The sequence below is a fragment of the Mycolicibacterium stellerae genome, from assembly GCF_003719305.1.
Classification (GTDB): Bacteria; Actinomycetota; Actinomycetes; order Mycobacteriales; family Mycobacteriaceae; genus Mycobacterium; species Mycobacterium stellerae.
Map to the genome: position 1 here is coordinate 1 of NZ_RARC01000018.1, position 57,671 is coordinate 57,671.

At 65.3% G+C, this 57,671-nt stretch carries 49 protein-coding genes, 1 tRNA gene, 1 rRNA gene, 1 pseudogene and 1 riboswitch (1 of these 53 running past the window's edge); of the genes and pseudogenes, 33 read left to right on the forward strand and 19 right to left on the reverse strand.

Features of this window, described 5'->3' with window-relative positions:
* Positions 1 to 5: 5 nt before the first annotated feature.
* A 5S ribosomal RNA gene (gene rrf, locus D6M19_RS20685) occupies positions 6 to 119 on the forward strand.
* A gap of 222 nt (positions 120 to 341) precedes the next feature.
* Here the strand turns inward: rrf and D6M19_RS20690 are convergent.
* The gene (locus D6M19_RS20690; protein WP_123027239.1) at positions 342 to 890 is read right to left on the reverse strand and encodes an AAA family ATPase; all 549 of its coding nucleotides are present in this window, start codon (positions 888 to 890) and stop codon (positions 342 to 344) included.
* Between the two features lie 93 nt (positions 891 to 983).
* Here D6M19_RS20690 and D6M19_RS20695 point away from each other — a divergent pair, with 93 nt between their 5' ends.
* From D6M19_RS20695 to xerD, 11 genes are all read left to right on the forward strand, one after another.
* A complete protein-coding gene (locus D6M19_RS20695; protein ID WP_123027141.1) occupies positions 984 to 1,832 on the forward strand; it encodes a tetratricopeptide repeat protein in 849 nt (282 codons plus the stop codon).
* 1 nt (position 1,833) lies between these two features.
* Complete coding sequence (locus tag D6M19_RS20700) at positions 1,834 to 2,856, forward strand: HAD-IIA family hydrolase (protein ID WP_206428583.1); 1,023 nt, start codon at positions 1,834 to 1,836, stop codon at positions 2,854 to 2,856.
* Positions 2,857 to 2,863: 7 nt separating this feature from the next.
* Positions 2,864 to 3,061, forward strand: coding sequence for a hypothetical protein (locus D6M19_RS20705; RefSeq protein WP_123027143.1), 198 nt, complete (start codon positions 2,864 to 2,866; stop codon positions 3,059 to 3,061).
* A 6-nt stretch (positions 3,062 to 3,067) separates the two neighbouring features.
* A complete protein-coding gene (locus D6M19_RS20710) occupies positions 3,068 to 3,880 on the forward strand; it encodes a TlyA family RNA methyltransferase (RefSeq protein WP_123027144.1) in 813 nt (270 codons plus the stop codon).
* Entirely contained in the window at positions 3,877 to 4,800 is a 924-nt protein-coding gene (locus D6M19_RS20715) for an NAD kinase (protein WP_123027145.1), read from the forward strand. Before D6M19_RS20710 ends, D6M19_RS20715 begins: the two co-directional genes overlap by 4 nt.
* Complete coding sequence (gene recN, locus D6M19_RS20720; protein WP_123027146.1) at positions 4,800 to 6,566, forward strand: DNA repair protein RecN; 1,767 nt, start codon at positions 4,800 to 4,802, stop codon at positions 6,564 to 6,566. The genes D6M19_RS20715 and recN overlap by 1 nt, the downstream gene beginning before the upstream one ends.
* Before the next feature lie 91 nt (positions 6,567 to 6,657).
* Positions 6,658 to 7,842, forward strand: a complete 1,185-nt coding sequence (gene steA / locus D6M19_RS20725) for a putative cytokinetic ring protein SteA (protein ID WP_123027147.1) — start codon at positions 6,658 to 6,660, stop codon at positions 7,840 to 7,842.
* A gap of 12 nt (positions 7,843 to 7,854) precedes the next feature.
* Positions 7,855 to 8,796 (forward strand): copper transporter, encoded by a 942-nt coding sequence (locus tag D6M19_RS20730; protein WP_123027148.1) that lies wholly within the window; start codon positions 7,855 to 7,857, stop codon positions 8,794 to 8,796.
* Positions 8,797 to 8,949: 153 nt separating this feature from the next.
* A complete protein-coding gene (locus tag D6M19_RS20735; RefSeq protein ID WP_123027149.1) occupies positions 8,950 to 10,725 on the forward strand; it encodes a CTP synthase in 1,776 nt (591 codons plus the stop codon).
* Entirely contained in the window at positions 10,718 to 11,341 is a 624-nt protein-coding gene (locus D6M19_RS20740) for an NUDIX domain-containing protein (RefSeq protein WP_123027150.1), read from the forward strand. Before D6M19_RS20735 ends, D6M19_RS20740 begins: the two co-directional genes overlap by 8 nt.
* On the forward strand, positions 11,338 to 12,318 hold the full coding sequence (gene xerD / locus D6M19_RS20745) for a site-specific tyrosine recombinase XerD (RefSeq protein ID WP_123027151.1): 981 nt from the start codon (positions 11,338 to 11,340) through the stop codon (positions 12,316 to 12,318). The genes D6M19_RS20740 and xerD overlap by 4 nt, the downstream gene beginning before the upstream one ends.
* A gap of 3 nt (positions 12,319 to 12,321) precedes the next feature.
* On the opposite strand, the gene D6M19_RS20750 is transcribed toward xerD, so the two are convergent.
* Positions 12,322 to 13,077 carry an O-methyltransferase gene (locus D6M19_RS20750; protein ID WP_123027152.1) on the reverse strand — a complete coding sequence of 252 codons (756 nt, stop codon included), beginning with the start codon at positions 13,075 to 13,077 and terminating at the stop codon, positions 12,322 to 12,324.
* A gap of 144 nt (positions 13,078 to 13,221) precedes the next feature.
* Between D6M19_RS20750 and D6M19_RS20755 the strand changes: the two genes are divergently transcribed.
* Genes D6M19_RS20755 through D6M19_RS20785 form a run of 7 tightly spaced genes read left to right on the forward strand, consistent with a single transcriptional unit; the run spans position 13,222 to position 19,367 of the window.
* Positions 13,222 to 14,094 carry a ParA family protein gene (locus tag D6M19_RS20755; RefSeq protein WP_123027153.1) on the forward strand — a complete coding sequence of 291 codons (873 nt, stop codon included), beginning with the start codon at positions 13,222 to 13,224 and terminating at the stop codon, positions 14,092 to 14,094.
* Entirely contained in the window at positions 14,091 to 14,924 is an 834-nt protein-coding gene (locus tag D6M19_RS20760; RefSeq protein ID WP_123027154.1) for a segregation/condensation protein A, read from the forward strand. Before D6M19_RS20755 ends, D6M19_RS20760 begins: the two co-directional genes overlap by 4 nt.
* Positions 14,917 to 15,732, forward strand: coding sequence for an SMC-Scp complex subunit ScpB (gene scpB, locus D6M19_RS20765; RefSeq protein ID WP_123027155.1), 816 nt, complete (start codon positions 14,917 to 14,919; stop codon positions 15,730 to 15,732). Before D6M19_RS20760 ends, scpB begins: the two co-directional genes overlap by 8 nt.
* 1 nt (position 15,733) lies before the next feature.
* On the forward strand, positions 15,734 to 16,477 hold the full coding sequence (locus tag D6M19_RS20770; RefSeq protein WP_123027156.1) for a pseudouridine synthase: 744 nt from the start codon (positions 15,734 to 15,736) through the stop codon (positions 16,475 to 16,477).
* Positions 16,474 to 17,160, forward strand: coding sequence for a (d)CMP kinase (gene cmk / locus D6M19_RS20775; protein WP_123027157.1), 687 nt, complete (start codon positions 16,474 to 16,476; stop codon positions 17,158 to 17,160). The genes D6M19_RS20770 and cmk overlap by 4 nt, the downstream gene beginning before the upstream one ends.
* A complete protein-coding gene (gene der / locus D6M19_RS20780) occupies positions 17,157 to 18,575 on the forward strand; it encodes a ribosome biogenesis GTPase Der (protein WP_123027158.1) in 1,419 nt (472 codons plus the stop codon). Before cmk ends, der begins: the two co-directional genes overlap by 4 nt.
* A gap of 24 nt (positions 18,576 to 18,599) precedes the next feature.
* The gene (locus D6M19_RS20785) at positions 18,600 to 19,367 is read left to right on the forward strand and encodes a sulfite exporter TauE/SafE family protein (protein ID WP_407665384.1); all 768 of its coding nucleotides are present in this window, start codon (positions 18,600 to 18,602) and stop codon (positions 19,365 to 19,367) included.
* Here the strand turns inward: D6M19_RS20785 and D6M19_RS35120 are convergent, their stop codons facing one another.
* Positions 19,368 to 19,490, reverse strand: coding sequence for a hypothetical protein (locus tag D6M19_RS35120; RefSeq protein ID WP_268812325.1), 123 nt, complete (start codon positions 19,488 to 19,490; stop codon positions 19,368 to 19,370).
* A gap of 86 nt (positions 19,491 to 19,576) precedes the next feature.
* Between D6M19_RS35120 and D6M19_RS20790 the strand changes: the two genes are divergently transcribed.
* Positions 19,577 to 19,653 (forward strand) — tRNA-Pro (locus D6M19_RS20790).
* A 125-nt stretch (positions 19,654 to 19,778) separates the two neighbouring features.
* Here D6M19_RS20790 and D6M19_RS20795 read toward each other — a convergent pair.
* Positions 19,779 to 20,090, reverse strand: coding sequence for a hypothetical protein (locus D6M19_RS20795; protein WP_123027160.1), 312 nt, complete (start codon positions 20,088 to 20,090; stop codon positions 19,779 to 19,781).
* 20 nt (positions 20,091 to 20,110) lie between these two features.
* Complete coding sequence (locus D6M19_RS20800) at positions 20,111 to 20,353, reverse strand: hypothetical protein (RefSeq protein WP_164478602.1); 243 nt, start codon at positions 20,351 to 20,353, stop codon at positions 20,111 to 20,113.
* Between the two features lie 74 nt (positions 20,354 to 20,427).
* Between D6M19_RS20800 and D6M19_RS20805 the strand changes: the two genes are divergently transcribed.
* Positions 20,428 to 20,583 carry a helix-turn-helix transcriptional regulator gene (locus D6M19_RS20805; protein ID WP_234834959.1) on the forward strand — a complete coding sequence of 52 codons (156 nt, stop codon included), beginning with the start codon at positions 20,428 to 20,430 and terminating at the stop codon, positions 20,581 to 20,583.
* A gap of 322 nt (positions 20,584 to 20,905) precedes the next feature.
* On the opposite strand, the gene D6M19_RS20810 is transcribed toward D6M19_RS20805, so the two are convergent.
* Positions 20,906 to 21,244: a hemophore-related protein gene (locus D6M19_RS20810; RefSeq protein WP_123027162.1), complete on the reverse strand. Its 339-nt coding sequence runs from the start codon at positions 21,242 to 21,244 to the stop codon at positions 20,906 to 20,908.
* 539 nt (positions 21,245 to 21,783) lie between these two features.
* On the opposite strand from D6M19_RS20810, the gene D6M19_RS20815 reads away from it, so the two are divergent.
* The gene (locus tag D6M19_RS20815; protein ID WP_123027163.1) at positions 21,784 to 22,491 is read left to right on the forward strand and encodes a DUF2382 domain-containing protein; all 708 of its coding nucleotides are present in this window, start codon (positions 21,784 to 21,786) and stop codon (positions 22,489 to 22,491) included.
* Positions 22,492 to 22,626: 135 nt separating this feature from the next.
* Here D6M19_RS20815 and D6M19_RS35295 read toward each other — a convergent pair whose 3' ends face one another.
* The 5 genes from D6M19_RS35295 to D6M19_RS20840 all read right to left on the reverse strand — a co-directional run bounded on the left by D6M19_RS35295 (position 22,627) and on the right by D6M19_RS20840 (position 27,200).
* On the reverse strand, positions 22,627 to 22,950 hold the full coding sequence (locus tag D6M19_RS35295; RefSeq protein ID WP_123027164.1) for a hypothetical protein: 324 nt from the start codon (positions 22,948 to 22,950) through the stop codon (positions 22,627 to 22,629).
* Positions 22,951 to 23,112: 162 nt separating this feature from the next.
* Positions 23,113 to 24,186, reverse strand: coding sequence for an alpha/beta fold hydrolase (locus D6M19_RS20825; protein WP_234834960.1), 1,074 nt, complete (start codon positions 24,184 to 24,186; stop codon positions 23,113 to 23,115).
* 305 nt (positions 24,187 to 24,491) lie between these two features.
* Positions 24,492 to 25,190, reverse strand: a complete 699-nt coding sequence (locus D6M19_RS20830) for a hypothetical protein (RefSeq protein ID WP_123027165.1) — start codon at positions 25,188 to 25,190, stop codon at positions 24,492 to 24,494.
* Between the two features lie 94 nt (positions 25,191 to 25,284).
* On the reverse strand, positions 25,285 to 26,448 hold the full coding sequence (locus tag D6M19_RS20835) for a sensor histidine kinase (RefSeq protein WP_234834961.1): 1,164 nt from the start codon (positions 26,446 to 26,448) through the stop codon (positions 25,285 to 25,287).
* Complete coding sequence (locus tag D6M19_RS20840; protein ID WP_123027167.1) at positions 26,445 to 27,200, reverse strand: response regulator; 756 nt, start codon at positions 27,198 to 27,200, stop codon at positions 26,445 to 26,447. The genes D6M19_RS20835 and D6M19_RS20840 overlap by 4 nt, the downstream gene beginning before the upstream one ends.
* 380 nt (positions 27,201 to 27,580) lie before the next feature.
* On the opposite strand from D6M19_RS20840, the gene D6M19_RS20845 reads away from it, so the two are divergent.
* Positions 27,581 to 28,246, forward strand: a complete 666-nt coding sequence (locus D6M19_RS20845) for a DUF305 domain-containing protein (RefSeq protein ID WP_123027168.1) — start codon at positions 27,581 to 27,583, stop codon at positions 28,244 to 28,246.
* A gap of 16 nt (positions 28,247 to 28,262) precedes the next feature.
* The gene (locus D6M19_RS20850; protein WP_123027169.1) at positions 28,263 to 28,703 is read left to right on the forward strand and encodes a hypothetical protein; all 441 of its coding nucleotides are present in this window, start codon (positions 28,263 to 28,265) and stop codon (positions 28,701 to 28,703) included.
* A 243-nt stretch (positions 28,704 to 28,946) separates the two neighbouring features.
* Here D6M19_RS20850 and D6M19_RS20855 read toward each other — a convergent pair whose 3' ends face one another.
* Positions 28,947 to 29,711, reverse strand: a complete 765-nt coding sequence (locus D6M19_RS20855; protein ID WP_123027170.1) for an endonuclease/exonuclease/phosphatase family protein — start codon at positions 29,709 to 29,711, stop codon at positions 28,947 to 28,949.
* Positions 29,712 to 29,859: 148 nt separating this feature from the next.
* Here D6M19_RS20855 and D6M19_RS20860 point away from each other — a divergent pair, with 148 nt between their 5' ends.
* Positions 29,860 to 31,332: a phospholipase D-like domain-containing protein gene (locus D6M19_RS20860; RefSeq protein WP_123027171.1), complete on the forward strand. Its 1,473-nt coding sequence runs from the start codon at positions 29,860 to 29,862 to the stop codon at positions 31,330 to 31,332.
* A 339-nt stretch (positions 31,333 to 31,671) separates the two neighbouring features.
* Here D6M19_RS20860 and D6M19_RS20865 read toward each other — a convergent pair whose 3' ends face one another.
* The 6 genes from D6M19_RS20865 to D6M19_RS20890 form a co-directional block, all read right to left on the reverse strand.
* Positions 31,672 to 32,532 carry a bifunctional 5,10-methylenetetrahydrofolate dehydrogenase/5,10-methenyltetrahydrofolate cyclohydrolase gene (locus D6M19_RS20865; RefSeq protein WP_123027172.1) on the reverse strand — a complete coding sequence of 287 codons (861 nt, stop codon included), beginning with the start codon at positions 32,530 to 32,532 and terminating at the stop codon, positions 31,672 to 31,674.
* 18 nt (positions 32,533 to 32,550) lie between these two features.
* Positions 32,551 to 32,628: riboswitch (ZMP/ZTP riboswitch) on the reverse strand.
* A gap of 1 nt (position 32,629) precedes the next feature.
* A complete protein-coding gene (locus D6M19_RS20870) occupies positions 32,630 to 33,346 on the reverse strand; it encodes an alpha/beta fold hydrolase (protein WP_123027173.1) in 717 nt (238 codons plus the stop codon).
* A gap of 72 nt (positions 33,347 to 33,418) precedes the next feature.
* Positions 33,419 to 33,589 (reverse strand): hypothetical protein, encoded by a 171-nt coding sequence (locus D6M19_RS34315; protein WP_164478603.1) that lies wholly within the window; start codon positions 33,587 to 33,589, stop codon positions 33,419 to 33,421.
* A 380-nt stretch (positions 33,590 to 33,969) separates the two neighbouring features.
* Positions 33,970 to 34,617 (reverse strand): maleylpyruvate isomerase family mycothiol-dependent enzyme, encoded by a 648-nt coding sequence (locus D6M19_RS20880; protein ID WP_123027175.1) that lies wholly within the window; start codon positions 34,615 to 34,617, stop codon positions 33,970 to 33,972.
* A gap of 202 nt (positions 34,618 to 34,819) precedes the next feature.
* Entirely contained in the window at positions 34,820 to 35,404 is a 585-nt protein-coding gene (locus D6M19_RS20885) for a P-loop NTPase family protein (protein ID WP_206428584.1), read from the reverse strand.
* 28 nt (positions 35,405 to 35,432) lie between these two features.
* Positions 35,433 to 36,959, reverse strand: coding sequence for a GMC family oxidoreductase (locus tag D6M19_RS20890; protein ID WP_123027176.1), 1,527 nt, complete (start codon positions 36,957 to 36,959; stop codon positions 35,433 to 35,435).
* Positions 36,960 to 37,109: 150 nt separating this feature from the next.
* On the opposite strand from D6M19_RS20890, the gene D6M19_RS20895 reads away from it, so the two are divergent.
* The 4 genes from D6M19_RS20895 (at position 37,110) to D6M19_RS20910 (ending at position 43,043) form a co-directional block, all read left to right on the forward strand.
* Positions 37,110 to 40,400: a helix-turn-helix transcriptional regulator gene (locus D6M19_RS20895; RefSeq protein ID WP_234834962.1), complete on the forward strand. Its 3,291-nt coding sequence runs from the start codon at positions 37,110 to 37,112 to the stop codon at positions 40,398 to 40,400.
* 357 nt (positions 40,401 to 40,757) lie between these two features.
* A complete protein-coding gene (locus D6M19_RS20900) occupies positions 40,758 to 41,411 on the forward strand; it encodes a GAF and ANTAR domain-containing protein (RefSeq protein WP_234834969.1) in 654 nt (217 codons plus the stop codon).
* Between the two features lie 628 nt (positions 41,412 to 42,039).
* On the forward strand, positions 42,040 to 42,315 hold the full coding sequence (locus tag D6M19_RS20905; RefSeq protein WP_123027179.1) for a hypothetical protein: 276 nt from the start codon (positions 42,040 to 42,042) through the stop codon (positions 42,313 to 42,315).
* A gap of 413 nt (positions 42,316 to 42,728) precedes the next feature.
* Positions 42,729 to 43,043, forward strand: a complete 315-nt coding sequence (locus D6M19_RS20910) for a hypothetical protein (RefSeq protein WP_123027180.1) — start codon at positions 42,729 to 42,731, stop codon at positions 43,041 to 43,043.
* Positions 43,044 to 43,097: 54 nt separating this feature from the next.
* Here D6M19_RS20910 and D6M19_RS20915 read toward each other — a convergent pair whose 3' ends face one another.
* Positions 43,098 to 43,754 carry a VldE C-terminal domain-containing protein gene (locus tag D6M19_RS20915; protein ID WP_123027181.1) on the reverse strand — a complete coding sequence of 219 codons (657 nt, stop codon included), beginning with the start codon at positions 43,752 to 43,754 and terminating at the stop codon, positions 43,098 to 43,100.
* Positions 43,755 to 43,916: 162 nt separating this feature from the next.
* Here D6M19_RS20915 and D6M19_RS20920 point away from each other — a divergent pair, with 162 nt between their 5' ends.
* The 4 genes and pseudogenes from D6M19_RS20920 to D6M19_RS20930 all read left to right on the forward strand — a co-directional run.
* Positions 43,917 to 44,141 (forward strand): MbtH family protein, encoded by a 225-nt coding sequence (locus D6M19_RS20920; RefSeq protein WP_123027182.1) that lies wholly within the window; start codon positions 43,917 to 43,919, stop codon positions 44,139 to 44,141.
* A 28-nt stretch (positions 44,142 to 44,169) separates the two neighbouring features.
* Positions 44,170 to 47,862, forward strand: a pseudogene (locus tag D6M19_RS34865) (amino acid adenylation domain-containing protein); the annotation flags it as partial.
* Positions 47,863 to 47,934: 72 nt separating this feature from the next.
* A complete protein-coding gene (locus D6M19_RS20925; RefSeq protein ID WP_407665385.1) occupies positions 47,935 to 56,856 on the forward strand; it encodes a non-ribosomal peptide synthetase in 8,922 nt (2,973 codons plus the stop codon).
* Between the two features lie 20 nt (positions 56,857 to 56,876).
* Positions 56,877 to 57,671: the 5' end (the start) of an ABC transporter ATP-binding protein gene (locus D6M19_RS20930; protein ID WP_123027184.1), read on the forward strand. 915 nt of this gene lie beyond the right edge of the window; the window shows 795 of its 1,710 coding nt (coding positions 1-795); the start codon lies at positions 56,877 to 56,879; its stop codon lies beyond the right edge, outside the window.

Below are 57,671 nucleotides of genomic sequence, written 5' to 3' on the forward strand. Positions count from 1 at the left end.
AAAGTTACGGCGGAAATAGCGACAGGGAAACGCCCGGACCCATCCCGAACCCGGAAGCTAAGCCTGCCAGCGCCGATGATACTACCCAACCCGGGTGGAAAAGTAGGACACCGCCGAACACATTTTAAGACCTTTGCCCCCCAATTCTGTTGGGGGGCAAAGGCATATCTAGACGAATTCCTATCAAACGGCGCGATGGTTCGACCGGCCTCGGTTGATTTGAGAGAAGTGTCGACGATGGGCTGAGAATGACCTTTGCCGTCGGGTTGGAATTGACCCCTGATCCAATGCAGGGAGGGCGATTTAAGCACCGCCCCCCAGCTCCTGGCCAAAGGCCCCAACTACCGATTAGGCAATGCGAGGCGCACTGCGGTGGTGATGAGATCGACGATCGCGTCAGGGTCCCGGTCGGACCCGATGACCCGTTCATCGCATCCGTGCAGAGCATCATGATCGCGCCACCATTGCCGAAGCTCACTCTCCCCGAAATCACTGCAGCCCTTGGTGTTGTGGCGCCGCAAAGCCTCCTCGAACGGCAGATCGAATCGGAAGAATCCTGTAGTACCGAGATGATCATCCGCTAGCGATCGCAACATCGGCCCATAGATGTCGCTACGCAGGATGCCCTCCATGACCAGATGCATGCCGCGATCAAGCGCAAACCGGGCGACAAGATCAATCAGCCCAACCGCCGGATTGCCACGGCCGTCTCCAACGCCAAGCACCTCTCGCCGCAACAAGTCCTGGCTGATTACCGCCAGCTCGTGGCGATCCTGCAGCGTGCGGGCAATAGTCGATTTTCCCGACCCACTGTTGCCACGCAGAACAACGAGCACCGTGCTCGCTGACCCGACACCAACCACCCATAAATCAAACCAAAACAGGAACAATGGTTCACGTGTGGATTGGCCGGTGGTGCACCCCCAACGCCCGATTCGCAGCGGGCCGTATCCTGGCACGAGGCTTTATAGCGAAAGGTTTCAGTGGTCGACAACAGAGGTGGCGAGCGTCGCCAGTTTCGCGGCGGCACCGGCGATTCCCGCAACAGCGATGGGAGTGCCCCCAACAGCGACCGGCGACCGCCCCCGAAGCGGTCGGCACCGCGTTCGTCGGGTCCCCAACGCGCGCGCCGAACCCAGCCCGACCCCAAGGCCGCCCCGTCGCCCGAGCGAAAGGGGCCTGCGCTGTCGGCGGATATCGAGGCCCGGCAGCTTTCCCCTGAGGTTCGTCGGGAACTCACCACGCTCGACCGCAGTACGGCTGACTTCATCGCACGTCATCTGGTGGCGGCCGGCGATCTCCTCGATGAGGATCCGCAGGCCGCGCTGGAGCACGCCCGCGCCGCCAGAGAACGGTCGGGCCGAATCGCGGCTGTCCGCGAAGCCGTCGGCATAGCCGCCTACCACTGTGGCGACTGGTCGCAGGCGATCGCCGAACTCCGGGCAGCCCGCCGGTTGGGTAGCAAGTCTCCGTTGTTGCCGCTGATCGCCGACTGCGAACGCGGTCTCGGCCGACCCGAGCGGGCCATCGAGTTGGCCCGCAGTTCCGAAGCCACCCATCTGGTCGGCGACGACGCCGACGAACTGCGTATCGTCGTGGCCGGCGCCCGATCTGATCTGGGACAGCTCGATCAGGCCTTGGCGATTCTGTCGACGCCGCAACTCGACTCCACGCGGACCGGACAGACCGCGGCCCGCCTGTTCTATGCCTACGCCGAAACGTTGCTCGCACTCGAAAAGCGGGAAGAAGCCCTGCAGTGGTTCATCAATGCCGCAGCCGCCGACATCGAGGGCGTGACCGATGCCGAAGAGCGGATCACGGAGCTCGGCTGACGTGACAACGCTTGCACAAGAACATGATTGCTTGCTTCTCGACCTCGACGGCACCGTATTTCGGGGCCACGAACCCACCCCGGGCGCCGTCGACACGCTCGCTGCCGTCACCTCGCGCACGCTATACGTGACCAACAACGCCTCACGCAGCTCCGATGAGGTCGCGCAGCATCTTCGCGCGATGGGTTTTGCCGCCGTGCCCGACGACGTCGTCACCAGCGCCCAGAGTGCCGCCAATCTGCTTGCCGATCGGTTACCCGCAGGGGCCGCCGTACTCATCGTCGGCACCAAATCGCTGGCCGCCGAGATCGAGAACGTCGGCCTCAAGCCCGTGCGGCAGTGGTCGGACGACCCCGTCGCCGTGGTGCAGGGTCATTCGCCCGAGACGGCATGGCCCGACCTGGCCGAGGCGGCCCTGGCGATCCGGGGCAACGCGCTGTGGGTGGCCGCCAACGTCGACCGGACACTGCCCTCAGAACGCGGACTGTTACCCGGAAACGGCTCGATGGTCGCGGCGTTGCAGGCGGCGACCGATCGCGAACCGACGGTGGCGGGAAAGCCGCAGCCGATACTGCTGACAGATGCGTTGTCCCGCGGCAACTTTCGACAACCGCTAGTCGTGGGTGACCGTCTCGACACCGACATTGCAGGCGCGAACGCCGCAGGCCTGCCCAGCCTGCTTGTGCTCAGCGGTGTCAGCACGGCGGCCGAGGCTGTGCGCGCGGTGGTCGGCGAGCGACCCAACTACATCGCCGCCGACCTGCGGTCGTTGTACGACCGCGCCGACAGCCTGCGGGTTGGGCCGCATCCGGCGTGGCGCGTCGAGGTCGGCGAGGCGGCGGTGACCATTCACAACACCGGCAGTGAGCCAAGGGATTCGCTGACGGTGGTGCGGGCCACCGCGAACGCGGTGTGGAACTCCGGGGTCAGTGGCCAGCCGTTCGCGATCGTCGCGGGTGACTACGTCGCCAGGAGGGCGCTGGAACGGTGGTCCCTGCTGACACCGCCCGATCGACTAGCGTGAACGCCGTATGAGTACCGAACCTGACGAGATCCGGACCAGGATCGCGGCGTTGCTGGCCGAGCTGCCCGACATGGACGGGCCTGGTTCTGCCGAGGTCGACATCGACGGCGTCGCCACCCGGCTGGAGGAAGCGCACGACCTCTTGGTTCAGGCGCTGGAATCGGTCGAGAAGGGGCCGGCGCCGACGGAAACACCGGACGGGTGAGGCTCCGTGACGCGGCGCGCTCGTGTTGACGCCGAGCTGGTGCGGCGCGGGTTGGCGCGCTCGCGTCAGCAGGCCGCCGAACTGATCGGCGCCGGTCTGGTCAGCATCAACGGGATGCCAGCGGCCAAACCCGCGACGGCGATCTCCGTCGACGCATCGCTGACGGTCGACGTCGCAGACGAACGGTCGTGGGTGTCGCGTGGAGCGCATAAGCTCATCGGCGCGCTGGACGCCTTCGGTATCTCGGTGGCCGGTACCCGCTGCCTGGACGCGGGTGCGTCGACCGGCGGGTTCACCGAGGTGCTGCTCGATCGCGGTGCCCGCGAAGTGGTCGCCGTTGACGTCGGTTACGGGCAGCTTGCGTGGCCGCTGCGCTCAGACGATCGGGTAACGGTGTTGGAACGCACAAATGTGCGTGAGCTGACGCCGGCCCGCATCGGCGGCCCGGTCGAGCGTGTGGTGGCCGACTTGTCCTTCATCTCGCTGTCGACGGTGCTGCCCGCGCTGGTTTCGTGCGCGTCGGCGGACGCCGATATCGTTCCTATGGTGAAACCGCAGTTCGAGGTCGGTAAGGATCGCGTCGGCGCAGGCGGCGTGGTGTCGGACCCGAAGCTGAGGGCAGGTGCCGTGCTCGCGGTCGCGCACCGAGCCGCTGAACTGGACTGGCACACCGTCGGTGTGACGGCCAGCCCGCTTCCCGGCCCCTCGGGCAATGTCGAATACTTCCTACATTTGCGCGCCGAGCCGGGGCAGCATCCGCTGACGGGTGACGAACTCGCGCAGGCCGTGCAACGCGCTGTCGTCGAAGGGCCGCAATGACAACCGAACGGACCATCCTGCTGGTGGTACACACCGGCCGCGATCAAGTAGCCGAAACCGCGCGCAGAGTGGAAAAGGTTCTCGGCGACAACGATATTGGCATGCGTGTGCTGTCCGCGGAGGCCGTCGACCGCGGGACGGTGCATTTCTCGACCGACGACATGCGTGGGCTCGGGGATGACGTCGAGGTCGTCGACGCCGACGAGCGAGCGGCCGAAGGGTGTGAGCTCGTTCTCGTGCTCGGAGGTGACGGTACGTTTTTGCGGGCCGCTGAACTTGCCCGCAATGTCGAGATCCCGGTGCTGGGTGTCAATCTCGGCCGAATCGGTTTCCTTGCCGAGGCCGAGGTGGATTCCATCGACACAGTGCTCGAACACGTCGTCAAGCGCGACTACCGCGTCGAGGAGAGGATGACCCTCGACGTCGTGGTGCGCGTCGAGGGTCGAATCGTCAGTCGGGGCTGGGCACTCAACGAAGCCAGTCTGGAGAAGGGGCCGCGCCTCGGCGTTCTTGGCGCCGTTGTCGAAGTCGACGGCCGCCCGGTATCGGCGTTCGGGTGCGACGGCGTGCTCGTGGCGACCCCGACGGGCTCGACGGCGTGGGCATTCTCTGCAGGCGGGCCGATCCTGTGGCCGGATCTCGAGGCGATACTCGTGGTGCCCAACAACGCTCACGCGCTGTTCGCCCGGCCGATGGTGACCAGTCCTGAAGCCGCCATCGCCATCGAGGTCGAAGCGAGCGGTCATGACGCGCTGGTGTTCTGCGACGGGCGCCGCGAGATGGTCGTGCCCGCAGGCGGGCGGCTGGAGGTGACGCGGTGCGGTACGCCGCTGAAGTGGGTGCGCCTGGACAGCGCGCCGTTCACCGACCGCCTGGTGCGCAAGTTCCGGCTGCCGGTCACGGGCTGGCGCGGACAGTAGTGCTTTCCGAAATCCGCATCGAGTCGCTTGGCGCCATCAGCACGGCGACCGCCGAGTTCGACCGCGGGCTGACCGTGCTGACCGGCGAGACCGGCACGGGTAAGACGATGGTCGTCACCGGGCTGCATTTGCTTGGCGGTGCGCGGGCCGACGCCGCCCGCATTCGGTCGGGTGCCGATCGCGCTGTCGTCGAAGGCCGGTTTTCCACCGGCGAACTCGGCGACGGGGTGGCCTCCCAGGTCGACGAGATTCTCGACGCCTCCGGCGCGGATCGCGACGAAGACGGCAGCGTTATCGCGGCGCGCTCGGTGAGCCGTGCTGGTCCGTCCCGGGCATACCTGGGCGGCCGCAGCGTTCCCGCCAAATCGCTGAGCACCTTCACCACCGAGTTGCTCACGTTGCACGGACAGAACGATCAGCTGCGCCTGATGCGCGGCGACGAACAGCGTGCCGCATTGGACCGCTTCGCCGACGCCGGTGCGCGCTTACAGCGCTATCGCGCGGTGCGTGAATCATGGCAGGCCGCGCGCCGCGATCTGGCCGAGAGGACCCAGCGGGCAAGGGAAATGGCACAGGAGGCTGATCGACTGAAGTTAGGCCTCGGCGAAATCGATGCCGTCGACCCGCAGCCGGGCGAGGACGATGCACTCGTCGACGACATCAGGCGGCTATCCGAGCTCGATGCGTTACGGGAGGCCGCCCAATCCGCTCGCATCGCGCTCTCGGGGGTGTTCGACGATGCCGCCGACGCCGACACCGCATCGGCCGCCTACGAAGTCGGACAGGCCAAGTCGGCCCTGGAAGCCACAGATGACAACGCACTGCGGGCGCTGGGGGAGCGGCTCGCGGAGGCCATGGCAGTGATCGGCGACGTATCCACCGAACTCGGCGACTACCTCGCTGAGCTTCCAAGCGATGCAAGCACTTTGGAGACCAAGCTGGCTAGGCAGAGCGAGCTGCGGGCTCTGACGCGAAAGTATGCCGCCGATATCGATGCCGTCCTTGCGTGGGCGCGCGAGTCGAGGGAAAGGCTGGCACAACTGGATGTCTCCGAGGAGGCTCTGGCCGGCCTGGAGCGCCGGGTGGCGGAGTTGGAAGCCGACGTCGTCGCCGCTGCAACCGAACTCAGCAGGGTGCGCACCAAGGCGGCGAAGGGCCTCGCCAAGGCGGTGACCGCCGAGCTGTCCGGGCTGGCGATGGCTGACGCCCAATTCACCGTCGCAGTGTCGCCGCTGACCGTCCGGGGCGATGACTCAGCGCCGATCACGTTGCCGTCGGGCGCGACGGTGCACGCAGGGGCCGACGGTGCCGACGCCATCGAGTTCGGATTCGCGGCGCATCGGGGGACCGACGTGCTGCCACTGAACAAGAGTGCTTCGGGCGGCGAGCTGTCCCGGGTCATGCTGGCGCTGGAGGTCGTTCTCGCCGCGTCGGTGGAAGGCACCACGATGGTCTTCGACGAGGTCGACGCGGGCGTCGGCGGTCGCGCCGCCGTACAGATCGGGCGGCGCCTGGCCCGGCTGGCACGTACCCACCAGGTCATCGTCGTCACCCATCTACCTCAGGTTGCCGCGTACGCCGACATCCATCTCGTAGTCGACAGCGCAGGCCGCAACAACGCCAGCGGTGTCCAGCGGCTCGACGAGGAGGGCCGGGTCGCCGAGCTCGCCCGCATGCTCGCCGGTCTGGGCGACTCCGACAGCGGCAGAGCCCATGCCCGCGAGCTGCTCAGCGCGGCGCAAGAAGACCGTGGCCAGGTCTCCTAGCCTGTTACGTATGTGACAGAAGCTACTTCTGGGGCTGGTGTTACGGCGCGCCTCCACCTCAACTTGAGGGTTCCCCGACAGAATCGCCCATATGAAGATGTCAGCGCTGCTATCCCGTACTGCCAGCCCGCGCCCGGGCATTACCGGCATCGCCAGGGTGGACCGCGACATCGACCGGCTGTTGCGACGCGTCGGGCCCGGCGACATCGTGGTGATCGACGCGCTTGACCTGGACCGCATCACCGCGGACGCGCTGGTGGAGGCAGATATCGCCGCTGTGGTCAACGCATCGCCGTCGATCTCCGGCCGCTATCCCAACCTCGGACCGGAGGTGTTGGTCAACAACGGCGTCACGCTGATCGACGAGACCGGCCCCGAGGTGTTCAAACGCGTCAAGGATGGCGCCAAGGTCCGGCTGCACGACGGCGGTGTGTACGCCGGCGACCGCAGGCTCGCGCTTGGCACCGAGCGAACCGACCACGAGATCCACGAGCTGATGCACGAAGCCAAGAGCGGCTTGGTCGCGCACCTCGAGGCGTTCGCAGGTAACACCATCGAGTTCATCCGCAGTGAAAGCCCGCTGCTGATCGACGGCATCGGCATTCCGGACATCGACGTCGATCTTCATCGCCGTCACGTGGTGATCGTGGCGGAGGAACCGAACGCGGCGTCTGAGCTGAAGGCGCTCAAACCGTTCATCAAGGAGTACCAGCCGGTGCTCATCGGTGTCGGAACGGGCGCGGACGTACTGCGAAAGGGCGGCTACCGGCCGCAGCTGATCGTCGGGGACCCGGAACGCATCAGCGCCGAGGTGCTTCGCAGCGGCGCGCAGGTGGTGCTGCCCGCCGACGCGGACGGACACGCGGCGGGACTCGAGCGCATCCAGGACCTCGGCGTCGGGGCGATGACCTTCCCGGCCGCGGGGTCGGCCGCTGACCTTGCGCTGCTGCTGGCCGACCATCATGGCGCCGCTCTGATCGTCACGGCCGGTCACACAGCGAGCATCGAGGAGTTCTTCGACCGGTCCCGCCAGCACAGCAACCCCTCGACTTTCCTCACCCGCCTCAAGGTGGGCGACAAGCTGGTCGACGCCAAAGCCGTTGCGACCCTGTACCGAAGCCGGATCTCCGGCGGAGCCATTGCACTGCTGGTGCTGGCGATGCTGGTCGCCGTCATCGTCGCGCTCTGGGTGTCGCGCGCAGACGGCGCGGTGATCGACTGGGCGGTCAACTACTGGAATCGATTCTCGCTGTGGGTTCAGGGCTTGGTCACCTAGGACGGTGTCTCGGTGATATCTCTACGCACACACGCGATTTCGCTTGCCGCAGTCTTCCTGGCCCTGGCCATCGGCGTCGCGCTGGGCTCCGGGCTGCTGTCCAACACGGTGCTGTCAGGGCTGCGCGACGATAAGACCGAACTGCAGAATCAGATCAATGGGCTCACCGATCAGAGGAACGCACTCAACGAGAAGCTGAGCGCCGCAGGTGAATTCGACACGCAGATGTCCCCACGAATCTTGCGTGACACGATGGGCGGCAAATCGGTCGTGATGTTCCGCACGCCGGACGCGTCCGATGACGACGTCGAGTCGCTGACCCGGATGGTGGAGCAGGCAGGCGGGGTCGTGACTGGCGCTGTCTCACTGACCGAAGAGTTCGTCGACGCCAATTCGGCGGAGAAGCTCCTTTCGGTGGTGAATTCGCCGATCGTGCCCGCCGGGGCGCAGTTGAGCACCAAGTCGGTGGACCAGGGTTCGCAGGCGGGTGACCTGCTGGGTATCGCACTGCTGATCAACAAGGATCCCAAGGTGCCCGCGGTCGACGACCAGCAGCGCGACACCGTGCTCACCGCGCTGCGCGACACCGGGTTCATCACGTATGGCGACGACCGCGTCGGCGCGGCCAACACGGCGCTGATCGTCACCGGCGGCGGTCTCGGCGACGATGCGGGGAACAAGGGCGCAACAGTCGCACGCTTCGCTGCCGGGCTGGCCCCGCACGGGTCGGGCACCGTGATCGCGGGCCGCGACGGCACCGCATCTGGAACCGCCGCGGTGGCCGTCACTCGGTCCGACGCCGCGTTGACATCGGCGGTCAGCACGGTGGACGACGTCGACGCCGCATCGGGGCGGATCACCACGGTGCTGGCGCTGCAGGACCTGATCAGCGGTGGGCGGCCCGGCCAGTACGGCGTAGGGCAGGGCGCGACGTCGGTAACAATCCCGCAATAGGGAACCTTTGTCGTTTTGCTCCTCGCGTGCGCGTCGGCGCGTCAGCGACGGGTTGTCGGGGTCGGTGTTAATGTGGAGTTCCGTGGGTCGGCAGGCCCCAAGCAAGGAACTTGCCTAAAGAACAAGCCCTGCCCGTCGTCACGGAGGTTGCTCTTGCCAGCGTTACGCAAGCACCCGCAAACCGCCACCAAGCACCTCTTCGTCACCGGCGGTGTGGTTTCGTCGCTCGGCAAGGGGCTCACCGCGTCGAGCCTCGGGCAGCTGCTGACCGCGCGCGGTCTGCAGGTCACCATGCAGAAGCTCGACCCTTACCTCAACGTTGACCCCGGCACGATGAACCCGTTCCAGCACGGTGAGGTGTTCGTCACCGAGGACGGCGCCGAGACGGATCTCGATGTCGGGCACTACGAGCGGTTCCTCGACCGAAACCTGCCCGGCTGGGCGAATGTGACTACCGGACAGGTGTATTCGACGGTGATCGCCAAGGAGCGTCGCGGCGAGTACCTCGGCGATACCGTTCAGGTGATCCCGCACATCACCGATGAGATCAAGAGTCGTGTCCTGGCGATGGCGCAACCCGACGCCGACGGCAACCGGGCCGATGTGGTGATCACCGAGATCGGCGGCACCGTCGGCGACATCGAGTCGCTGCCGTTCCTCGAGGCCGCGCGTCAGGTGCGCCACGAAGTCGGCAGGGAGAACTGCTTCTTTCTGCACTGCTCGCTGGTGCCGTTCATGGCGCCTTCGGGCGAACTCAAGACCAAACCCACTCAGCACTCGGTCGCCGCGCTTCGCAGCATCGGTATCACCCCCGACGCGTTGATCCTGCGCTGCGACCGGGACGTGCCCGAACCCCTGAAGAACAAGATCGCGTTGATGTGCGACGTCGACATCGACGGCGTGATCTCCACTCCGGATGCGCCTTCGATCTATGACATCCCCAAGGTGCTGCACCGCGAGGAGCTCGACGCCTACGTGGTGAGAAGGCTGAACCTGCCGTTCCGCGACGTCGACTGGACACAGTGGAATGACCTGCTGCAGCGGGTGCACGAACCGCATGAGACCGTGCGAATCGCCCTGGTGGGCAAGTACATCGATCTGTCCGACGCATACCTGTCAGTCGCCGAAGCGCTGCGTGCAGGCGGCTTCAAACATCGCGCCAAGGTGGAACTGCGGTGGGTCGCCTCCGACGACTGTGAAACCGACAACGGTGCCGCTGCGGTGCTCGACGACGTGCACGCGGTGCTGATCCCCGGCGGCTTCGGCATTCGTGGGATCGAGGGCAAGATCGGCGCGATCCGCTACGCGCGCAAACGCGGTCTGCCTGTGTTGGGTCTGTGCCTCGGCCTGCAGTGCATCGTCATCGAGGCGGCCCGGTCGGCCGGGATCACCGGGGCGAACTCCGCGGAGTTCGACGCCAACACTCCCGATCCGGTCATCTCCACGATGGCCGATCAGCGCGACGCCGTCGCCGGGGAGGCCGACTTGGGCGGCACCATGCGACTGGGTGCCTATCCTGCTGTGCTGCAGCCGGGTTCCATTGTGGCCCAGGCGTATGGAACCACGGAGGTGTCCGAGCGGCACCGGCACCGTTACGAGGTGAACAACGCATATCGCGACCGCATCGCCGCGAGCGGGCTGAGGTTCTCCGGCACGTCACCAGATGGACACCTGGTGGAGTTCGTCGAGTACGCCCCCGACGTCCACCCGTTCATGGTCGGGACGCAGGCGCATCCGGAGTTGAAGAGCCGCCCCACCCGCCCGCATCCACTGTTCGCGGCCTTCATCGGTGCCGCGCTGGACTACAAGGCCGCCGAGAGATTGCCGGTCGAGATCCCCGAGCAGCGAGCCAACGGAGCCGAGCACTCGGACGACGCCGAGCAATTGCTCCAGGATGATTCCAGGGTGAAATCGGAAATCCGTGGCTGAACACGTTTTCGCGATCGTCGAATCCGAAACCGTTTACGTCGGAAAGATTTTCGCACTACGCGCCGATGACGTGCAGATGCCCGGCGGCAACACCGCCCGACGCGAAGTCGTCGAGCACTACGGTGCCGTCGCCATCCTCGCCATCGACGATGACGCCAACGTCGTCATGGTCTATCAATATCGACACCCGGTGGGCAGGCGATTGTGGGAGCTACCCGCGGGCCTGTTGGACATGGGCGGCGAGCCGCCACATATCACCGCGGCGCGCGAACTCGAGGAAGAGGCCGGCCTGTCTGCGCAGAACTGGCGCGTGCTGGTCGACCTCGTCAGCGCACCGGGCTTCAGCGACGAAAGTGTGCGGGTGTATCTCGCCACCGGCCTTTCCGAGATCGGCAGGCCCGACGCCCATGACGAAGAGGCCGATCTGGTGGTGCGGCGGTTCGCGCTCGACGAAGCGGTCCGGATGGCGTTGAGCGGCGAGATCACCAACGCCATCACGGTGAGCGGCGTTCTCGCTGCACAGGCCGTCGGGGGCGATTTCGATTCGTTGCGGCAGGTCGACGCCGCGTGGGTGGACAGACCGGCAGCCTTCGCCAGGCGGAGGGAACAGTCATGACGACATCATCTGCTCTTCGCCCAAGCGGCTCATCGACCTTCCGTCCCGTCCTCGATGACCAGCTTCAGGGCTACCTGGACCATCTGACGATCGAGCGCGGCGTCGCCGCCAACACGCTGAGTTCCTACCGGCGGGATCTGCGGCGGTACGCCGAGCACCTCACGCTGCGCGGCATCGACGATCTGGGCAAGGTCACCGAGAGCGATGTCAGCGACTTCCTCGCTGCTCTTCGCCGCGGCGACCCGGACGCCGGGGTGGTACCGCTGTCGGCGGTGTCGGCGGCGCGCGCGCTGATCGCGGTGCGTGGACTGCATCGCTTCGCTGCGGCAGAAGGCGTCACCGAACTCGACGTGGCCCGTGCCGTGAAGCCGCCAACCCCGAGCAGGCGGCTGCCCAAGAGCCTGACCATCGACGAGGTGCTGGCTCTGCTGGAGGGCGCAGGCGGCGACAGCGAGGCCGACGGTCCGCTGACGCTGCGTAACCGGGCCCTGCTCGAGCTGCTCTACTCCACCGGTGCGCGAATCTCCGAGGCGGTCGGGCTCGACATCGACGACATCGACACCCATGCCCGTTCGGTGCTGTTGCGGGGCAAGGGCGGAAAGCAGCGGCTGGTGCCGATCGGTCGTCCCGCGGTCACCGCACTGGACGCCTACTTCGTCCGAGGCCGACCCGACCTGGCGCGACGGGGTAAGGGCACGCCGGCGATCTTTCTCAATGCCCGTGGCGGACGGCTGTCGCGGCAGAGCGCATGGCAGGTGCTGCAGGACGCCGCCGAACGGGCGGGCATCACCGCAGCGGTTTCTCCGCACACCCTTCGGCACTCCTTTGCCACCCATCTGCTGGACGGCGGCGCCGATGTCCGCGTGGTTCAGGAGTTGCTCGGCCACGCATCGGTCACCACCACGCAGATCTACACCCTGGTCACGGTGCACGCGCTGCGGGAGGTGTGGGCGGGGGCCCATCCCAGGGCGCGCTAGAGGTCAGCCGGCCAGATACTCCGACTCCAGCACCAGGTCGGGGATCAGCGTCTGGTACTCGATGTGAGTCTTGTGCTCGACGGTGTCCCACAGCTTGCCCTGCTGCTCTCGCATGTACGCGCGGTACTTCGGGGCGCCGGGGACGCGGACGTTGTCGGCGACGGCGATGGAGCCCCTGTGCAACCAGCCGCGGTCCAGGATGGCCAGCAGGTCGGCCAGGTACACGCTTTTCTCGTGGTCGATGAACAGCAGGTCCACCGATTCGGCTCCGAAGCCGTGCTCGGCGGACAAGGCACCGAGTGTCTGGCCCCCGTCCCCGATGGTGCCGACGACACAGGTGATCCGGTCGTCGACGCCGGCGTGCGACCAAATTCGTCGGGCAACCGCGGCGTTGCCTGACGATAGCTCGATCGAGAAAACCTCGGCGTCTGGTGCGGCCCTCGCGATTCGCAGCGCGCTGTAGCCGCAGTAGGTGCCGAGCTCGAGCACCCGTTTCGGGTTGGCGCGGCGGACGGCCGCGTCGAGCAGCTCGCCCTTCTCGTCTCCGACGTTGACCAGCATGGACTTTTCCGTGGCAAACGTGTCGATGGTGTCCAGCACGTCGTCGATGTCGCCACGGCGGGCGTTGGCTTCGACGTAGGCCGCGCAGGCCTCCTCACGGCCGTCGCCGATCTGGCCGGTCCTGACGAAGTGGGGCATCCCCACCGCGAGGCGCCAGAACGACGACCGCAGGAACGGCAACCGCTGCTTCGAGGTCATGACCGCAGCCTAGGCGGATCGCCGAGGCGAATGGGACCGTCATTGCCCGCGGGTCTGCCCGTCCAGGCCCTGTGTCCCCGTTAAACTTGCCCGGATGTTCGCCATGGCCTCGCGTTGCACGACCACCGACGGTGGGGCCCAGGCATGACGGAGGACGGCGGCGGCGCCGACCCACCTGCACAGGCAGGTCTGACCGGTCGTCCGCCCCGGCCGATTCCCGACCCCAAGCCCAAGAGCGTGCACGGCCCGGCCAAGGTCATCGCGATGTGCAACCAGAAGGGCGGCGTCGGCAAGACGACGTCGACCATCAACCTGGGCGCCAGCCTCGCCAGTTACGGCCGTCGGGTGTTGCTGGTGGACCTGGACCCGCAGGGCGCGCTCTCGGCGGGGCTCGGCGTGCCCCACTACGAACTCGACCACACGATCCACAACCTGCTCGTCGAGCCGAGGGTGTCCATCGACGACGTCCTGATCCACACCCGGGTCAAGAACATGGACCTGGTGCCCAGCAACATCGACCTGTCTGCGGCGGAGATCCAGCTGGTCAACGAGGTCGGCCGCGAACAGTCGCTGGCCCGCTCACTGCATCCGGTGCTGGACCGGTACGACTATGTGCTTATCGACTGTCAGCCGTCGCTTGGCCTGCTCACCGTGAACGGGCTGGCCTGCTCGGACGGCGTGATCATCCCGACCGAATGCGAGTATTTCTCGCTGCGCGGGTTGGCGTTGCTGACCGACACCGTCGACAAGGTGCACGACCGACTCAACCCCAAGCTCAGCATCAGTGGCATCCTGATAACGCGTTATGACCCGCGCACCGTCAACGCTCGCGAGGTCATGGCGCGGGTCCTGGAGAGGTTCGGCGATCTGGTGTTCGACACCGTGATCACCCGTACGGTGCGCTTCCCGGAAACCAGCGTCGCCGGTGAGCCCATCACCACCTGGGCGCCGAAATCCGGTGGTGCCCAGGCTTATCGCTCGTTGGCCCGCGAGGTCATCGCCCGGTTCGGTTCGTGAATACCGAGACACAGCCGGAGGAGTCGCAGCGGACGGGCTTCCAGGTTCGGCTGAGCAATTTCGAAGGTCCGTTCGACCTGCTGCTGCAGCTGATCTTCGCGCACCGGCTCGACGTCACCGAGGTGGCATTGCACCAGGTGACAGACGACTTCATCGCCTACACCAAGGCGATCGGTCCGAAGCTCGAGCTCGACGAGACCACCGCGTTCCTTGTGATAGCGGCGACCCTGCTTGATCTGAAGGCCGCGCGCCTGCTGCCGGCCGGGGAGATCCACGACGAGGAAGACCTCGCCCTGCTCGAGGTGCGCGACCTGCTGTTTGCGCGCCTGCTGCAGTATCGGGCGTTCAAGCATGTCGCCGAGATGTTCGCCGAGCTCGAGGCCGCCGCCCTGCGCAGCTATCCGCGCGCAGTGTCGCTGGAGGACCGGTACTCCGAACTGCTTCCCGAGGTGATGCTCGGCGTCGACGCCCAGCTGTTCGCCGAGATCGCGGCTACCGTGTTCACCCCGCGTCCGGTGCCGACGGTGGCCACGGCGCATCTGCACGAGCTCATCGTGTCGGTACCCGAACAGGCCGAACAGCTGCTCGCCGACCTGCAACGCCGTGGCCCCGGACAATGGGCGACATTCTCCGAGCTGGTCGCCGACTGCCGCGAGCCGATCTTGATCGTGGGCCGGTTCCTGGCGCTGCTCGAACTGTATCGAGCGCGGGCGGTAGCATTTGACCAATCAGAACCGCTTGGTGTCCTGCAGATTTCGTGGACCGGAGATCGGCCATCCAGCGACGAAGTCCAGACCACTGAGACGGTGGAAGAGCCAAACGATGACTGACGAATTCTCAAATCCGGTCGACGACGACCACCCCGAGCCGCGCAACGGCGAAGACCGCCCCGATGCGGTGGACGGCGCTGTCCACGAGCCGCTCAACGGTGGTGCACCCGAAGGCATCAACGGCGACATCCCCGATCTGGACCTGGGCATCGACGTCGCTGAGCCGCCGCAGCTGGAAGACGACGAGCTCGGAGCCGTGCTCGAGGCGCTGCTGCTGGTGGTGGACACCCCGGTCACCGTCGACGCGCTCGCCGTGGCGATCCAGCAGCCGGCCTACCGTGTTTCGGCCAAGCTGCAGCTGATGGCCGAGGAACTGTCGGCCCGCCAGAGCGGTATCGACCTGCGCGACGCCGGTGGCGGCTGGCGCATGTACACCAGGTCCCAATACGCGCCCTATGTGGAACGGCTGCTGCTCGACGGTTCGCGTACGAAGCTGACCCGCGCGGCGCTGGAGACCCTGGCCGTGGTGGCCTACCGCCAGCCGGTGACCCGGGCCCGGGTGAGCGCGGTACGCGGGGTGAACGTGGACGCGGTGATGCGGACCCTGCTGGCCCGCGGGCTGATCACCGAGGCCGGCGCCGACTCGGACACGGGCGCCATCACCTTCGCGACGACCGAGTTGTTCCTTGAACGCCTCGGGTTGTCGTCGCTGACCGATCTTCCCGACATCGCTCCGCTGCTGCCCGATGTCGACGTGATCGACGACTTGACCGAAACGCTCAACGATGAACCGCGTTTCGTGAAGCTCGGTCTCCCAACCTCGTCGAATGACCAGCGGCCGATGTCCTTCGACGTGGACAAAGACTGAGATGGCCGATCCGGAAGGTGTGCGGCTGCAGAAGGTGTTGTCGCAGGCCGGAATCGCCTCACGGCGCGTTGCCGAGAGAATGATCGTCGATGGGCGCGTCGAGGTCGACGGGCGGGTGGTGACCGAACTCGGCACCAGGGTCGACCCCGACGTATCGGTGATCCGGGTCGACGGGGCGCGGGTGTTGCTCGACGACACCCTGGTGCATCTGGCGTTGAACAAGCCGCGGGGCATGCACTCGACGATGTCCGACGACCGCGGTAGACCGTGCATCGGCGATATGGTCGAACATCGAGTCCGCGGTAACAAGAAGCTGTTTCACGTCGGACGCCTCGACGCCGATACCGAAGGTCTGATGTTGCTCACCAACGACGGCGAGTTGGCGCACCGCCTCATGCACCCCTCCTTCGAGGTGCCCAAGACGTATCTGGCGACGGTTCTCGGCACCGTGCCGCGCGGTATGGGCCGCAAGCTGCGCGACGGGATCGAGCTGGACGACGGACCGGCCCGGGTGGACGACTTCGCGGTTGTTGATGCCGTACCCGGCAAGACGATGGTGCGCGTGACGCTGCACGAGGGCCGCAAGCGGATCGTCCGCCGGATGCTCAAGGAGGTCGGCTTTCCTGTTCAGGAACTTGTGCGCACCGACATCGGTGCGGTGTCGCTGGGAGACCAGCGACCCGGAAGCATCCGCGTTTTGAGCCGCAAAGAGGTCGGCGCGCTCTATATGGCGGTCGGACTGTGAGCGCCCAGGTAGTGGTCGCGGTCGATGGTCCCGCGGGAACGGGAAAGTCCTCGGTGTCAAGGGGTTTGGCGCGTAGCCTGGGTGCGCGATACCTGGATACCGGGGCGATGTACCGGATCGTGACGCTGGCAGTGTTGCGAGCAGGCGTGGATCTCGCTGACACCCCGGCCATCGAATCCGCCGCAACCGACGTACCGCTCTCGGTCGGCTATGACCCCGACGAGGATCGTGCTTACCTTGACGCCGAGGATGTTTCGAGCGAAATCCGTGGCGACGCGGTGACGAAGGCGGTATCTGCGGTGTCGGCGGTGCCTGCGGTTCGGGCTCGCTTGGTTGGGCTGCAACGCGAACTGGCCGCGGGCCCCGGCAGCGTCGTGGTTGAGGGCCGCGACATCGGCACCGTTGTGCTACCGGATGCGGATGTGAAGATCTTTCTGACGGCGTCTGCGGAGGAACGTGCGCGACGCCGCAACGAGCAGAACGTCGCCAACGGCCTTTGCGATGACTACCCAGCTGTGCTGGCCGATGTGAAACGCCGCGACCACCTCGATTCAACACGGGCGGTGTCGCCGCTGCGTGCGGCCGACGATGCGTTGCTGGTCGACACCAGCGACATGTCGGAGTCCGAGGTGATCGCCCACCTCGTGGACCTCGTCGAGCAGCGTGCGGGTGCGTCGCGATGACTGACACCGACGGCACCTGGGCCGACGAAAGCGATTGGGAGCTGGTCGATTCGGCTGTCGGTGAAGATGTCGATGGCGCGGTCGACGCCGCCGGACCGCCGCCGGTGGTCGCCGTCGTGGGCCGCCCGAACGTCGGCAAGTCCACGCTGGTGAATCGCATCCTCGGCCGACGCGAGGCGGTAGTGCAGGATGTTCCCGGCGTCACCCGGGATCGCGTGTCCTACGACGCGAACTGGGTCGGGCGCCGGTTCCTCGTCCAGGACACCGGCGGCTGGGAACCCGACGCGAAGGGTCTGCAACAGCTCGTCGCCGAGCAGGCGGCGGTGGCGATGCGCACCGCCGACGCGATCATCCTCGTCGTCGATGCCGTGGTGGGGGCGACCGTGAGTGACGAGGCGGCGGCTCGGATCCTGCGCCGGTCGGGGAAACCCGTCTTTCTGGCGGCCAACAAGGTCGACACCGAGCGAGGCGAGGCCGACGCCGCCTCGTTGTGGTCGCTGGGGCTGGGGGAGCCGCATCCGGTCAGCGCCATGCACGGCCGCGGCGTGGCCGACCTGCTCGACCACGTCATCGAGGCGCTACCCGTGGTGTCGGAAGTCGGCCCCAAGACTGGCGGCCCACGGCGGGTGGCGCTCGTCGGCAAGCCGAATGTCGGGAAGAGCTCGCTGCTGAACAAGTTGGCGGGCGACGAGCGAGCCGTCGTGCACGACCAGGCGGGGACCACCGTCGACCCGGTGGACTCGTTGATCGAATTAGGCGGCAAGACGTGGCGTTTCGTCGATACGGCCGGTTTGCGCCGGAAGGTCGGCCAGGCCAGCGGACACGAGTTCTATGCGTCCGTGCGCACCCATGGCGCGATCGACGCCGCCGAGGTGGTCATCGTGCTGATCGACGGGTCGCAGCCGCTGACCGAGCAGGATCAGCGGGTGCTGACAATGGTGATCGAGGCCGGCCGGGCGCTGGTGCTGGCCTTCAACAAGTGGGACCTCGTCGACGAGGACCGGCGCTACGAGCTCGGTCGCGAGATCGACCGCGAACTGGCGCAGGTGCAGTGGGCGCCGCGGGTCAACATCTCCGCCCTTACCGGGCGCGCAGTGCAGAAGCTGGTGCCCGCACTGGAGACGGCGTTAGAGTCCTGGGACAGCCGAATCTCGACCGGCAGGCTGAACACGTTCCTCAAGGAGACCGTCGCGGCGACGCCGCCGCCGGTGCGCGGGGGTAAGCAACCCCGGATTCTGTTCGCCACCCAGGCCACCACGCGGCCCCCGACGTTCGTGCTGTTCACCTCGGGCTTTCTTGAGGCCGGGTATCGCCGGTTCCTTGAGCGGCGACTGCGCGAGACATTCGGGTTCGAGGGCAGCCCCATCCGCATCAACGTGCGGGTGCGCGAAAAGCGCGGAGCGCGCGCTCGATAAGTTGGCTCGGTGCCCGTCATCGACATGATCCTGATCGCCTTGGCGGGCGTCGCGGCGGGAGCCATCAACAGCCTCGTCGGTTCAGGCACACTCGTGACGTTCCCGACGCTGGTGGCGCTGGGTTATCCACCGGTGGTCTCCACGATGTCGAATGCGATCGGGTTGGTTGCCGGGGGTATTTCGGGCACCTGGGGATATCGGAGGGAACTGCGCGGCCAGTGGCACCGGTTGCGCTGGCAGTTACCGGGGTCCTTCCTCGGCGCCCTGGTGGGCGCATGGCTGCTTCTGCACCTACCCGAGAAGGTCTTCACCGAAGTCGTGCCGGTGTTGTTGATCGGTGCGCTGATCCTGGTCCTCATCGGGCCGAAGATCCAGGCCTGGGCGCGCAAGCGGGCCGAGGCAGCGGGCCACTCGGCTGAGCATGTATCGCGGGGTCGCATGGTGGCATTGGTGATCGGCACCTTCGTCGTCGGTATCTACGGCGGCTATTTCACCGCCGCGCAGGGCATCCTGCTGATGGGCGTGATGGGTGCGTTGCTGCCCGAGGACATGCACCGAATGAACGCCGCAAAGAACCTGCTCTCCCTGGTCGTGAATGTTGTTGCGGCAGTGGCATACATACTCGTCGCGTTCGACCGGATCAGCTGGCTGGCGGCGGGATTGATCGCGCTCGGTTCGCTGGTGGGCGGGTACCTCGGCGCGCACTACGGCCGCAGGCTGTCTCCGAATGCGCTGCGCGCGTTCATCGTCGTCGTCGGCCTGATCGGGCTCTACCGGCTGGTCACCATCTAGTCAGAAACTGCGGCGCGCCGACTCCTGCTCGAGCACCTCGTCGAGGTACTTGAGCCGCTCCATCGACGAAACGGCGCGCTGTGTGCGGTTGTTCTTGGCCAGAAGGTCACGGCGGCGATGCACGAACGACCATCCATCGGTTGCGGTTGGGATTGTGACGTCGCGCTACGGTAGGCTCACGTGCTGCTGCCGGTCCCATTCGGCGGCACCGGGCTGTGGCGCAGTTTGGTAGCGCACTTGACTGGGGGTCAAGTGGTCGCAGGTTCAAATCCTGTCAGCCCGACCAATGTAATAGCAGTTCAGAGGCGGTTTCGGAGAAATCCGGAGCCGCCTCATTTTCGTCAGAATGACGCTGTATAGCAACGCGGATTGCAACGACTGGTCACAGGTCTGTTAGACCGAGCTGGTCGGCTAGGCCGTCCACCGCGGCCCGCGCCGTGGTGTCCGAGGTGTGGCCGTAGACATCTCCGGTTCAGCCGCGTCCACGTACTTGCTGGCCATACGGGACTGAACGTTGAACGTCACGGCAACTGCCTTGGTCGGGTTTCCTTCAAAGTTCTCCCGGTAGACCTTGGCGACCTCCGGCAGGAACTCCGGGGTCATCACTCGGCGTGTCCGGGGAAGTCGCTGACGATCGACGAACCGGCGTGCTACCGCCTTGGACTGCCGTAGCGCCGAGACGTCGGGAGCTTCCCCGACGGGCACCATGTCGTCGGTTCTCATAGTGCTGACGACGAGATCGGTTACCAGCTTGGCAATCTCGGTCTGCCGCAATTGCTTCTGCTGAATCTCACCCTGTCCTGGTACTTCCACGACAACTCCGCGAGGACCCGGGAGCCATCGCGCAATTCGACGCGCACGAACATGTCGGGATCGGCACCGCCGGAGGTGGTCAGCTCGATCGAGCGCGGTACCTCGACGCCCTCGATCACCTCCGAGTCATCGGCCACCCGCTTGATCGTCTCCCTGTCGCCCGACATAGACATGACGACGCGATCGCCCTGCTGCCGGAGGCCGCCAGATTACTGGCGGATACGCACGGAAGAACAGAGGTACAGGTATGGACACCGCAGCCAAGGTGCTGGTCTCGATCCCTGAGGCACGACAGCTCCTCGGAGGAATCGGCCACACCACGGTGTACGAGTTGGTCAAGCGCGGCGAGGCCCGCGAAGGTCAATATCGGTCGCCGCGGCTTCATCACTTCGGAATCACTTGATGCCTACGTAGACCGGCTCAGCGCGGGGGCGATGACGACGGATGATCTGGAATGAGCCGGCCCAATACTCGCCCGGCAGATAGCTACCTGAACGCGCAGGGTCTCCTCGCCGCTGTCGATCGGACATCGCCGCCGCCAAGCGGAAGAAGGCCCAGCGTCATACCGGCAAGGACATCGCTAAGTCCCTCGGGGTGAGTCGGGCGACGCCTTACCGGTACCTGGATGAGTTCTAAGCGGAGCAGCTTCCCTCAGAGTTCGATTTGATCAACATGTTTGGCAGCGATCGCGTCGTAGATCGAGTCGGCAGTTATCGGCGAAGCGCTCAGTACTTGCTGCAGCTGTTCGCGATCTGCGTGATCCCCCCCATGTACTGTTGGCCCATAGGGGTGGCCTGAATGCGTGCGACCATTTGCTGGCGCTGATTCAGCGGCGCCGCGAGGAAGCTGGTCAGCATGGCCTGCGCCATCGGTTCTTGTTGGAACTCAGCGGCAAGGTCGGGCCGCTCAGCCGTGAGCGCCGCAACAACCTGCCCGTAGCTGCACGTAGTATTGACCAGCGGGTCCCCAGCGGGTTCCGCTGATGCGACGCCCGTCCCCGCGGTCAGCAACAACGCCAAACCGCTCAATGTGACGTTCACTTTTGTCGACGACAGCTTCACCATTTTTGCCTCCGCTCTTCGGCTCTACAATAATCACCAGGTGGCCAAAACGCTCGCTTAGCAATGTTCTAGTCGAGGACAAACAGCTTTCAGGTGCGATGCGAGAGCCGATGGCGGTGCGTGGGCAACGGCACCAGCAGTCGAACGGTAGGGACGCAACGGAAGGTTTGCCACGCCAAGACCCATGACGCCGGACCCGCCCGGTCGATAGTGCCCCGCCGCTTGCCCAACGTCAGCTTCGAGGGCCGAGGTCGGCGCCGACCGCTCAACATGGCCGCCGATGACGCCCGGGGACCATCGGCTCCCCACTCTTGTGACGTTTGGCTTTGTTGGCTGTCCGCAAGAGGCGAATAGCGTTCGCAGTCATTAGCGGACTGGACGCTAATGACACCATTCAGCGCATCGCATGGACAGGAAAACGATATTGGGCGTCGGACGAATCCCGTCCGGGACGTCGCTCGATCCGTGACGCGGCCGCCGGCTCGCCACGGCATAACACCACAATCCCGCCCGGTCACCATCCAGCCCGAAAGGAATTTCTCATGACCAGTTCCACAATCAATCTGGACAACGTGAGAGGTGTCGAGGTCACCGGCGCCGAGGGCGTCAAGCTCGGCAAGGTCGACAACATCTACGTTGATAATGACACCAACCAGCCAGAGTGGATCGCGGTCAAGAGCGGCCTTTTCGGCAGCCATGTCTCCTTGGTGCCGATCAGTAAAGCCCAGTTCGACGGTGCCGTGCTCAGCGTGCCCTTCGACAAGGAGCAACTCAAGAGTGCCCCGCACCACCACCCCAACACCGACCTGTCCCCGCTGGCCGAGAAGTATCTCTACAACCACTACGGCATGCCTTACAGCCCACACAGCGGATCTCTGGCGGCGGACTCCCAGCACAGCAAGCCGGAAGACCAGGCAGGCCAGCCGGGGGCGCACATCCGCGGCACCGGCCGGCTCCGCAAGTATTGGGGCACCAAGAACGCCACCAAGACGGTGCCGGTCAGCCGCGAGAACGTCCGTCTGGAACGCGAACCCGGCGCCGAGGCCAACCGTGACGAGGCGATGTCCGGGTGGGTCCTCGTCGCAGAAGAGCACGAATTCACCCTGCTTGGTGACAAGGCCGTCGTAGTAAAAGAAACCGTCGTACTCGAGCGGGAACTCCTAGGCATCGTCACCGTCGCCGGTGAGGAGACGGTCAGCGACGCCGACGGCCAGGAACAGATCGACGCGCCCGAAACTAGCCAGCACTGACCGCACCCGCTTGGTGGCGGCGCGGTGCATTCCCACGCCCGCGCCGTCGCCAAGCCTGCCACGTTGGCCGATAGACAGAGCTCGTTTGGCTGGCGTCATGATGGATGTCGGCGGCCGTTACTCACGACGGTGGTTTCAGTACGCGGGTTGGGTACCGCATGACGATGGCGAGGGCGACTCGCGTCGCCCCCATTCAAAGGTAGCCGCCAACAACAGATGTCGCAGCGGCTGCAGCAGGTTGCGGGGGTTCCACCGTAGGTCAGGGGTGACCCGGAGAACCCCGTACCCGAGGTCGTCGTCGACGGCGACGACGTTGGTGAACACGTGATGACTGTAGTTGTGGGAATACCTCCATTGGGCGGACGGCCCCGCCATGTCCCACTCCCAAGTGGTGGAGTGGATTTCGGGGTTGTTCATCCAATCCCATTGACCGTGACCGATATTGTGCGCCAGTTCCATGTTCTCGATGGTCTTCGCCGCGTCCAGGGCGAGCGTCCCCAGCAGCCACCCGTCTTGGTGCGGCTGGCACCGATCACCACGCGGGCGGGCCAGGTCCAGGCAACGTTGAAAAGCGATGGTGCGCTTGATATACGACGGCGAGCTCCTCGAGGTCTGCGGCGTTCAGATGGGCGTGTTCGGCGACGTCTGCGGTGGCCACCGGTGCCTCACCAGATGATCGGACGAGGATGACTGCACGGCCCGGCCCGTGCGATGGCGGCCCTCAACCGGGTCGACGGAAGTCAAGAGCTGCACAAAGCGGTCCTCTTCATAGCGGTACGGCTGGGTCGCGGCCAGAAAAGTCTGCAACGCGGACAGCATCTGTGCTGGGGCGGTTTCGTGCGGGTAGTGGCCCGCACCGGCGATCTCCACGGTCACCGCGTGCGGGACACGTTCGGCCAGGGCGTGGTGATGCTGTGGGGGGATGGTTTTGTCGTTCGCACCCCAAGCGACCAGCAACGGGACATCGCTGAGTAGACCCAATTGGCGGATGGCGCTGACTGTCTGCCCGCGCCAGTCGATGACAGTGCGCGCGGTGCGCAGGAATGCCCGTCGTTGGTGTTCGGCGCTCAACCCGTGCAGCACCTCGGCGAGCACCCCGGCGTCCGAGCCACCGATCAGCGCCGGCAGGACACCGAACAGGCGCTGGGTCAGCGCCGCCGGGATCGAGCTAAGTCCGGCAACCACCGCGTCGGCGCCGGGCAGGGTAGCCGCCCGCAGCACCGGGGTGACCTCGGCACCAAGACCACCGCTGCTGATCAGCGCCATGCGTTCGATACGTTCCGGGAACTGATAACCGGCCTGCAATGCGACACCGCCCCCAAGGCTGTGACCGACAATGCTCGCCCGCGGAAAGCCCAACGTGAGCAGCAGATCACGCATCGCGCACGCATGCGCGCCCAGTGAATAGTCCCCCGCCGGTGGGTCCGACCCACCATGACCGGGAAGATCGGGTGCGATGACCGTATGGGTACGCGCCAGGTCTGGGATCACGTGTCGCCAGGTGCGGCGCGTACCGCCCAGACCGTGGATCAGCAGCACAGCCGGCCCGGCCCCGGCCTTCGTGTAGGAGATCGCACCGCCGGTCAGCGGCATCCGGCCTTCCACCACCGATGCCCCCGACGGTTCCAGGCCGGCGTCCCCCGAAGCCGCAGGCTGGATGTGCCGCGTGATAGTCCCATTGGGATGGGTATGCATCGTGGACTCCCAGGGTTGAAGATCACCAAGTCCCCGAAAAGCGCCAGGTGATTGCACAGATGATCATGGGTTTCTGCCCTCGCGGTGTGCTGAAAGGCGTCATTGGCGTCCAAGCCGCTACTGACTGCGAAACTAATCGCCTCATGCGGTCAGCCGACAAGGTAGAAAGTCACACAGTCGTGGAGTCGATGGTCCCGGGGGAACTCAGCGGCCAACTCGGGGTCCCGTCCAGCCAAGCGCGCACAGATCCTGAAGGTTGCAGCCCCTTCTCGATGTCCTTCATCCCTTGAACCCTCGGCGGGTGCTCACTCGTCGTGGGGGTGCTCTCCGTTGGTGTCGTGTGGCGGCTCCGTCAGAGGCAAAGCGGGTGCGGCGGGCGCAGGTGCCGTAGAGGGTTGAGTCACTCGGGCGTCCAACGGAACGGCGGGCTCCGAATGGTTGTGGTGGTCGCTGTGTGGAGCCGGGTGTCCGCTTGGAGCAGCGTCTGACCCGTCGTGGTGATGGTTATGACCCTGAAGGCCTGAAGCCACTCCTGCGGTAACCGCAGCTGCGACAACGGTGTTGGCACCGAGAAGAACGAGCGCGCTTCCGAAACCCGACACCAGTGCTGCCCGTTCGCCTCGAAACCATGCCCACGCTGCACCCATGACGATGTAGCACTCGAGCAACAGTGCACAGATACCGGCGGCCTGCACTGGTTCTGGTTCACCGGCGTTCGGGCCGAAGGGCTCGCCCGCGGTCCGGGACCATACCCAGAGTACGGCGAAGCCGGTATTGGCCATAACCCCTGCGGCGAGGAGTACCGCAGGCGGTCGTGTCCAGACGAGAAACGCCCAGATCAGTTGGAACACCGCGATCGAGGCGAAGAAGATCCCCGACGGCAGCCAGACACCCCAGTGGGCCGGCGTGACGGCGAAATGGATCAGCGCGGCGCCGACAGAGGCAGTCGCCGCTGCACGAGCGGCCACCCTGCCTTCGGTTCTTGACAATGCCCTTGAGGTCATTGCCCTTGATCGTCCGAGCGGCGGCGGAGCAACACAAGCACCAGCCAATAACGTTCGGGTGTCAGATCCGCAGGGCCTCGACGTCATCGATGGTCTACGGACTGGCCGGCGCCTGCCGCCGCTGATCCGTGCCGGGGCCAGGTGTCAGCCTGACCGGCACGGTCACGGTAAACGTCGTTCCCGTGCCCGGTCCGCGGCTCTGGACGCTGATGCGGCCGCCGTGGGCCTCGGTTAGCGCCTTGGCGATGGCCAGTCCGATACCCGCTCCGCCGCGGCCGCGGTCGCGAGCGGTGTCAGCGCGATAGAAGCGTTCGAACAGGCGGGGCAAGTGTTCGCCAGCGACGCCGTCACCGTCATCGGTGACGGTGAAGACCACATCGTTGGCGTCAGAGTTGGCGGCGATCTGGACATGCCCATGAGCGGGGGTGTGCCGCAGGGCGTTGTCGAGCAGATTCCCAAGGATCTGTGCGAGGCGCTGGCGGTCTGCCCACAGCGTGCCGACACCTGTGGCCTTCGACGTCAGCGTGACCTGTTTGGCGGTGTACTCGTCCGCGACCGCCGCAGCCGCGGTGGCGACAAGCTCGTCGACGTCGACTCGCCCGGGAGTGATCGTGGCGTGGGCTTCCTCTGCCTGAGCCAGCGCAGCCACGTCGGCGGAGAAGCGCACTAACCTCCCGGTCTGCTCGCGCAGCATCGAGATGGTCTGCGGGTCGAGCGTCTTGACTCCGTCTTCCACGGCTTCCAGGTAGGCCTCCAGCACCGAGACAGGAGTGCGGATCTCGTGGGCGAGGTCACCCAGCATTCGTCGTCGAGTTGTCTCCACCGCCTCAAGGCGCTGCGCCATCTGGTTGAACGCCGACGCCAGGTCATCGAACTCATCGCCCAGCTGGGGCGGCGAGACGCGGATCTCGTAGCGACCTTCGGCCACCGCGCTGGCGGCCGTGGACAGCTCGGCGACGGAGCGCTGCAGGCGGCGACCGACGTAGGCGGTGACCATGAAGGCGGTGAGGGCAGCCACAGCGATGGCGACCGCGATGGAGATGGCGGTCGCGCTCCGATAGGCCTGCTCGGCATGGAACTGCTCATGCGAGTCATGTGGAACGCCGGCCTGCAACAAGTGCTCGCGGAATAGCGGCGGCCCGACCACCAGCGCCACCACCCACGTGGTCACGCCCCCGGCCAACAGCACAAGGGCCTGTGCGATCAACAGCCGGCGCCGCATCCCGAAACCCGTCCGGCCGGGACTTGGCGTGGTCATTGGCCCGTCCCCATCCGATACCCGACCCCGCGCACGGTGAACACGAATCGCGGATCTGCCGCGTCGTCACCCAGTTTGCGTCGCACATGCCCGACATGAACATCGACGAGGTGGTCGTTGCCGACCCAGGGTTCTCCCCACACCGCCTCGATCAGTTGGCGGCGGGTCCACACCATGTTGGGGCGTGACGACAGCGCGGCGAGAATGTCGAACTCGGTGCGCGTCAAGGCAACTGGTTCGCCGTCGAGGAACACCTGCCGGCTGCCGATCTCGATGGACAGCGGCCCGAACATCCGAGGCGGCTGCGCATCGGGATCGGGTTGACCGGAGGAAGAAACCGGCACACTTGCGGTTCGCGGACGGCGCAGCATGGCCCGGATCCTGGCGACGAGTTCTCGTGGGCTGAACGGTTTGGTGACATAGTCGTCGGCGCCCACGGACAGCCCGACGATGGTGTCGATCTCAGTGTCGCGGGCCGTCAGCATGACGACGTAGGCATCGGAGAACGTTCGCAGCTGTCGGCACAGCTCCACCCCGTCGATGCCCGGCAGGCCTAGATCCAACACCACGACATCCGGATCGACGTCGCGGGCGACCGCCAACGCCGCCACCCCGGTGTGGCAAACCGTGACCTCGAAATGCTCCCGTTGCAGATAGCTGGCGACCAACTCCGCCAGCGGCACCTCGTCGTCGACGACCAGCGCGCGATAGCCCGAGCCGACCGAGCCGAGGGGTGGCGGGGAGGAGTCCATCCCTTCATGGTGCCGCCCCGACGATCCCTGCCTTGCTGTTGAGGGAATCTTCACAGAACCATCATCAAACCCCTCACGTGCGGGGGGCACTCTGGGATCAGGACATCCAGGGAAGGCTGAGGTGAGGACACAGCGCGTCACGTCTGCACCGATGAGCCGGCGCGGCTTCACCACCAGCCCTGGCACCTGGATGTTGTACTGCCACAACGGGTCCCACATGGGCGCCGGGGTGGGGAGCAGTTGACGGACCCGCGCGGCGCGCTTTATCGAATCTCCATGGAATAGCTAGCCCAGCCATAGCCCAGGAAATAAAGACTTGGGCACCGAAAACGGGTGTGCGGACACACCGGTGCCCCAGATAGGAAAAGGGAGTTTGCAAGATGAAATCGACAAATAGTGTCGTTGTGGGTGTGGCAGCCGTGGCCGCGCTTCTCGCCCTCGGAGCGTGTAGCGAGGCCACGACCGAGCAGGCGCCCCCCTCGCCCCCTTCGGCCTCCACTTCGGCGCCGGCACAGGCCCAGGCGCACAACAACGTAGACGCGATGTTCGCCCAGCACATGATCCCGCATCACCAGCAGGCCATCGAAATGAGCGACATGATCCTTGGCAAGCAGGGAATCGACACGCGGGTGATCGAATTGGCCAAGCAGATAAAGAATGCCCAAGGCCCCGAAATCGAGCAGATGAAGGGCTGGCTGACCGAGTGGGGGATGCCCACCACGATGCCCGGCATGGACATGCCCGGTCATTCGATGCCCAGCGGCTCCATGATGCCGAGCGGGTCAATGTCGCCCGGAATGGGCGCAATGCCCGGGATGGGCATGATGTCCCCAGCCGACATGGATGCCCTCGAGAAGGCTCAAGGCGTGGCGGCGAGCAAGCTTTACCTGACCCAAATGATCAGCCACCACCAGGGGGCGATCGACATGGCCCAGAACGAGGCCAAGAACGGCCAGAGTCAAGCAGCAGTGGACCTGGCCAAGTCGATCATCACCAGCCAGCAGAAAGAGATCGATACGATGAAGTCGATTCTGCCCACGCTGTAGGCGAAGTCGGCAATACATGGGAGCTCAAAAGAGGTCATGTGCGCTGCTCCTGGCAGCCGCGGCGACGTGTGGTGCCGGCCTGGCCGCCATCGCCATAGCCACGCGGGGTTTCGGGTTCATCGAAGCGGCATCCGTGGACATGGGCGAACGTGCGGCACAGCAGCGGTGCGAACGGGATGTCGTAGCACAGCTGGTGGCACCGTCCACAGCGAAACTCACCGACGTCACCGTGACGAGCGCCCAACTGGACCCGGACGTCATGGACTTGTTCTCGCTAACGAGCGGCGGGCCGCTCAACGGAGTCGACCACTCCCGCATCAGCGTGCGGAGTGTCGAGGGCGTTGTCGAGGCGCCGAACGAAGTGGGCGGCACGCTGCATGACCCTTTCACGTGCCGGGCGTATTTCGTCGACGGCGATCTGGCCGACACCCTCGTCGTGTTCGACCACGACCATTAACCTCTGCTACTCAGCGCTGATTGTCGGCGGAGGACTCGCGCGGTGCCCGTCAGCGACTCTCGGCGCCGACCAATTCGTCGACTACACCAAGAACCGTCCGGAGGAAGTCGTGCACGACGTCGAACTTGCGGCGATGGGCGTCACCTCGTCTTGTCGCCGGGCCCGTCGGAACGCTCCGCTGCGGACGGCAACACCGACCCTTCATTGTTCTTGATCCGGTGACTCATTCGCTGCAGAGTCGCCTCAGGCCTTCACGATGTCGACAACGAGCGGCCGGTGATCCGAGATCGGCAAGAGCGGAGCCTCGCAGCGTCGCACCTCGAGGCGAGCATCGTCGGTCAGGATGTGGTCGATCTGACGCCGCGGTGATCCGGCCGGGAAGGTCGCGGCCTGGCCCAGCGAGCGCATCCTCGAAGAGCGCCGGACCGCCGATGGGGTGAGGTTGAGATCGCCCGCCAGCATGCGAGGGCCGGGAAAGCCCTGCAGATCGTCGACCAGTCGGCGCAGCTGGCGACGATTCCATCCGGGAACGAACGAAAGGTGCGTGTTGGCGAATGTGATCTGACCCCACGGCGTCTCCAACAGTGCGACCACCGCCGTGCGGGGCTCCTCGTCGACGACCATCACCCGGCCCGAACCTGGCGAGTACATCGGAAATCGGAACGGGAGCCGGGGTAAGGGCAACACCTGCCAACTGACAACCGGGTAGCGCGATAGCAAGGCGATCCCGTAACCGGCGGTGCCTGGTAGTTCCTCACCCGTTGCCGCCATCCACGTCGCACCCGGCGTGCCCGCGATGGCGGCGACGAATCGATGGGCGACCGCACCCATGGCTTCGGCCGCCACTGCGGTCAGATCAGCTCGCCCCGACCGCTCTTGATCAACGTCGACCTCCTGTAGCGCGAGCACGTCGGCGTCCAGTCGGAGCACGCTTTCGCGCATACGATCAAGATCGACTCCGCCTCCCGCGGTGCGTCCGTGCAGGATGTTGAAGGTCGCCACTCGCATGAATACTTGTACCCAAGATTGCGCGCTCCGATCACGGCGGGTGTCTTTGTTGTTTCGAGTGTTGCAGGACGACGTGGCACAGGACCTCGTTGTGGTAAACACTGCGCTATGTCTGCGCTGAGCCGTCGAGGGCGTTGAGAGACTCGGTGTGAGCGACGATCGCCTGCTGATTCCCGGCCAGACGTGCTGGCGCGTTGAGCGTGCCGACCAATTCGCGTGCATCATCGATGCCGCCGACTACTTCACGCACGTGAAGGCATCGATGTTGCGCGCCCAACATCGAATCATGTTGATCGGTTGGGATTTCGACGCCCGGATGACATTTGAGCGAGGCGTCAAGACACTCCCGGGCCCCAATCTGCTCGGCGCCTTCCTCTATTGGATGCTGTGGAAGCGGCCGGCTCTCGACATCTACTTGCTTAGGTCCAACCTGCGCCTGCTCCCCGCCTTCGACGACGTCTGGTTCGGCCTCACCCCTGTGCCGGTTCTGAATCGCGTCACAAGCAAGCGAATTCACTTCGCCACTGACGGCGCCCATCCGACCGGCGCTGTCCATCACCAGAAGATCGTGGTCGTCGACGACGCCGCGGCGTTCTGCGGTGGCATCGACCTCACCACCGACCGGTGGGACACCAGCGCCCACGAGCATGACAGTCGCCGACGGCGCACGGCGGGGCGCGGCTATGGGCCGCGGCACGAGGTCGCGGCAGCGGTTGACGGAGCGGCCGGGCGTGAGCTCGCCAAGCAAGCGCGAGACCGCTGGCATACCGCGACGGCCGAGCCGTTGGCCCCGGTCGACGCCCAGCACGCGACCTGGCCCACGAAACTGGATGCATCGCTGCGCGACGTCGACATTGGCATCGTCCGCACGTTGCCGGAACTCGACAGCCGGGGCGAGATCCGCGAGGTGGAGGCGCTGAACCTCGCGGCTATAGCGGCGGCACGCCACGTGATCTATTTGGAGAACCAGTATTTGGCTGCCCGGCGCATCGTCGAAGCCCTCGCCGCCCGACTCAAGGAACAGAACGGTCCCGAGATCGTCATCGTGCTTCCTCGCAAAGGCAACAACCGCCTCGAGCGCGAGACGATGGACGGCGCACGCCACCGGCTCATACAGTTGCTCTGGGAGGCAGACGAATACCGGCGTTTGGGCATCTACTGGCCGGAGACCGACGGCGGGACACCTATCTACATCCACTCGAAGGTGATGACGGTCGACGACCGGCTACTGCGGATCGGCTCGTCAAATCTCAACAACCGGTCGATGGGGTTCGACAGCGAGTGTGATGTCGCCATCGAGGCGGATCCGGACAGTTCGGAGTCCGGCGAGGTGCGCCGCGAAATCATTTCTGTGCGAGACCAATTGGTCGCGGAACACCTTGGCGTGCCCGTTGGCAAGCTGGAAGCTGCGGCGCTCGAATGCCGTTCGCTGTTGAAGGCCGTTGAGGCGCTCCGCGCACAGGGGAAGAAGCTGCGGCCATTCACCGAGCAGACAGTGGCCGATGAAGCGAGCCCTCTGGCCGAGAACGACCTCATGGATCCAGACCACGTCCCACGGTCACTGGCCCGAGCGGTGCAGCGGTTCATCACAGGGTTCGGCGGTCGACCGCCGGTTCACTGAGACGGGCACGCTAGTTACGAGTGCCCGCTGGCGATCTCAGTCGAGGAACGGCTTCCGAACAGTCAGCCCCGACAGTCGGTCACCTGGCGACTTTGGGCTGCCATCTGCCCGGAAGCGGCTGCGCCGTCCGCTTCGCAGATCTCGGCCTCGTTGTGGCGGGCGGAGTAAGGGGAGCTGTTCCCTGCGCTCGGCCAGCGCCCGGCCGACGGTGGTATGGCCGAAGTCGTCGCCTGCGATGGCGATCGGCCAATGGCGCCCGAGGAGGCGGTGCGCGTGTCCATCCCCATCGGGCCGGGCTCCCGCCATTTCTCCTCATCCACGTAACCAAGAAGTGAGACATCACACCCCGGTGGTGGGCACTCCGGCTGACTGGACTGCTGCTGTGACGGTTTGGTGCAGCAGGACGGCGATCGTTGTCGGTCCGACGCCGCCGGGCACCGGTGTGATGAGGCTGGCTCTCTCGGCGGCCGGGGCGTATTCGACGTCGCCGATATTGCCCGGGTTGTAGCCGGCGTCGATGACCACAGCTCCGGGTTTGATCCACGCACCTTTGATGAGTTCAGGTCGGCCGACCGCGGCAACGACGATGTCGGCCGCAGCGATGATCCCGGGCAGGTCGGAGGTTCGGGCGTGGCAGTAGGTGACGGTGGCATTGCGGGCGAGCAGCAGCATACCGACGGGCTTGCCCAGGATTGGGCTACGGCCGACCACGACCGAGTGCAAGCCGGTGGGATCTACGCCGTAGGCGTCGAGTAGATGGATGATTCCAGCCGGGGTGCAGGCCTGAAATCCTCGCCCTCCCAAAGCCATCGCGGCGAATGACGCCATCGTCACTCCGTCGACGTCCTTGGTTGGCGTGATGGCTTCGAACACCTCGCGTTCGTCGATCTGCGCGGGCATCGGATGCTGGACGAGAATGCCGTCCACACTGTCGTCGCCAGAAAGTTCGTCCACCAGGGTAGTGACGTCCGTGGTGGTCGCGGTCGCGGCGACGTGGTGGCTGCGCGAGTCCAGACCGGTGGTGCGGCATCGGTTGGTCTTCATCCGCACGTAGGTGTGCGAGGCGGGGTCGTCGCCGACCAGAACCGTTGCCAGACAGGCTCTTCTGCCCGCCTTCCGTTCAAACTCGGCGGCCTGTTCCCGGGCGTCGGCAAGTATGGTGTCGGCGACATGCGCGCCGTCGATGATCGTTGCGGACAAGACAGTGCTCCTCACAGTGAGGAGCACCCAGGCGGTCGATGCGTCCGAACCTTGCTTCCCGGTGGTGCCCCACCCACGCCAGTCGCCAACTCACACTTTACCTATCAGCCGCGGGAGCGGTGCGGCAAAGGTCGGACACGGTCTGAGTCCATGTCGACGGGTGCGTGCTCCAAAAGTTGTGTGGGACACCGGTCAACTCGCGGAAGTCTCCTCGCGGTACCAATGCGGCGAGCTGACGAAGTGGCCAGTCAGGTCGAATATCTTCACCTGCGGCCAGGAAGGTCATCGGCACGCGGGTGTCGGCCAATCGTCGGTACAACGCGGGCTCGTGAATCCACTCGATGAAGGAGGCGTTGAGCGCCTCGTGCACGTCGGGCTGCCAGTCGATGACGAACTCGTCTTCCGTGTGACGGAGCGCGGAGTAGATTGCCGACCACGTTCGATCCTTGTGCAGGCCGTGGCCGGCGATACCCACCACGGCGCGGACACGTGCCGGATGGTCCAAGGCGTAACGAACGGCCAAGTCCGAACCGAATGAATGGCCAAGCACGGTCCAGGAATCCACGCCGACGTCGGTTCTGATCGCTTCGAGGTCGGCGACCGCGCGGGCGAGGTCGTGGGCGGCGCCGCCAGATCGGCCAACGCCTCGCGGCTCGGGAAACCAGGCGCGAGCCCCGCGGGGTACCAAGTCGTCGTTCTCGAGATAGTTCACGCAACCCGGCCCTCCGGACAACACCAGAACGTCGGAGCCATCGCCCAGAACACCGACGTGCAGAGCTATCCCGTCGTCGGCATGCACCGTCACGGCCTTCATCGGGTCAATCCTCCTAACCGTTGCTTTGAGGCTCTAGTTTCTAGTAACGGTCAGGACCTCGAGAAGGACGGGTTAGGTGAAGTGTCCGGTGGGATCGATCGCGAGAGAGTCGGTGACCGATTCCTCGAAGGCGGTCTGCCGGTCACCGAGCAGTCGGCGAATGAACAGCGAGGTCGAGTAGAGGTAGCCGATGGCATGCTCGATGGTCCAGGGCCGTAGGAATTCATAGACCTGTCGATTCACCTGTCGGAACGGTGAATTCGCCAATACTTCCTCATGTGTCTGGCGGGTATCGGCCGTCGGCTTCGGGCCGTGCTGTTGTTGGCGCTAACCAGGTTGCCATCGTCGTCGACCATCCCGTCAAGAGCAGTAAGGGCTAGTTCGCGGTCCATCCAATGAAAGGAACGGCCCATGGTCACCAGCCTGAAACGACCGAGGTCGCCCGGGGAGATCTGCTGAATTGCCTGTACCCAGGTTATTGGCGACAGCCCGTCTCGTGCCTCTCGGATGGCTTCGGTGAGCACGTGTTGCAACCCCGGTCCTTCGTATGTGTCAACAACTCCCGGAGACTGACCCTGTTCCAACTTCTGAAACTTGACCCCCGCTGCTGTAAGCAGGCCAGTTTAAATGTTGCCGACGAACGCATGCAGCTGATCGACCACGGCTAAGTCAGCCTCGACATCGAGTGCGGATATTGGGCCCCTGCCAGCGAGCCATCGGATGAGATCTGCTGCAGACCCCGCCAATACGGCACTGGGGCCGCCGTTGGGACCGAATGTCCATTCGTAGCCATCGGTTGTGCGGACGATCAGCCGACTGGCAGCGGGCAGGTGTTTAGCCTGATATCGCATCAGCGATGGGATCGCCTCGGCGAGGTGGTCTGGAGCACCGTGAGCAAGACCGTTCGTCGTTGCAAGGTCGTCGTGATGCATCCACACCTCAAACAAGGTGGACGCACCCACCGCTGGAACTAACAGCAACCGCGGAGATCGCTGCCGGAGCCGCGCGATCACCGCGGGATAGCCGACGCGGCGTTCTCGACGGATGGCGGAAGCAACTAACTGGGCTTTTGGATGAAATTGGACACCCCTCGCGGCCAGCACCCGGATGCAGAACGCGAGCGTTCCAGCTGCCCGCTCGGCCGCGACAACGTGCGCCGCAACGTCGAACGCTGTCCAATGTCCGCATCCAGCGGGGGCATCGGGGCCAAGGGCCTCCAACGCGTCAGCCAGCATGGCACGCTCGGCCTCTATATCGTCACGGACGGTCACGACACCTCAATCTGTTCCGGCACCGACTCAAGCCGCTCTTATCATACCCTTAGATTATCCTTATTTTTCTTAATTGCGGGCGGCTCTAGAGAGATTGCCGCTGCCGCCAAGGTTGTCGACCGTATCCGAGCCCACTCGCGCGGCACTCGGTCTGTGAGGTGTTGGACGAGCCGGTGGCGTTTGATGCTGAACCAGCGAAGCTTCAGTCTTTCTCTCGGGCAGAAGCTAGGGAAGCGAGTGGCCCGCGTATCCACGTCTCGACTTGGCTCTGGTTCGACAGTTGTACGACGACGGGACGATCGTTCACCCGGCCTACTTGGAGGGCTTCGCGGCGCCGCGGCTGGTAGGTGTCCCACGCCCAGCGAATGATGTGCTCGGGGTCGGTGAACACCGTTCGCAACGGCGGTTCATAGTTTCCGTTCCAGAGCCGCTGTTTGAGGAGTCGTCGTCGCAATGTGCGACGTACTACCCGGTGCATAACGGTCCAGCGAGTGTGGTCCAGCCAGACCAGGACGTCAGATCGACTCAGCAGTAACGGCTTTGCCGAGGAGTATTGCCATTCCGTGACCCAGGCGGGCGCCGCCGTGAAGGTGTCGACATCAGCAGCGAAGGTTGGCCGCCTTGTCCAGTTGGGGCCGTGATGGAGCGAATCGAGCTCAACGGTGGGGAGGTCGAGCAGATCGCTGACCACCATCCGCAATGTGCTCTTGCCGGCGCCAGACGCTCCGGTGATCAAGAAGCGTTGGCTTGACTGCGGAAGCGGATCTGTTTGTCCTAGCAGCACCACCCGCCCAGATTAGGTGCGCACGGCGTACTCATATCGCACCAGGGCTCACGTCCGCCAGCAGGAAATCGGCACAGCGTTCGCCGATCATGATCGACGGGGCGTTGGTGTTGGCGCGAGGTATCTGGGGGAGCGCCGAGGCGTCGGCGACTCGGAGGCTTTCCACGCCGCGCACCCGCAGCTTCTCGTCAAGCGGGCTATCGGCGTCATTACCCATCGCGACGCTGCACGCCGGATGGCTGGTGGTTTTCGCGGTGTTCCTGATACAGGCCTCGATATCCGCGGCGGCACCGGGTTGGAGCTCGCGCTCGACGGCCGATGCGATCGGCTCGGTGGCCATGATCTCCCGTGTTCGCTTGACCGCGCGCACGAGTGCCTCGACATCCTCGCGCTCTGTGAGCAGGTTCATTCGAATCGCCGGTGGTACCGCGGAATCCGATGAACGAATGAGGACACTTCCACGGCTCTTGGGAGTCCAATACGAATGGCCAACCGACAACGCGGGAGCAAGTCTTCCCCCGCGGGGCTCCGCCCGGGCGTCGGCGGGCGTGAAGATCAGCTGAACGTCGCATGCCGGGGCGTCCAGCGTCGACCGGATGTGGGCCAGCGCCTCGCCGCCGTTACTGGTGAGCTTTCCGCCGCGACGTAACAGCCACTGCAGCAACCACTTTGGGTTTGCAGTGTCGGCGAGGCCGACGTGGCCTGGCGCGAGGGACCAGATGGCCCAGGTCAACGGGTGGTCGGCGAGGCCCTGGCCGACACGCCGGCTGTCGACCAGTGGGGTGACTCCGACCCGGCGGAGGTGATCCGCCGGACCGATACCTGACACCTGTAGCAGCTGCGGGGTGCCGAAAGCGCCGGCGCTCAGGACGACCTCCTGGTCGGCGAAAGCCCGGTGCGCACGTCCGCGGCGGCGATATTCGATTCCGACGGCGCGGCCGTCACGGATGATCACCCGGTCGACGGAGGCCTTGGTGACGACGGTCAGATTGTTGCAGTGGCCGAGGTACCCGCGGGCCGTACTCCAGCGTTGGCCCTTGTGGATGTTGACCGGCGTGATCGCCGCACCGTCGAGTTCGGGTCCGCTGACGTCATCGTTGGAAGCGACGCCGGATGCCCGCGCGGACGCGACGAAGCGATGAGACAACTCGTCGGGAAATGGTGAGCGGGTGATGTGCATCGGCCCCTGCTCGATCCGTGCGAATACCGGAGCGACGTCATCCCACCCCCAGCCGGGTAGCCGCCAGCCGTCGTAGTCCAGATTGCTGCCCTTGACCCAGAACATGCCGTTCATCGCACTGCAACCGCCGAGCACTCGACCGCGCGGTTGCGCGATCCGCCTGCCGCCGCAGGCGGGCTCCGGTTCGGTTACATACGCCCAGTCCAACGAAGTCCCGTACTGCATCGGCGCCAACAGCGGCACTCGCGTCGTCAACCGTCGATCAGAACCACCGGCTTCGACCAACTGCACGCTTGCCGAAGACTCGGTCGCCAACCGTCCCGCCACCGCGCAACCTGCCGACCCTGCACCAACCACGATGAAGTCATATGCCGTCATGGAGTCGACTGTCCGGCGAGCCCGACCCGCAGCCATCGGCCAATGCGCCTAGATCTGAGGTTTCTGCATGCGTACATACGCATACCCCGGTCGCAACTATTGGCGATTTCGCTGATGTTTTGCGCTGTGCGCCACCGCACGCTGGCTAGCATGAGCGAAGCAAGCTGGAGCAACCCAGACATTGGCCCGGACATGAGTGAGCTTCCGATTGGCACCGTCACGTTGCTGCTGGCCGACGTCCAGGGTTCGACTCGCCTGTGGGAGACCCAGCCGCAGGCGATGAAGGCTGCAGTCGCGCGCCTCGACCAGACGCTTGCCGACGTGGTTGCCGCACACCACGGCGTGCGGCCCGTCGAGCAGGGGGAGGGCGACAGCTTCGTCATAGCGTTCGCGCGCGCCGCCGACGCGGTGACATGCGCTCTCGACTTGCAGCGAGCCCCGTTGGCGCCGATCAAGCTGCGCATCGGCCTGCACACCGGCGATGTGAACCTGCGCGACGAAGGTAACTACATCGGCCCGACGATCAATCGCACTGCACGGCTGCGCGACCTTGCCCACGGCGGACAGACGGTGCTCTCTGGGGCGACGGAACCACTTGTCGTCGACCAGCTCCCGGAGGACGTCACACTCAACGACCTGGGCTCCCATCCACTGCGCGACCTTCCCCGACCGGAGCGGGTTGTCCAACTGTGCCATCCGGATCTGCACAATGACTTCCCGCCGTTGCGCACGGCCAATATCGTTGCAACCGAGCATCTTCCGGTTCAGCTGACGACTTTCATCGGACGACAAGCAGAGATGGCGGGAATTCGGGAAGCACTCGCCGAAAACCGGCTTGTCACTTTGACTGGCGCGGGTGGTGCGGGCAAGACACGCCTGGCGATTCAGATCGCCGCCGCAACAGCCATCGAGTACGCCGACGGGGTTTGGTATGTCGACCTGGCATCGATCACCGATCCCGACGCGGTGCCAGTGACGGCGGCACGAGCGCTTGGCCTGCCCGACCAGCCCGGCCAACAGACCATCGACATACTGCTGCGGTTCGTTCGCGATCGTCGCATGCTGATCCTGCTCGACAACTGCGAGCACCTACTCGACTCCAGCGCCGAGTTGATCACCTCCTTGTTGGCAGGGAGCCCGGCATTGACGCTGCTCACGACGAGCCGCGAACCGATCGGTGTCGCCGGCGAAGTGAGCTGGCGCGTGTCGTCGCTGTCGTTGGAGGACGAAGCGATCGAGTTGTTCTGCGACCGCGCACGCAGGACAAGGCCCGGATTTCGGGTGACCGCCGAGAACAGAGAAGTCGTGACCGAGATCTGTCGCAGACTCGACGGTCTTCCGTTGGCCATCGAACTGGCCGCCGCACGGGTAAGCGCCTTGACTCCGTCAGAGATCCTGGACAGCCTGCGCGACACGTTTCGGCTCCTGACCGGAGGCGCCCGCACCGCTGTGCGGCGCCAACAGACATTGCGCGCATCGGTGGACTGGTCGCACGCGTTGCTGTCCGAGCAAGAGCAGTTCTTGTTCCGCAGGCTGGCGGTTTTCCTGGGGGGGTTCGATCTCGACGCCGCCCAGTCAGTCGCTGGCGGCGCCGACGTCGAGCGCTACCAGGTACTCGACCAACTCACGCTGCTGGTGGACAAGTCGCTGGTAGTGGCTGAAGTCACCGGCCGTGGCACCCGTTACCGGATGCTGGAAACGGTGCGTCAATACGCACAGGAAAAGCTCCGCGAGGCCCTCGAAGGTGACGATGTGCGAACCCGCCACCGCGACCACTACACCGCGATGGCCGCACTTCTGGACGAACCTGCCGATAGCGCCTACCAAGAGCGCATCGAGCGGGTGGAAGCCGAAATAGACAATTTACGAGCGGCTTTTGCGTGGAGCAGGGAACGAGCGGATGACACGTTGGCACTCGCATTGGCGTCGTCGTTGCAACCACTGTGGTTCACGCGGGGACGCGTGCAGGAAGGACTGAACTGGCTCGGCGTCGCGCTTGCCGTCGATAGTCCGCAAACCGCCGACGTATCGGCTGCGCGCGTGCGTGCTTCCGCGGACCAAGCGCTGCTGCTGTCGATTACCGGCTCGACCGAGGGCCGTGACGAGGCCGAGCAGGCGCTCGCAACGGCACGGGAACTCGGCGACCCAACGCTTCTGGTGCGGGCCCTGACGTCCTGCGCAGCCCTAGTCAATGCCTACGACCGTGAGATGGCCGGGCCGTTGTTCGCAGAGGCGAAGGAACTCGCCCGCGAGATTGGCGATTTCCGGTCGTTGGCGCAGATCATCGGCCTCGAGTGGATGACCGGACGCGTGTTGGACGAGCCCGCCGCGGCTCAACTTGCCGCCGAGGAAGGACTTCGGATTGCCGAGGACGTCGGCGACGGTTTTCTATGTCGTCAGTTGCGCTACGTGCTGGGCTGGGCACAGGTCCTCCGCGGCGACTTGATTGGGTGCGTCGCGCGGTTGGGTGAGGTGGTCGAAGAATGCATCGCGGCCAACGATTTGTCGTGGGCGATGGCCGGTTCGACCACGCGGACCTACGCGCTGGCCTATCTCGGAGATGTTGCGAACGCGCGAGCAGGGGCGGTAGAGCACCTCGAACGCGCATCGGAGTCCCTTGAATTCCACAAAGGAATTGCCCAGGCAGCTTTGGGCACGGTGCACCTGGCCACGGGCGATGCGTCCGCAGCGTGGGACGCATACGAAGCCGCGCGCGACGGCACGGCGATGGATCCCCTGACAGCGGGGATATACACCTGGGCGCCTCTTGCCCCGTTGGCATGCGGCGATCTCGCCGCCGCCCGTCGCTGGGCCGACGATGTGGTGTCGGTTACCACGGCGTGGAGTTTGGCGGCATCGTTGACATCGCGCGCGCGTATACAGATCGCACAGGGCGAACTCGAGAGGGCCGAACGCGACGGGTACGACGCGCTCGAGCTGGCTGCCCGCCTCGGCGGTGACCTGATAATTCCGTTTGCCCTGGACTGCCTGGCCGTCGCGGCGGCCGAAAGTGACAACGACCTATTGGCGGCACGCCTCTTCGGTGCGGCAGACGCGGCCCGTCAGCGGATGGGGTTGGTGCGCTTCAAGATTCTCGACGAATGCGACGAGGCCAGAATCGGCGCCGTTCGAGATGCCCTGGGTGAACGCGACTTTGATGCGGCTTGGGCGGAGGGTGCGGCTTTGTCAAACGAGGAGGCAACCGCGTACGCGCTAAGAGGCCGCGGCGAGCGCAAGCGCGCGACTAGCGGCTGGGGTTCGCTTACCCGCGCAGAGCTCGACGTCGTGAAACTCGTGAGTGAAGGCCTGGGCAACAAGGAGGTCGCCGCGCGGCTGTTCGTCTCCCCGCGCACCGTCCAAGCCCATCTCACCCACGTCTACACCAAGCTCGGCCTGACCTCGCGGGTGCAACTCGCGCAAAAGGCCGCGCGCCATGCATAGAATCGGGATGCACTACTTCCAACGGGCGCTGTTGCTCGATCAACACTCGGTGATGCCTCTGTGAACCCAATCTCGTGCCCTGGTTTGTACGGCGAGCAAGGCCCTTGCAGACGGCGCCTTCCAGGTGCAGTTCCGCGACGGCCTCCAGCCGAGCACGACGGCGGGGTCAGTTGCACGAGTAGACCAGGTGACGCCGGCCACCTCGCAAATCTAGCGCTCCTCGACGCTCGATCGGCAGTGCACGAGGCTGTCTAAAATGGCAACGTCAAATATGTGGCAAGGCGAGGCGGCGCGATGGCGAGAGAAAACGAGCAAGACGACAGTTTGCACGGACGGATCGGCGAACTGGCGCGCAGCATGCACGGCGCGCGAATCGGCGACATCGACCCCGACGAGTTGCTGCTGGAGGTGACGCAGACCGCGGTGCGCCTACTCGCGGGCGTGCATCATGCGGGCGTGACACTGGTCGACAAACGACGGCGGCTGACGTCGACGGCAGCGACTGGAGAGACCTCGCGGACCTTGGACAGGTTGCAGGAACATCATCAGCAGGGCCCGTGTTTGTCAGCCCTCCAGCAACATCACACGGTGGTTGTCGATGATTACCAAGCTGAGACGCGATGGCCGGACTTCATTACTGCGGCGCTGGCCCAAACGTCGGTGCGCTCATCACTGACGATTCAGCTTTTCACCGACGACTCTGAGCTGGGTGCATTGAATCTTTACTCCGAACGAGCCGGCAATTTCACGGCGCATATCGAAGAGTTGGCGTTGGTGATCGCGGCTCACGCGGCCGTAGGACTGTCCGGCGCGCGCCGCGGCAGACAATTCCGAAGTGGTTTGGCGTCACGCGACATAATCGGTCAGGCCAAGGGCATCGTCATGGAGCGACACGACATCAACGCTGTCGATGCATTCAGGCTGCTGGTCAAACTTTCACAAGATCGAAACGAGCCCGTCGTCCAAATCGCGGAAGCTCTGGTCGACAAGGACCATCCACCTACCCCTTAGGGCACCTTCGGCTGGCACGTAATCGACGTCCAGGGGGCATCGTGCACGACGGAGCCGCGAGTTTGCTCTCTGCTGAACTTCGGGTTGACCTCACGGACCGCCTCGCAGGATTCGACACGCAACCTTCGCTTTATCGGTCCCCACTGCCTATCCGAATGCCCAAAAGCCAAATGCTCAAACCAACGATGGACTTCGCCAGTCTTCGATCGCAGCTGCCCGTGTTCGCCCGTGCGGGTATCTCGCAGCACAATGAGTCACGGCCTCGGCGAAAACACGCCTGCGGCAAAGGCTGACAACGCGGACGAGAGCGCTGTTTATGCGAGCCATATCACGCCGTTGTGGTGATCTTGGGGACGGGACAGTTCATCGCGGCCGCCGCTCGTCTGCAAACTTTGCGGTGGGCTGGATAAGCCCGTCACCGCCTCAGCGGCAAACGAAGCGCGACCATCAACACAAGCTCGAAGACCGGGCGAATGTGGTCACTCAGTCCACGGACCGCCGCGGTCACAGTTGCAGGCCTGGTTTCCACGCAGCGGTAGGGCGAAGGATTGACCGGCGCCCCGCGGCGGGATGATCCTGAAGGTGATCGCCGAGCGGCAGCCCACCACCGCGACGATCCAGGAGGGTAATGAGCTCGGAACTTGCAACAGAGCAGGTGCCGCTGGCCGAAATCCAAGAGGGTGACACGATCCAAGATCCCGTGTCCGGTCAGTGGTTCACCGTCACCCGAACGTCGGACGACACAGAAAGTGTCACTCACACGCACTCAGAGGGCGACACGACGGCCATCGAGGGTTACCGCGTCTACTACGGCGATGAACGACAAGGTGAACAGGTCGATTCCCGGTGCCTCATCGACTCCCGGTCCACCAAGGGTCTCATTACTCGACAGGTGCGGGAGTAATCCCGAACGGGACGCGTCCGCAGGGCGATGGCGTTGCCCACAGACCGGTGTCAGCGATGTCTGCCGGCCAGCGATGTCCGGGTCCCGTCGGTAAGCCAACCGCCGACTCCGCGTATGCGTTGCCCGTTAGCGTCGCGCTGGCATCCTGGGGCTTGTTCACCTGCACATATCACTGTGTTGTTCTTCTCGGACCCATCCAAGCTTGGGCCCAGGACCTGTCATCCATAAAACGAATTCAAAAGGCAGCAAACGTTCATCCGAGCTCGGTTCACCCCGATGCTTACCGGACGGATAGGAAACTCTTCCGTCTCACCAGTGAAATGTGGCTCCGTGGGTCATTACCGAAGCGCCGCGCATTCCGGAGTATTCCTCTCAACAACTCCACGCCGCACCACCCCCGAGAGGAACTCACCATGACCGCATCAACCGCCCCCAAGTCCCGCTTCAAGTACGCCGCAACGATCCTTGGCGCCTTCGCGATTCTCGCCCTGGCACCGGCGACCGCCCACGCTGCGGACGACAACCCGACCACGGGCGGCGGAGGCTGCACCTACACCGACAAGGACGGCTATCCGATTCCGATCGACGACGGTCAGTCCGTCATCGTCGACGGGAAGACCGTCAGCTGCAGCGGCGGAACTATCACCACCACACCGAAGAAGAACGTCGGCAACGTTCGAGTGCCGGTTATCAAGGGCGGCACCCTGTCCGTGTTCGCACAACCCTGACCGCCGCTCGCGGCCAGTCGGCCCGCTACCCATCAGCGGTGGCGGGCCGCACTGTCAGTTGAGTGGCGCAGGACTCATCGATCCGATGAAGTAGGTCTCCTGCCCGGTCGGGTATCCGCCTCCGTCGGTGGCGATGTGAACGTGGTCGTAGTGGTTCGCTGTCTCGTTGCCGTAGTCCGCCGTCCAGCTCGGCGCGCCGATGCCGGGGTAGAAGCCCTGTCGCCAGATCACGTGGATGACGCCCCAGCGCTTGGCGTTGGCGAGCGCGAGGCCGGCTATCTGGTTGCCGAGCTCGATGCCTTCGTCGGTGTTGTGGTTCGGAATCATCACGTCGATCGCCAACCCGTTGGGATGCCACTTCAAGGCGTCCTGGCGGGCTCCGCCGATGGTGGTGATCTCGGGGAACATCACGCCGATCGCACGGGCCACCCAGATGGTGTGGACCTGCAGCCCCTGCTCCGGTGCGATGCCAACGGGCAGCGCGAACGACGTCGCCTGATTGGCGACCGGCGCGCTCGCGGCGATCAAGTCCGGCGCCGCGGGGCTTGCGGGAACAGGCGCGCTGGATGCCACCGCCCCCTGACCGGCAGAGGTAGCCTCCGAGCTCTTGGCGTCCGTGGTTTGGTCGTAGATCATGGCCGCCGAAACCGCGACCGACGCGACGACGACCAACAACCGGCCGCCGCCGTTTGCCAACACGCCCCTGCCCACGGGGGCAGCTTACGTTTTCGTCGGGAGACATTTGTTGGGATCGGTAGTGTGACCGCCCTTGTGAACTTGTGGATGCGACCGCAGACACCGCTTACCACGAGAAACGAAGGTTAGCGGTGCTATGTTGACGTCGCCATCGCAGGTGCACGGATAGGAGAACGAGTGAGCACCAATCCGTTCGATGACGAAAACGGCAGTTTCTTCGTCCTGGTCAACGACGAGGAGCAGTACAGCCTTTGGCCGGTGTTCGCCGATGTGCCTGCCGGGTGGCGGGTTGTCTACGGCGAGGCCGACCGCGCCGACTGCCTGGACTACATCGAACACAATTGGACCGACATCCGGCCGAGAAGCCTGCGCGAGCGTCTGGCGCAGGCGGCGGACTCCTGATTCCCAAGCCGTCAGGGTTGGCGGTCCTATGCGACGTGATGGCCCGCTGCGCATCAATGGCGGCGCAGACGAGCAGGTCGAGGTCGGTGGCTACCGCATCGACCTCGCAGAGGTTCGGGCTGCACTAGCCGAGTTGGCCGGCGTGGACGGGGCCGTTGTGATCGCCCGCGAAGACCGGCAGGGCGTAAGGCGTCTCGTCGGCTACATCACCGGCTCTGCAGACTCGACGGCCACTCGATTGGCGTTGGCCGAACAGCTACCGCCCTACATGGTGCCGACGGCTGTGGAGGTGCTCGACGCGCTTCCGTTGACGTCCGACGGCGAATTGGACACGGCCGCATTGCCTGCTCCCGACTATGACGACTCCGATCGCTACCGTGCGATCGAGCAGGTGCTGACAGAGATCTTCGCCCAGGTGCTCGGTCTCGACCATGTCGACGTTGACGACTCATTCTTCGATCTAGGTGGAGACTCGCTTGGCGCGATGCGGGTTCTCGCCGCGGTCAACGCCGCCTTCGACGCTCATCTGCCGTTGGGTTCCGTTTTCAATGCGCCCACCGTCACCGAGTTGGCAACCCGGCTCGGCGGGGATTCAGGAAGCTCGCGGCCTCTGCTCGCTCGTGAGCGGCCCGCAGTTCTTCCGCTGTCTTTTGCCCAGAGCAGGCTGTGGTTCATCGGCCAATTGCAAGGCCCCTCACCGGTTTACAACCGCGCGGTCGCGTTGCGGCTGCACGGGCCGCTTGATGTCACGGCGCTTGGTTTGGCGATGGCGGATGTCGCGGGCAGGCACGAAAGCCTACGAACAGTGTTTTCCGCAGTCGACGGGATACCCCAACAGCTCGTGCTGCCCGTCGATGAGGCCGACTTCGGCTGGAAGGTCGTCGACTGCACCGGATGGCCTGCCGCCCGGCTCGATGACGCGATCCAGGAAGTGGCTCAGTACAGTTTCGACCTCGCCACCGACATTCCCTTGCAGGCACAGGCTTTCCGCATCACCGACGACGACCACATATTGGTTGTGGTCGTACACCATGTCGCAGGAGACGGCTGGTCTATCGGTGTCCTGGCCTCCGACATCAGCGCCGCTTATGCCGGCAGGTACACGGGGCGCGCCACCGACTGGCCCGAGCTGCCGGTGCAGTATGCGGATTACGCGCTGTGGCAGCGGGAATGCCTTGGCGACCTGAGCGATCCGGACAGCCCGCTCGCCGCCCAGTCACGGTTCTGGGAGCATCAGCTCGCCGGCATGCCCCAGCGCTTGGAGCTGCCAACCGATCGGCCCTATCCGCCTGTCGCCGACCATCGCGGCGCCAGTGTGCCGGTGGACTGGTCGGCCGACGTCCAGCGGCGCGTGCGCGACGTGGCCCGCGAGCACAACGCCACCAGCTTCATGGTGATGCAGGCGGCGCTTGCGGTGCTGTTGTCACGGCTGAGCGCCAGTCCCGATGTGGCGGTGGGCTTTCCGATCGCCGGCCGCGGCGATCCTGCGCTGGATCGTCTCGTCGGATTCTTCGTCAACACCTTGATCCTGCGTGTCGATGTGGGCGGCGATCCGACGTTCGCCGAATTGCTCGAGCAGGTGCGCAAGCGCAGCCTGGCCGCCTACGAGCATCAGGACATACCCTTCGAAGCGCTCGTCGAGCGGCTCAACCCGCCCCGATCATTGACCCATCACCCCCTGATCCAGGTGATGCTGGGCTGGCAGAAGAGTGCTTCGCTCGCTTTGACGGTCGAAGATCTCCAGGTAACCGCGATGCCCCTCGAGACCCGCACCGCATCCATGGATCTGTCGATCTTCATCGGGGAACGCAGCACCGAAGCCGGAGAACCCGCCGGGATAGGCGGGCGGGTGGAGTACCGCACCGATGTCTTCGACGCGGACACCGTCGGAGCCCTCGTCGACCGGTTTCAGCGGGTCTTGTCGGCACTCACGGCCGACCCGACGGCCCCGTTGTCGTCGGTGGATCTGATCGAAGCCGCTGAGCGGGCTCGGCTGGACCTCTGGGGTAACCGCGCGGTGCTCGAACAGCCCGCACCGGTCGCGACGTCGATTCCGGAGGCGTTCGCAGGGCAAGTCGCGCGTGCTCCCGACGCGCCTGCGCTGATATGCGGAGATTCGTCGTGGACCTATCGGGAGGTCGACGAGTCCGCGAACCGGTTGGCACACAACCTGTCCGCCCATGGCGCAGGACCCGGCAAGTGCGTCGCGCTGATGCTCGAGCGTTCGGCGGAGGCCGTCATCGCCATTCTTGCCGTGCTCAAGACCGGGGCTGCCTATCTGGCCTTGGATCAGCGGCTGCCCAGCACCCGCCTGGAGTTCATGGTCGGCGATGCCGAACCGATCGCCGTGATCACCACCCGCGCGCGCTCCCAGTTGGACGGATGCGATCTGCCGGTGATCGCCATCGACGACCCGGGCACCGCGACCTATCCGGCTTCGGGTTTGCCACTGCCTTACCCCGACGACATCGCCTACTTCATCTACACTTCCGGCACCACCGGTGTGCCCAAGGGTGTGGCTATCAACCACCACAACCTGACGCAGCTCATCGCGTCCCTGAACGACGGGCTGCCCCCGGCCGAGGATCAGGTTTGGTCGCAATGCCACTCCTACGCATTCGACTTCTCGGTGTGGGAGATCTGGGGTGCACTGTTGCGGGGCGGTCGGCTGGTTGTCGTACCCGAGGCGGTGGCCGCTTCGCCGACAGACTTCCATGACCTGCTGGTCTCCCGACACGTCAACGTGCTCACTCAAACGCCCTCTGCAATAGGCATGTTGGCGCAGGAGGGGTTGGAGTCGGCGAACCTGTTGGTGGGCGGTGAGGCATGTCCGGCCGCCGTGGTCGATCAATGGGCGCCAGGGCGAGTGATGCTCAACGCCTACGGCCCGACAGAGACGACCATCTATGCGACGTTGAGTTCGCCTCTGGCCGCGGGGTCTGGTGCCGCGCCGATCGGTTCGCCTGCGCCGGGCACGGCGCTGTTCGTGCTCGATGAGTGGCTGCGGCCGGTGCCGCCTGGTGTCGTCGGCGAGCTCTACGTCGCGGGCCGGGGCGTGGGCGCCGGATACTGGCGCCGCACCGGATTGACCGCGTCGCGTTTTGTGGCATGCCCGTTCGGCGGCGTTGGAACGCGGATGTATCGAACGGGGGACCTCGTTCATTGGGGCGCCGACGGCCAGCTGCGATATGTGCAGCGCGCTGACGAACAGGTCAAGATCCGCGGGTATCGCATCGAACTCGGTGACGTCCAAACCGCCCTTGCCGCATCCGACGGGGTTGATCAGGCGGCGGTGGTCGTCCGCGAGGATCCATCCGGTGACAAGCGACTGGTGGGATATGTCACCGGGACGGCAAACCCTGCTGAACTGCGCGCAGTGTTGGCCGACCGGCTGCCGCCGTACATGGTGCCTGCCGCGGTCGTCGTCATGGATGCGCTGCCGTTGACGGTCAGCGGAAAGCTCGACAGCCGCAGCCTGCCCGCACCCGAGTACCGCGACGACAGCGGCGAATATCGTGCGCCGACGAACCTCACCGAGGAGCTCATCGCGGGCATCTACGCGAATGTGCTGGGAGTCAGCCGCGTCGGGGTCGATGACTCGTTCTTCGATTTGGGCGGGGACTCGCTGTCGGCGATGCGGGTCGTCGCCGCGGTCAACAAGACGTTGGACGCGCACATCGCGGTGCGCACCTTGTTCGATACTTCGACTGTCGCGCAGCTGGCGACGAGGATCGACGGGAGTCCTGGCGGGCTCGAGCCGATAAAGGCCGTCGAGCGGCCCGCGACGGTCCCTCTGTCGTTCGCGCAGACCCGGCTGTGGTTCCTCGACCAATTCCAAGGTCCTTCACCGATCTACAACATGGCCGTTGCATTGCGGCTGCGCGGGCAGCTCGATGCCGACGCTCTCGGGGCAGCGCTTGCCGACGTGGTGCGGCGCCACGAGAGCCTTCGCACGGTGTTCTGCGCGGTCGACGGCGTTCCCGCGCAGGAAGTCATTTCGGCCGAGCGGGTCGACTTCGGCTGGCAGATCGTCGACGCGACGGGATGGCAGGAGGATCGGCTGGAGCTGGCGATCGACGCGGCGGCTCGTCACACATTCGATCTCACGAAAGACATCCCGCTGCGCGCGAGGCTTTTCCGCGTTTCCGACGACGAACATCTGCTCGTCGTCGTCGTACACCATATCGCCGCGGACGGCTGGTCGGTGGACCCACTGGTGCGCGATCTCGGGGAGGCGTATGCCAGCCGCTGCAAGGGGCAGCCACCTGGCTGGACCGAAATGCCGCTGCAGTACCTCGATTACACGCTTTGGCAGCGTGCTCAGCTGGGCGACTTAGACGACGTCCACAGTCCCATCGCTGCCCAGCTGGCGTTCTGGGAAGAGGCCCTTGCCGGCATGGCCGAGCGCCTGACACTTCCTACCGACCGGCCCTATCCGCCGATCGCCGACTACCGCGGCGCCAGCGTGACGGTGGACTGGTCGGTGGAGTTACAGGAGCGGGTGCGCGGTGTCGCCCGTCGGCACAACGCGACCAGCTTCATGGTGGTTCAAGCAGCCCTGGCGGTGCTGCTATCCGGCTTGACCGCCAGTTCCGATGTGGCTGTTGGCTTTCCGATTGCCGGACGCGGCGACCCCGCCCTCGACGAGTTGGTTGGGTTCTTCGTCAATACTTTGGTGTTGCGGATCGACCTCGCAGGGGATCCCACGATCGCCGAGCTGCTCGCCCAGGTGCGCGAGCGCAGCCTGGCCGCCTACCAGCATCAAGACGTACCCTTCGAAGCCCTCGTCGAGCGACTCAACCCATCTCGATCGCTGACCCACCACCCGCTGATCCAGGTGCTGTTGGCCTGGCAGAACTTCGGCCACAGCAGTGACCCCACTGCCGGGGTGGCATTGGGCGATCTTCACGTCAGCCGGCTACCGATCGATTCCACCACTGCCCGCATGGATTTGACGTTCTCGCTCGCTGAACGCTGGACCGAGTCCGGCGAACCGGCAGGCATCGGTGGCACGGTCGAGTTTCGCACCGATGTGTTCGACGCGAAGACAATCGAAGTGTTGGTCGGACGGTTACAGCGGGTGTTGGTGGCGATGACGACCGACCAGGGTGTGCGGGTGTCGTCGGTGGACCTGCTTCACGACGACGAGCGTGCGCGGCTGGATCGCTGGGGCAATCGGGCGGTTCTGACTCGGCCCTCCGCTGCCGGGGTGTCGATTCCGGCGGCGTTGGCTCACCAGGTGTCGCTTACCCCAGAGGCGGTGGCGGTGCGGTGTGACGGTGTGTCGATGACATATCGCGAGTTCGACGAGGCGTCGAATCGGCTGGCGCACATGTTGTCTGCCCATGGGGTTGGCGCGGGATCGTCGGTGGCGTTGTTGTTTTCGCGTTCCGCGCAGGCGATTGTGGCGATGGCAGCCGTGCTCAAGACGGGGGCGGCGTATCTGCCGATCGACCCTGCGTTGCCGTCAGCACGGATCGGCTTCATGCTCGTCGATTCCGCACCGGTGGCCGCGATCAGCACCGCGTCGCTGCGGATGCGGCTGGATGGATTCGATGTGCCGGTGATCGACATCGATGATCCGCGCATCGCCTGCCAGCCGGTCTCGGGCCTGCCCGCCCCGGCGGCAGACCACATCGCCTATCTGATCTATACCTCGGGCACCACCGGCGTACCCAAGGGGGTAGCCATCACCCACCGCAACGTCACCCAGCTCTTGGGGGTCACCGACTTCTTCCAGCCCAAACCCGACACGGCGCGCACCACAACACAATTCACCGCGACACAATGGCATTCGCACGCCTTCGACGTCTCCGTCTGGGAGATCTGGGGCACGCTGCTGTCTGGTGGGCGCCTTGTGGTGGTGCCAGAAGCCACCGCGGGCTCACCGGCCGACTTCCACGATCTGCTCGTCGCCGAACGGGTCAGCGTCGTGAGCCAAACCCCTTCTGCGGTGGGGATGTTGTCGGCGCAGGGCCTGCATTCGCCTGCGCTGGTGGTGGCAGGCGAGGCCTGCCCTGATGCGGTGGTGGATCAGTGGGCGCCTGGGCGCGTGATGATCAATGCCTACGGGCCAACCGAGACAACGATTTACGCGGCGATGAGCCGGCCACTGACAGCGGGGGCCGCGGCGCCGATCGGTTCGCCGGTCTCCGGGGTTGCGCTGTTCGTGCTGGACGAGTACATGCGGCCGGTCCCACCCGGCGTGGTCGGCGAGTTGTATGTGGCCGGCCGCGGTGTGGGGATCGGGTACTGGCGTCGCGGCGCGTTGACGGCGTCTCGGTTCGTCGCCTGCCCGTTCGGCGGCCCCGGCGCGCGGATGTACCGCACAGGAGACCTGGTCCAGTGGGCCGCCGATGGCCAACTGCGCTACGTAGGGCGAAGCGATGAGCAGGTCAAGATCCGCGGCTATCGCATCGAACCGGGGGAGGTCCAGGCCGCACTGTCTGCACTGGACGGGGTGAGGCAGGCTGCGGTGATCGCCCGCGAGGACCGTCCCGGCGACAAGCGCCTCATTGGCTACATCACCGGCACGGCAGACCCGACGGCGATCCGCGCCGCGTTGGCCGAACGGCTGCCGCCCTACATGGTGCCCGCCGCCGTCGTCGTGATGAGCGCGTTGCCGTTGACCGTCAACGGGAAGCTCGACATCCGCTCGTTGCCTGCACCTGACTACGAGGTCACCGACCGCTACCGCGCCCCAGGCAGCGTGATCGAGCAGATCCTGGCAGGCATCTATGCCCAGATACTCGGCCTGGAACGGGTCGGCGTCGACGATCCGTTCTTCGAACTCGGCGGCGACAGCATTCTCGCGATGCAGGTGGTTGCGCGCGCCAGGGCGGCGGGCGTGACGTGTCGGCCGCGTGACATCTTCGTCGAGCAGACCGTCGCTCAGGTTGCCCTGGTCGCAGCCTTCGCCGTCGGCGAGGTCGCCACGAGCGATGACGGCGTCGGCGAGGTGGCGGCCATCCCGATCATGTGCTGGTTGCACAGCATCGACGGCCCGATTGATCAGTTCAACCAAACGGTGTTGCTGCAGGCCCCGTTTGGCGTCTGCGAGGCCGATGTCGTGCAGGTGCTGCAGGCATTACTCGATCGTCACGCCATGCTGCGGCTACGCGTCACCGACGACGGCGTCGGCGGCTGGTCGTTGTCCGTGCCCGATGTGGGTTCAGTGGAAGCGCGGAGCTGTGTGCGATCGGTGGGCGTGCTGTCCGACGAAGCCCTCGTGGCGGCCCGGTCGCGGTTGAACCCGGCGTCCGGGATGATGCTCAGCGCGCTGTGGGTGACTAATACCAGCCAGCTGGCGCTGATCATCCACCATCTGGCCGTCGACGGCGTTTCCTGGCGAATCCTGTTGGAGGATCTGAACATCGCTTGGACCCAGCATCGCGGCGGGCAGCCGATCGCATTGCCCGTCGCAGGCACATCGTTTCGCAGCTGGGCGTCGCTGCTCGGTGAACACGCACGCTCCGAGGCTGTCATGGAGCAGGAGGACGCGTGGCGAAAGGTGGCTGCGGTTCCCGCTGCACTGCCCGCCGTGAACCCCGCGATCGACACGTTGGCCACCGCAGGGCGGTTGTCGGCGTTGCTGGACACCGAGATCACGCAGATGCTCCTCGGCGAGGTTCCTGCGGCGTTTCATGCTGGCGTGCAAGACATTCTGTTGATCGCGTTCGGGATGGCGTGGGCCGAGTTCCTTGGCACCGGCGAGGCGCCGATCGGGATCGACGTCGAAGCCCACGGCCGCGACGACGATTTGGCATCAGATGTCGATCTGTCCCAAACCGTGGGGTGGTTCACCGCCAAGCACCCGGTGTCGCTGGCGGTGGGTGAGCTGAAATGGGCGCAGGTGGTGGCGGGTGACGCGGCGTTGGGCGAAGCGGTGAAGGCCGTCAAGGAGCAGCTTCGCGCGCTGCCGGACGGTCTGACCTACGGGCTGCTGCGCTACCTCAACGCCGATGTCGACCTGCCTGCGTCGGACCCGGCGATCGGATTCAACTATCTGGGACGCATGGGCGGCACCGCTGGGGCGGCGGGCGACGCCTGGCAGATCTGCCGCTGGGGCTCGCTGTTCACCGACGCCGCAAGCGCAGGTCTGCCCGTGCAGCTGATGCACACCGTGGAGCTCAACGCCGCCACCATCGACACCGAAACCGGTCCGCAACTACACGCCGACTGGATGTGGGCAACATCGGCACTCGACGACACCGAGGTGGGGCGGCTCGCACGGTTGTGGTTCGACGCACTCGGCGGTATCTGCGCGCACGTCAAGCGCGGCGGCGGTGGGCTGACGCCGTCCGACGTCTGGCCCGCCACGTTGAGCCAGCGCCAGATCGACGAGTTACATCGGCAGTACCGGGTCGCCGATGTGCTGCCGCTGACGCCACTGCAACAGGGGCTGCTCTTCCACACAGGGATGACCGAGGATTCCGGCGATCTGTATGCGGTGCAACTGGCTTTGACCCTCACCGGGCGGCTGGACGTCGCGCGGCTGCAGGACGCGGTGCACACCGTGGTCGCCCGCCATCCCAACCTGTTGGCCCGCTTCAGCACTGCGCTTGACCAACCCGTGCAGGTCATCGAACGGGATCCGGTGGTGCCGTGGCGGTATATCGAGTTCGACGACCGGAATGGCGGCGTCGATGAGTGGATACAGCAAGAGTGCGATGCCGAACGCCGCGCCGTACGCGACATCGCCAACGAGCCGGCCTTGCGCGCCGTCCTCATCCGCACCGCCGATCACCGCCACCTGTTCGTGCTCACCAATCACCACATCGTGGTCGATGGTTGGTCGATGCCTGTCCTGCTGCGGGAGATATTCGCCTGCTATCACGGCCATCGGCTGCCCGCGTGCGGGTCGTATCGCAGGTTCATCACCTGGCTGGCCGAACGCGATCTCGACGCCGCACACGTCGCCTGGCGACAGGTGTTCAAGGGATTCGACGTCCCGACGCTGGTCGGCCCGCCGGATCGGTTGGGCCTCGGCCCGCGTGGTTCCACGTCGTTTACGTTGTCGGCCAAGATCACCCGAGCCGTTGGCGAGCTGGCGCGATCCCGCCACACCACCGCCAGCACCGTGCTGCAGTGCGCGTGGGCGCAGCTGCTGATCTCGCTGACCGGGCACCACGACGTCGCCTTCGGCACGACGGTGTCGGGCAGACCCCCAGACGTGGCGGGCGCCGATTCGATGGTCGGTCTGTTCATCAACACTGTGCCCGTGCGGGCGACTGTCACGTCGTCGACCACCACCGCGGATCTGTTGCAGCAGTTGCAGGATTCGCACAATCACACGCTGGAGCATCACCACGTGGCACTGACAGACATACACCGTGTCGCCGGACATGATCAGCTGTTCGACACCCTGTTGGTCTATGAGAACTTCCCGGTCGACGCCGCCTTGCTGGTCGGTGACGACGAACTCTCAATCACCGATATCACCAGCCGCGAAAGCACTCACTACCCGCTTGTCATGCAAGCTTCGCCCGGTGATGAATTGCGAATCTCCTTGGACTACCGCACCGATCTGTTCGACTCGAGAACCATTGAATCGCTTGGTGATCGGTTGCAGGTCATCCTGACGGCGATGACGGCGGACCCTGCGATGCGGGTGTCGTCGACCGACCTCCTCGATCCCGGTGAGCATGCCCGGCTCGACCGCTGGGGTAACCGGGCCGCGTTGACTCAACCCGAGGACTCTGCCGTGTCGATCCCACTGGCGTTCGCCGAGCAGGTATCGCGCACCCCCTCAGCGGTGGCGGTCACCTTCGACGGCGTGCCGCCATTGACGTATCGCGAGCTCGATGAGGCGTCGGATCGGTTGGCGCACCTGCTGACCCGTCGCGGCATCGGGCCCGGTTCATCTGTGGCGTTGCTGTTTCCGCGGTGCGCAGATGCGATCGTCGCGATGGCGGCGGTGCTGAAGACGGGGGCGGCGTATCTGCCTATCGACCCGGCGTTGCCGGCGGCGCGCATCGAGTTCATGCTTGCCGATGCCACGCCTGCGGCCGCGATCACCACCCATGAGCTGCGGTCGCGGCTGGGTGGCCACGACGTACCGGTGATCGACGTCGGCGATCCGCGCACCGCAACATGTGCGGCTACGGACCTGCCTGCCCCGGCCGCCGGCGACGTCGCCTACATCATCTACACCTCCGGTACCACCGGTGCGCCAAAGGGAGTCGCGGTCACACACGGCAACGTGACTCAGATGGTCACGTCGATGGACGCCTCTCTGCCGCACCCGCTGGTGTGGGCACAGTGTCATTCGTACGGCTTCGACGTCTCGGTATGGGAGGTCTGGGGCACCTTGTTGACTGGCGGGCGATTGGTGATCGTGCCCGAATCGGTCGTGACGTCACCTGCCGAGTTCCGGGACCTCCTGGTCGCCGAACAGGTCACCGTGCTCGAGCAGAATCCTTCGGCGGCGGGCATTTTGCCGACTCGTGGTCTCGATTCGGTGGCCATGGTGGTCGGTGGTGATGCCTGCCCGGCCGGTGTGGTGGATCAGTGGGCGCCAGGGCGGCTGATGATCAACGCCTACGGCCCGACTGAGACGACGGTGAACGTCGCAAGGAGTGCGCCGCTGACGGCGGGCTCGGGGGCGCCGCCGGTCGGGTCCCCGTTGTCGGGGGCCGCGTTGATCGTGCTCGACGGATGGATGCGTCCGGTGCCGCCGGGTGTGGTCGGCGAGCTGTACGTAGCGGGTCACGGGGTGGGCGTGGGGTATTGGCGTCGCACCGGGTTGACGGCATCCCGTTTCGTCGCATGCCCGTTCGGAGAAGCGGGGGCACGCATGTATCGCACCGGCGACCTGGTCCGCTGGGGCGCCGATGGTCAGCTGCGCTATCTGGGGCGGGCCGACGAGCAGGTCAAGATCCGCGGCTATCGCATCGAGCTCGGCGAAGTTGCGACCGCGCTGGCCGGACTCGACGGTGTGGATCAGGCGGCGGTGATCGCCCGCGAGGACCGCCCCGGTGACAAGCGTCTGGTCGGCTATGTCACCGGGACGGCCGATCCAACCGAACTGCGCACCGCGTTGGCAGAGCTGCTGCCGCCGTACATGCTGCCCGCCGCGGTCGTCGTCTTGGACGCGCTGCCTTTGACGGTCAACAGCAAGCTCGACACCCGCGCCCTGCCTGCACCGGACTACCAGGAAACGGATCGGTACCTAGCGCCCGACACGCCGGTCGAGGAGATAGTGACGGGCGTGTACGCCGACGTCCTCGGGTTCGAACGCGTTGGTCTCGACGACTCGTTCTTCGACCTGGGTGGGGACAGCATTCTGGCAATGCGTGCAATCGCCGCGATCAACACCGCGCTTGATGCGCAACTCACGGTGCGCACGCTGTTGAATGCGCCGTCGGCACGAAGTTTGAGCCAGCAGGTGGTTGCTCCCGATTCCCGGCCGTCGGCAGAGGTGCGTGCCTGCGAACTCACGCTGGACAAGTTCATCGATGCCACGACGCTGGCCGACGCCCCGATGCTGGCCGGCCCCAGCGGCGAGGTCCAGACGGTGCTGCTCACCGGTGCGACCGGGTTCGTCGGGCGTTATCTCGTCCTGGAACTGCTCGAGCAGATGCAGCGGGTCGGCGGCACACTGATCTGCTTGGTGCGGGCGCGATCCGACGAGGATGCGCGGCGACGTTTGGAGGCGATCTTCGACAGCGGTGATCCGGACCTGTTGCGGCACTTCCAGGAACTGGCCGCCACCCACCTGAACGTCATCGCAGGCGATAAGGGCGAACCGAACATAGGCCTGCACCAGCAGACCTGGCAGCGGCTGGCCGACACCGTCGATCTGATCGTCGACTGCGCGGCGGTGGTGAACGCCGTCGTGCCCTACAGCGAACTGTTCGTGCCCAACGTCGCCGGCACCGCGGAGTTGATCCGGATCGCACTGACCACGAAACGCAAGTCGTACGCCTTCGTGTCGACTGCCACCGTCGGGGCACAGATCGAGCCGTCAGCGTTCACCGAAGATGCCGACATCCGGGTCATCAGCCCCACCCGCACGATCGACGACGGCCTTGCCATCGGCTACGGCAACAGCAAGTGGGCTGGCGAGGTCCTGCTGCGCGAAGCCAACGACCTGTGCGGGCTGCCGGTCGCGGTGTTTCGCTGCGACATGATCATGGCCGACTCCACGTATGCAGGTCAGCTGAACCTGTCGGACACGGTCACCAGGATGGCGCTGAGTATTGTCGCCACCGGCCTCGCGCCCCGCTCGTTCTATGAGCTCGACGCAGGCGGTGACAGGCAACGCGCGCACTTCGACGGCCTGCCAGTCGAATTCGTCGCAGAGGCGATCGCCACACTTGGCTCCAAATTGGTCGAAGGGTTCCAGACCTACCACGTCATGAACCCGCACGACGACGGCTACGGGCTCGACGAGTACGTCGACTGGCTCGTCGAAGCCGGCTACCCGATCCAGCGGGTCGACGACTTCGCGGAGTGGTTGCAGCGTCTTGAGGCCGGGCTGCACGCATTACCCGATCGACAGCGCCAGCATTCGGTGCTGCCGCTGTTGATGCTGTTGCGAAATTCTCCCCACCTGCAACCGCGTAAGCCGAAGTGCGGATCCTACGCGCCTGCCGACCGATTCCGCGCCGCCGTTCGGGATGCGGAAATCGGTCGCGCCAACGACATCCCGCACATCTCACCGGCAATCATCACGAAGTACGTCACCGATCTGCAGCTGCTGGGACTGCTTTAACGCGCTTGAGGACACCCGCGATGCTCAGCCTTATCCGCGCCCACTGGGTGTCGATGGCGGTGAGCACGGTTCTGCTCGGCGGTGCCACCGTGCTCATCCTGCTTCAGCCACTGCTGGCAGGCAGGCTCGTCGACCGTGCGGCGGCGGGCTCACCGGACATCGCCCTCGCCGCCCTGCTGGTGGCCATGCTCGTCGGACAGCTGCTGCTCGAGGCGCTTGGACACTTTCAGCTGGACCGGACCGGCGAGAAGATCGTGTTGCGGATGCGCACCGACTTCACCAATCACGTTGTGCGCCTGCCCATCGGACTGTTGGACCGTGGCCGCACCGGAGATTTGCTGGCCCGAGGAACCAGCGACGCCGGCTTGTTGCGCGATATGCCACGGGCGGTCGGCGACATCGCCTTCGGGACGCTGACCCTGCTCGGAGCGGGCGTCGTGATGTTGACAATCGATGCGGCCACCGTGGGTGTCGTGGTGGTCGTGATGATCGTGGCGTTCGCCGCGGGCAACCCGTTTCTGTCACGGATCCAGCACGCCTCGCTGAATCGTCAAGTGGCGCTTGGCGACTACACGGCCGGTCTTGATCGGGCACTGAGTGCCGCGCGCACCATCAAGCTGTTCGGCGCCGAAAGTCGCGAAGCGAAGTCCATCGGGATCGACGCACACGCCGCCTATGAGTCCGGCGTACGTATCGCGTCGTCCACCGCCATCAACGTCCTCCTCATCCGGTTGGGTGTCACAGGTTCGTTTCTGGCGATCATGATCATCGACGGACGCCGGGTGGCGGCAGGCGGGCTGTCCGTTGGCCAATTC

What these genes read in the sequence shown, in the direction of transcription:
- D6M19_RS20850 (WP_123027169.1), top strand. Translation starts at nt 28,263, where the DNA reads ATGGGAGCTCAAAAGAGGTCATGTGCGCTGCTCCTGGCAGCCGCGGCG.
- D6M19_RS20905 (WP_123027179.1), top strand. Translation starts at nt 42,040, where the DNA reads ATGAGCTCGGAACTTGCAACAGAGCAGGTGCCGCTGGCCGAAATCCAA.
- xerD (WP_123027151.1), top strand. Translation starts at nt 11,338, where the DNA reads ATGACGACATCATCTGCTCTTCGCCCAAGCGGCTCATCGACCTTCCGT.
- D6M19_RS20900 (WP_234834969.1), top strand. Translation starts at nt 40,758, where the DNA reads ATGCACGGCGCGCGAATCGGCGACATCGACCCCGACGAGTTGCTGCTG.
- D6M19_RS20755 (WP_123027153.1), top strand. Translation starts at nt 13,222, where the DNA reads ATGACGGAGGACGGCGGCGGCGCCGACCCACCTGCACAGGCAGGTCTG.
- scpB (WP_123027155.1), top strand. Translation starts at nt 14,917, where the DNA reads ATGACTGACGAATTCTCAAATCCGGTCGACGACGACCACCCCGAGCCG.
- D6M19_RS20805 (WP_234834959.1), top strand. Translation starts at nt 20,428, where the DNA reads ATGGACACCGCAGCCAAGGTGCTGGTCTCGATCCCTGAGGCACGACAG.
- D6M19_RS20830 (WP_123027165.1), bottom strand. Translation starts at nt 25,190, where the DNA reads ATGACCTCAAGGGCATTGTCAAGAACCGAAGGCAGGGTGGCCGCTCGT.
- D6M19_RS20890 (WP_123027176.1), bottom strand. Translation starts at nt 36,959, where the DNA reads ATGACGGCATATGACTTCATCGTGGTTGGTGCAGGGTCGGCAGGTTGC.
- D6M19_RS20785 (WP_407665384.1), top strand. Translation starts at nt 18,600, where the DNA reads ATGATCCTGATCGCCTTGGCGGGCGTCGCGGCGGGAGCCATCAACAGC.
- D6M19_RS20845 (WP_123027168.1), top strand. Translation starts at nt 27,581, where the DNA reads ATGAAATCGACAAATAGTGTCGTTGTGGGTGTGGCAGCCGTGGCCGCG.
- D6M19_RS20715 (WP_123027145.1), top strand. Translation starts at nt 3,877, where the DNA reads ATGACAACCGAACGGACCATCCTGCTGGTGGTACACACCGGCCGCGAT.
- D6M19_RS20835 (WP_234834961.1), bottom strand. Translation starts at nt 26,448, where the DNA reads ATGACCACGCCAAGTCCCGGCCGGACGGGTTTCGGGATGCGGCGCCGG.
- D6M19_RS20795 (WP_123027160.1), bottom strand. Translation starts at nt 20,090, where the DNA reads ATGAGAACCGACGACATGGTGCCCGTCGGGGAAGCTCCCGACGTCTCG.
- D6M19_RS20770 (WP_123027156.1), top strand. Translation starts at nt 15,734, where the DNA reads ATGGCCGATCCGGAAGGTGTGCGGCTGCAGAAGGTGTTGTCGCAGGCC.
- D6M19_RS20810 (WP_123027162.1), bottom strand. Translation starts at nt 21,244, where the DNA reads ATGGTGAAGCTGTCGTCGACAAAAGTGAACGTCACATTGAGCGGTTTG.
- D6M19_RS20895 (WP_234834962.1), top strand. Translation starts at nt 37,110, where the DNA reads ATGAGCGAAGCAAGCTGGAGCAACCCAGACATTGGCCCGGACATGAGT.
- D6M19_RS20855 (WP_123027170.1), bottom strand. Translation starts at nt 29,711, where the DNA reads ATGCGAGTGGCGACCTTCAACATCCTGCACGGACGCACCGCGGGAGGC.
- der (WP_123027158.1), top strand. Translation starts at nt 17,157, where the DNA reads ATGACTGACACCGACGGCACCTGGGCCGACGAAAGCGATTGGGAGCTG.
- D6M19_RS20750 (WP_123027152.1), bottom strand. Translation starts at nt 13,077, where the DNA reads ATGACCTCGAAGCAGCGGTTGCCGTTCCTGCGGTCGTCGTTCTGGCGC.
- D6M19_RS20910 (WP_123027180.1), top strand. Translation starts at nt 42,729, where the DNA reads ATGACCGCATCAACCGCCCCCAAGTCCCGCTTCAAGTACGCCGCAACG.
- D6M19_RS20705 (WP_123027143.1), top strand. Translation starts at nt 2,864, where the DNA reads ATGAGTACCGAACCTGACGAGATCCGGACCAGGATCGCGGCGTTGCTG.
- D6M19_RS20800 (WP_164478602.1), bottom strand. Translation starts at nt 20,353, where the DNA reads ATGTCTATGTCGGGCGACAGGGAGACGATCAAGCGGGTGGCCGATGAC.
- D6M19_RS20825 (WP_234834960.1), bottom strand. Translation starts at nt 24,186, where the DNA reads ATGCATACCCATCCCAATGGGACTATCACGCGGCACATCCAGCCTGCG.
- steA (WP_123027147.1), top strand. Translation starts at nt 6,658, where the DNA reads ATGAAGATGTCAGCGCTGCTATCCCGTACTGCCAGCCCGCGCCCGGGC.
- D6M19_RS20815 (WP_123027163.1), top strand. Translation starts at nt 21,784, where the DNA reads ATGACCAGTTCCACAATCAATCTGGACAACGTGAGAGGTGTCGAGGTC.
- D6M19_RS20840 (WP_123027167.1), bottom strand. Translation starts at nt 27,200, where the DNA reads ATGGACTCCTCCCCGCCACCCCTCGGCTCGGTCGGCTCGGGCTATCGC.
- D6M19_RS35295 (WP_123027164.1), bottom strand. Translation starts at nt 22,950, where the DNA reads ATGGAACTGGCGCACAATATCGGTCACGGTCAATGGGATTGGATGAAC.
- D6M19_RS20870 (WP_123027173.1), bottom strand. Translation starts at nt 33,346, where the DNA reads ATGAAGGCCGTGACGGTGCATGCCGACGACGGGATAGCTCTGCACGTC.